Source organism: Pseudomonas sp. AC229, from assembly GCF_979254655.1.
Window position 1 is genome coordinate 161070 of sequence record NZ_CEEDHK010000003.1, and the last position, 57671, is coordinate 218740.

Here is a 57671-nt window from a genome sequence, read left to right on the forward strand (position 1 = left end):
GGGGCTTTTGATTTCAGATTTGCGTCGGCCCCGGCCCTCTCCCCCAGCCCCTCTCCCGCAAGCGGGCGAGGGGTGCAGAGCCGTTGAGTTTGTTATGCCAACTGCGATTCACTCAATTGATGCTCTTCCCCCGCGTAATACGCCCGCACGCGCGGGTCCATTACGCGGCGCCACAGCGGCGGAAACAGTGCCAGCACAATCATCCCGGCATAACCATTGGGCAACTGCGGACTGTCGTCGAAATGGCGCAGCACCTGGTAGCGGCGTTTGGCGTAGGCGTGGTGGTCGGAGTGGCGTTGCAGGTGGAACAGGAACAGGTTGGTCAGCAGGAAATTACTGTTCCATGAGTGATGCGGATTGGTCCGCTCGTAACGGCCGTTGGCCTGTTTGCGGCGGTGCAGGCCGTAGTGCTCGACGTAGTTGACGATCTCCAGCAAGGTCAGCGCCACAAACGACTGGCCGAGGAAAAACAGCGCACCCATCCAGCCAAACGCCAGGCAGAAGCCGAGTAGAAACGTGCCGCTGATGGCATACCACCAGATCAACTCATTGCGCCAATGCAGCGCGGGCAGACCACGGCGTTGCAGGCGCTCTTTCTCCAGCGCCCAGGCATTCAAAAAGTTGTGTTTGTAGGCGTGCGGCAAGAAGGCATACAGGCTTTGGCCGAAGCGCGAGGACGAGGCGTCTTCCGGTGTGGATACATGCACATGGTGGCCGCGCACATGCTCCACCTTGAAACCGGCGTAACACACCGCCGCCAGCAGCAATCCGCCAGCGTTCTGTTCCAGTTGCGGGTCTTTGTGAATGAACTCGTGCGCCACGGTTATGCCGATGGCGCCCGTCACCGTGCCCACCGACAGAACCCAACCCAGCCGGCCAACCCAGCTCCAGGCCTCGTAATGCACAAATGCCCAGCCGGCCCAGGCCAACATGCCCAGCAGAAACGGCACCGTGGCCAGGCTGAGCAGGCGGTAGTAGCCCTGTTTATCCATTTTCGGCACGTCGGCCACTTCATCGGGGTTGGCCGGATCGCGGCCGACAATGGCGTCCAGAATTGGGATAACACAGAACACCACGGTCACCACCAGATAGGCCCAGACGTCGGCGTGGGCGCTACCCAGCGACCAGTAATAACTCATGGGCACGCCCAGCACGGGGATCAGCCAAATCCAATAACCGGCTTTTTTCAGGGCGATCATCCAAGAGGAGGGCAGGAAAGCAAACATGGTGAGCTCCATTGTTTTTAGAGGGGAGTCGACACCTGAAATTGTAGGACAATCACCCTCGGCAAACGCCGTTCCCAGCCCCACCTTTTGGACGGCAAGCCGCTTGGCTGTAACGCTTGCCGCCGCTTGGAGCGGTAACACGCTGTGTTACACTCGCGCCCGTTTTGGCAAGCTACTGCGCTCGGTTATGCGGCGTTAAAAAGCAGGTGAAAAATGCTCATTGGCTATAGCCAACTCCGCTTTTTCCCCAGCTTTTTGCCTTGCGTACCCGTCGCTCGCTACGCTTGCAACTACCTTTCCCCTAAGGACGCTTATGTTCAAAGCACCTGACAGCCTTGCCGAGCAGATTGCTCATCACCTGGCCGAGCGCATCATTCGTGGGGAACTGAAAGAGCGTGAGCGCATTCAGGAGCAGAAGGTCACCCTGGCGCTGAATGTCAGCCGTGGCTCGGTACGCGAAGCGCTGCTGATTCTCGAGCGTCGTCACCTGATCACCATTCTTCCGCGTCGTGGCGCGCACGTGAGCGAGCTGACGCCCCACAACGTCAAAAGCCTCTATGCCCTGGTAATCGAGCTGTACATCCTGCTCGGTTACGCCGTGGCCGAGCGCTGGAAAACCGAGGCCGATTTGCAGCCCTTCGTGGCCATCCAACAGCAATTGATGGCCCATGCCGAAGCCCGCGATATCGACAGTTTTGTGCAGAGCAGCTTCGACGTCATGCGCGCCGCGTTCCCGTTTGCCAACAACCCGTATTTGCAAGAAACCCTGGAAAACCTGCTGCCAGCCATGAGCCGCACGTACCACCTGGCGCTGGAAAAACGCAAAAGCGAGATGAGCCAGTTCCTCAACGCCTTTGCCGGCTTGCTGCAAGCCGTGATCGCACGCGACCCGGCCCAGGTGCGCGAAACCCTTACGGCCTATAGCCAACACAACTGCCAGATGGTGCTTGCCGCCATGGCAGAACGCTAACCGTACCCGGCTAAGGACAGCGCGCTATGCGGCTCAAGTGCATCAAGCTGGCGGGGTTCAAATCCTTCGTCGACCCCACCACCGTGAACTTCCCCAGCAATATGGCGGCGGTGGTCGGGCCCAATGGCTGCGGCAAGTCGAACATCATCGACGCCGTGCGTTGGGTAATGGGCGAAAGCTCGGCGAAGAATTTGCGCGGCGAGTCGATGACCGACGTCATCTTCAACGGCTCCAACACGCGCAAGCCAGTCACCCAAGCCAGCATCGAGCTGATCTTCGACAACAGCGACGGCACCCTGGTGGGTGAGTACGCCGGCTACGCCGAAATTTCCATTCGCCGCCGCGTCACCCGTGACAGCCAGAACACCTATTTCCTCAACGGCACCAAATGCCGGCGCCGCGACATCACTGATATTTTCCTGGGCACCGGCCTGGGCCCGCGCAGCTACTCGATCATCGAGCAGGGCATGATCTCCAAGCTGATCGAAGCCAAGCCCGAAGACCTGCGCAATTTCATCGAAGAAGCGGCCGGCATTTCCAAGTACAAGGAACGCCGCCGCGAAACCGAAAATCGTATTCGCCGCACCCACGAAAACCTGGCACGCCTGACCGACCTGCGTGAAGAGTTGGAGCGTCAGCTCGACCGTCTGCATCGCCAGGCGCAATCGGCGGAGAAGTACCAGGAATACAAAGCCGAAGAGCGTCAGCTCAAAGCGCAGTTGTCGGCGCTCAAGTGGCAGGCGCTGAACGAGCAAGTGGGGCAGCGCGAAGCGATTATCGGCAACCAGGAAATCGGTTTCGAAGCCTTGGTCGCCGAGCAGCGCAACGCTGATGCGAGCATCGAGCGCTTGCGCGACGGCCACCATGAATTGTCTGAGCGCTTCAACCTCGTGCAGGGCCGCTTCTACTCGGTGGGCGGCGATATCGCCCGTGTCGAGCAAAGCATCCAGCACGGCCAGCAACGCCTGCGCCAGTTGCAAGACGACCTCAACGAAGCCGAACGCGCGCGCCTGGAAACTGAATCTCACCTGGGCCACGACCGCACCTTGCTCGCCACCCTCGGCGAGGAGTTGGCGCTGCTGGCGCCGGAGCAGGAAATCACCCACGCCGCCGCTGAAGAAGCTGCCGCCGCGTTGGAAGAATCCGAAAGCGCCATGCAGGGCTGGCAGGGCCAGTGGGACGATTTCAACCTGCGCTCCGCCGAGCCACGGCGCCAGGCCGAAGTGCAGCAGTCGCGCATTCAGCAATTGGAACAAAGCCTGGAACGCCTGGCCGAGCGCCAGCGTCGGCTTAACGATGAATTGGTGCTGCTTTCCGCCGACCCCGAAGACGCCGCCATTCTCGAACTCAGCGAGCAAGTGGCCAGCAGCGAACTGACCCTGGAAGAGCTGCAGCACGCCGAGCAGGCCATGGTGGAACGCCTGGAACAACTGCGCGGCGAACTGCTGCAGGCCGGCCAGGCGCAACAGCAGGCGCAAGGCGAGCTGCAACGCCTGAACGGCCGCTTGGCCTCCCTGGAAGCGTTGCAACAAGCCGCGCTCGACCCAGGCAAAGGCACCGCCGACTGGCTGCGCGAACAACAACTCAACGGACGTCCACGGCTCGCCGAAGGCTTGCGGGTCGAAGCCGGTTGGGAGCTGGCGGTGGAAACCGTGCTCGGCGCCGATCTGCAAGCCGTGTTGCTGGACGATTCGCAGCAGCTAGGTGCGCTCGATTTCGCCAGCTTCGACCAAGGTGATCTGCGCCTGCTCAGCCCCGCCAAGGGCGGCGCGCGGGTGGCTGGCAGCCTGCTCGATAAAGTCGAAGCCAGCGTCGATCTGGCGCCCTGGCTGGCTAAGGTCAAACCGGTCGACACGCTGGATGACGCGTTGACGCTGCGCGCTCAGTTGGGCGAGGGCGAGAGCCTGATCAGCCGCGATGGCTATTGGGTCGGCCGGCATTTTCTGCGGGTGCGTCGCGCCAGCGAGGCCGAAAGTGGTGTGCTGGCCCGCGGTCAGGAAATCGAGCGGTTGGGGCTTGAACGCGATGAGCGTGAAGCCAACCTGGCGAGCCTCAATGAACGCTTGCAAACGCTGCGCGAAACCCAGCAGCACCATGAGCAAAGCCGCGAAGAACAACGCCGCCGTCTGCAAGACGAAGCGCGCCGTCAGGGCGAGCTGAAGGCGCAATTGTCGGCAGGCCAAGCCAAGGTCGAACAACTGACCCTGCGCCGTCGTCGGCTCGACGAAGAACTGGTCGAATTGGGCGAGCAGCGCGCCATCGAGGCCGAACAGCTCGGCGAAGGGCGTCTTCAGCTGCAAGATGCGCTCGACGCCATGGCCCTCGACACCGAACAACGCGAAGTATTGATGGCCCAGCGCGACGCCCTGCGCGAACGCCTCGACCGTGTGCGCCAGGAAGCCCGCCAGCATAAAGACCATGCGCACCAGTTGGCCGTGCGCCTCGGCTCGCTCAAGGCGCAACACGACTCCACGCGCCAGGCGCTTGAGCGTCTGGAATTGCAGGCCGAACGCCTGCACGAAAAACGTGAACAGCTGAACCTCAACCTCGACGAAGGGGCTGCGCCGCTGGAAGAGCTGCGCATGAAGCTCGAAGAGTTGCTCGATAAACGCATGGGCGTGGAAGACGAACTGAAATTCGCCCGCCTGGCCCTGGAAGACGCCGACCGCCAACTGCGCGACGCCGAAAAACGCCGCACCTCGGCCGAGCAGCAGTCGCAATTGCTGCGCACCCAGCTGGAACAGCAGCGCATGGAATGGCAATCGCTGACCGTGCGCCGCAAAGCCATTCAGGACCAGCTGCTGGAAGACAACTACGACCTGCACGGCGTGCTGGGCACGTTGCCGAGCGAGGCCAGCGAGAAATCGTGGGAAGAAGAGCTCGAACGCCTGGCCGCGCGTATTCAAAGACTGGGGCCGATCAACCTGGCCGCCATCGACGAGTACCAGCAGCAGGGCGAGCGCAAGCGCTACCTCGACGCGCAGGACGCCGATCTGGTGGAAGCGCTGGACACTTTGGAAAACGTCATCCGCAAAATCGACAAAGAAACCCGCAACCGCTTCAAAGAAACCTTCGACCAAATCAACGGTGGGTTGCAGGCGCTGTTCCCGAAAGTATTTGGCGGCGGCAATGCCTACCTGGAACTGACCGGCGAAGACTTGCTCGATACCGGCGTGACCATCATGGCGCGCCCGCCAGGCAAGAAGAACAGCACCATTCACCTGTTATCCGGTGGCGAAAAGGCACTCACTGCGTTGGCCCTGGTGTTTGCCATTTTCAAACTCAATCCGGCACCGTTTTGCATGCTCGACGAAGTGGATGCGCCGCTGGACGACGCCAACGTCGGGCGCTATGCGCGTCTAGTAAAGGAGATGTCAGAAACGGTGCAATTCATCTATATCACCCACAATAAAATCGCCATGGAAATGGCCGATCAGTTGATGGGCGTAACAATGCATGAACCTGGCTGCTCGCGGCTTGTCGCAGTAGATGTCGAAGAAGCCTTGGCTTTGGTGGAGGCATAACGCGTACAGCGGTGTAAAGTTGCCTTTCGTCGTGCTAGCTTATTGCCCACTATTTTTTATATGCAGGAAATGTCTGTCAGAACATGGAGTTGATACACGCAGGCTGAAGTTCTGACGGCAGTTTTTATCGGATCATCGGGTTGAGTCACAGGGCGGATGCCCTTCTTTATTATTATTATTTTTTCAGGGGCTACAGAATTACATGGAAATCGGTCTGCGGGAGTGGCTGATCGTCATCGGCATCATTGTTATCGCTGGCATTCTGTTTGATGGCTGGCGGCGCATGCGCGGTGGTAAAGGCAAGTTGAAATTCAAGTTGGACCGCAGTTTCTCCAACCTTCCGGACGACGACGGCGCGCCTGAATTGCTGGGCCCGCCGCGTGTTCTCGACCGCCACACTGAACCCAAAGTCGAAGAAGAAGATTTGCCGGCCATGAGCCCGCGCGAATTGAATCGTCGTCGCGGCAAAGTGGTTGAGCCAAGCCAAGGCGATTTGAATCTGGGCATCGAAGAGCCGGTGCCAACCCTGCTGAATCCGGTTGACGACGTTGAACCGAAAAAACGTAATCCCAGCGTGCCGCAAGACAGCAAAGACCTGCCGCCCGTAGAAGAAGTGCTGGTCATCAACGTAGTTGCCCGCGAAGGCGAAGGCTTTAATGGCCCGGCGCTGTTGCAGAACATTTTGGAAAGTGGCCTGCGTTTTGGCGAGATGGATATTTTCCACCGTCACGAAAGCATGGCCGGCAATGGCGAAGTATTGTTCTCCATGGCCAACGGGGTTAAACCCGGCACATTTGATTTGGACGATATCGACCACTTCAGCACCCGCGCCGTGAGTTTCTTCCTTGGCTTGCCGGGTCCGCGTCATCCTAAACAGGCATTTGATGTGATGGTTGCGGCGGCCCGTAAGTTGGCCCATGAATTGAGCGGCGAGTTGAAAGATGACCAACGCAGTGTGATGACCGCGCAAACCATCGAACACTACCGCCAGCGCATCGTTGAATTCGAGCGCAAAGCGCTGACCAATAAGCGCTGATAGCCAGCCGCTGTTTTTTGTAGGAGCGAGCTTGCTCGCGAAGCTGTTAGAGCAATCGCCAGCAAGCTACCTCCTACGCAGATCTAGAATGACTGAGCAGCTTCGGCTGCTCTTTTTCGTTTCGAGACTTCCGTTATGACCGACGCCCAGACCGCCGCCACCCGTATCGCCCAACTGCGTAGCGAGTTGGACATGCACAACTACCGCTACCACGTGCTGGACGAACCGAGCATTCCGGACGCCGAGTACGACCGCCTGTTCCACGAACTGAAGGCGCTGGAAGCCGAACACCCGGAACTGGTCAGCCCCGACTCGCCCACGCAACGCGTCGGCAGCCTGGCGCAATCGGCCTTTGGCGAAGTGAAGCACGAAGTGCCGATGCTCAGCCTCGGCAACGCCTTCGCTGAAGAAGACCTGCTGGATTTCGACCGCCGCGTGCGCGAAGGCCTGGCCGACGAACTTCCGGCCGGCGACCTGTTCGGTGCCGGTGCCACTGTGGAATACAGCTGCGAACCCAAACTCGATGGCCTGGCCGTAAGCCTGCTGTACCGCGACGGTAAGCTGGTGCGCGGCGCCACACGAGGCGACGGCAGCACCGGCGAAGACATCAGCGCCAATGTACGCACGGTGCGCAACATTCCGCTCAAACTGCACGGCAGCGGCTGGCCCAGCGTGCTGGAAGTGCGCGGCGAAGTGTTTATGTCCCGCGCCGGTTTCGAACGCCTTAATGCCAGCCAGTTGGAGCAGGGCGGTAAAACCTTCGCCAACCCGCGCAACGCCGCCGCTGGCAGTTTGCGCCAGCTGGACTCCAGCATCACCGCCAAGCGCCCGTTGGAATTCTGCTGCTACGGCATCGGCCAGGTGCAAGGCGAATTACCCGACACCCACATCGGCATTCTTAATGCGCTCAAAGACTGGGGCATGCCCATCAGCCGCGAGCTGAAACTGGCCAAGGGCGCGCAGGAATGTTTGGACTACTACCGCGCCATCGGCGAAAAACGCGACGCGCTGGCGTATGAGATCGACGGCGTGGTGTTCAAGGTCAACAACCTGGCCTGGCAGCGCGAACTGGGCTTTCGCGCCCGCGAACCGCGCTGGGCCATCGCTCACAAATTCCCCGCCAGCGAAGAGCTCACCGAGTTGCTCGCCGTGGAATTCCAGGTCGGCCGCACCGGCGCGGTTACGCCGGTGGCGCGCCTGCGTCCGGTCAAAGTGGCCGGCGTGATGGTCGCCAACGCCACGCTGCACAACATGGACGAAGTGGCGCGCTTGGGCGTGATGGTCGGCGATACCGTGATCATCCGCCGCGCCGGCGATGTGATTCCGCAGGTGGTGCAAGTGGTGCTCGACCGCCGGCCTGCTGATGCCAAACCCGTGCACGTGCCGGAGCAGTGCCCTGTGTGCGGCTCGCACGTTGAGCGCACGCAACTGATCAAACGCAGCAAGGGTCGCGAAACCGTTAGCGAAGGGGCCGTGTACCGCTGCGTCGGCCGTCTGGCGTGCGGCGCCCAGCTCAAGCAGGCAATCATTCACTTTGTCTCGCGCCGTGCCATGGACATCGACGGGCTGGGCGACAGAACCATCGAGCAACTGGTGGACGAAGGCCTGATCCATTCGCCGGCTGATCTGTACAAACTGACCTTCGACCAGATTGTCGAACTCGAAGGTTTCGCCGAGCTGTCGAGCAAAAACCTGCTGACCGCCATCGAAAACAGCCGCAAGCCGGACCTGGCGCGCTTCATCTTTTCCCTCGGCATTCCCGACGTCGGCGAAGAAACCGCCAAGGTGCTCGCCCGGTCGCTGGCCTCGGTGGCGCGCATAAAACAGGCGTTACCCGAAGTGCTCACCTACCTGCCAGACGTGGGCCTTGAAGTGGCTTATGAGATTCATGAATTCTTCAGCGACAGCCACAACCAGAGCGTGATCGAGCAGCTTGAACAGGTGCTCGATATTCAGGGCCAGGGCGATCTGGGCGCCGAGTATGCCGCCAGCACCACACTGGCCGGGTTGCTGGACAAATTGCATATTGCTTCCGTTGGCCCCACCGGCGCGAAAACCCTTGCAGCCAAGTTTGGCGAGTCGCTGCAAAAGGTGCTCGACGCCGACTGGCTCGACCTGCGCCAAGCCCTGAGTGAAAAGCCCGCGAATGCCGTGCGCGAGTTCTTCGCCGTCGCCGAAAACCGTGAACGCGCGCTGAAAATCGAAGCGCAGCTGCGCGAATTTGGCATGCACTGGGACAGTGAAAAGCGCGTGGTCGAAGGGCTGCCGCTGGCTGGGCAAACCTGGGTGCTGACTGGCAGTCTGGAAATCATGAGCCGCGACATTGCCAAGGAAAAGCTGGAAAGCCTGGGCGCCAAGGTGGCGGGTTCGGTATCGGCGAAAACCACCTGCGTAGTGGCCGGGCCGGGAGCGGGTTCGAAGTTGGCCAAGGCCAATGAACTGGGTGTGAAGGTGCTCGACGAAGCCGAGTTTTTGCGGGCGTTGGCGGGGTATGGCATCGAGGCTTGACCCTGCTAACCAATCGCGGCTAAAGCCGCTCCTACAGGTGGTGCGATGTAGGAGCGGCTTTAGCCGCGATGCTGCTCAGCCGATCCTCAGTTGATCGCGTCATTCAATGCCTTGGCCGGCACGTACTTGATCACTTTCTTCGCAGCAATTTCGATCGCCTTGCCGGTCTGCGGGTTGCGGCCGGTGCGGGCAGGGCGGTCGGCGACTTTCAGTTTGCCGATGCCCGGCAAGGTGATTTCGTCGTAATTCTCTAGCGCGTCGCTGACGATCTCGCTCAGTTGCTCCAAGACCGCGCGGACGGTCGCCTTGGAGGCGTCGGTGGCTTCGGCGATATCGCTGATCAACTGGTCTTTGCTCATGGCCATGCTGGCTGTTCCTTTAAACGGTTACTGAAAGGGTGCTGCGCGAAAGCCGGCACGCTAGCACAAAAGCCCTGGCCAATCAGGCACCTCCGGCATTTTTCCCTGCGACCTTCAGGCGCCGCCACGGCTGGCCGATAGCCTCACAAGCGTGGTGTGCGGCGGTGATCTCAGAATGCCTCCAACGCGCCCGATAAAAACGCGGCGAGCGTCTACGCTTGCAAAGAGTTGTTCTGTCGCTTGGAGAATCATCATGCTGCGCGTGTTTGCCGACTTGGGTTTCCGCTGGAAAATTGCCCTGCCCATTCTGGTGCTGGCGGTGCTGCTGGTACTGATGGGCGTGCTGGGGGTGCGAGGCATTACTCAGGTCGCCGATTCCAGCGGCAAGCTGACCAACCGTTATCTGCCCGCCATCAGTCTGTTGCTCAATGCTGACCGCGATCTGTATCAAGCGTTCGTGGCCGAACGCAGCTTGCTTGATGAAGCCGCCGGCGAGCACATCGCCGGGCTGAAAACCTCCCATGGCGAGAACATGCAGCAGGCTTACGACCGCGTGCATAAATACGCCGCCATGGACCCCAGCCCCGAGGCCCAAGCCTTGGTCGCCCAGTTCGACCAGGGTTATGCGACCTGGAAGGCCACCTCGCTCAATGTCGTGCAGTTGGCGGGCAGCGACCCCGACGCCGCCAGCGCGCTGAGTTTCGGCACCAGTGAAACGCAGTTCGAAGCCATGCGCGACGCCATCGACAAGCTCGGCGAGCTTGAAGATGCCGCCGCCAATGCTGAAGGCACCGCCGCCATTACCCAAGGTAAAGAGCTCAGTTGGCAGCAAGGCGGCATCGTCGCGTTCGGCCTGCTGGTGTGCCTGATTCTGGTGGTGGGCTTCCCGATTCTGGTGACTCGTCCGTTGGAAAACCTGCTGCACCGCATCGAACAAATCGCCGATGGCGACGGCGATTTGCGCGTGCGCTTGGACGTGTTGTCCCGTGACGAGCTGGGCCAGCTAAGCGCGGCGTTCAACCGCTTCCTCGACAAGCTGCAGCCGCTGATCAAAGAGGTTGGCCGCGTCACCGGCGAAGTGGCTGCCTCGGCGCAAAACCTGGCCGGCATGGCCGCCGCCAACGACCGCTTGATCAGCAGCGAACACGCCGCCGTCGACCAGGTCAGCACCGCCGCCACCGAAATGAGCGCAGCGGTCAATGAAGTCGCGCGCAACGCGCAGAACGCCGCCGACGCCGCGCGTACTGCCGAAGTGCAATCGCGCGAAGGCGCTCAGGTGGTCGGCGCGACCATTAGCGCCATGCGCCAGCTGGCCCAGGAGGTAGAAAGCGCTTCCGGCACCATCCAGACCCTTGAACAGGAAACCGCCAACATCGGCGCGGTGCTGGCGGTGATCAAAGGCATCGCCGAACAGACCAACTTGCTCGCGCTGAACGCTGCTATCGAAGCCGCGCGGGCAGGGGAGCAGGGGCGAGGTTTTGCGGTGGTCGCCGACGAAGTGCGCGCCCTGGCCGCCCGCACGCAAGACTCGACCAAAGACATTCAGAACATGATCGAACGCCTGCAAGTGGGCGTGCAGAACGCCGTGAAGGCGATGGACTCGGGCAGCATCAAAGCGCGGGACAGCGTCGACCGCGCGGCGGGTGTCGACCAGATTTTGTCTGAGTCCAGCGACTCGGTCGGGCGCATCAATGACATGGCCGCGCAAATCGCCACGGCTTGTGAAGAGCAAAGCAGCGTCACCGAAGAAATCGCCCGCAACATCAGCGACATTCGCGAACTGTCCAATGAAGCGGCGGCGACGTCAGAGAAAAGTACCGAAGCCAGTCAACGCCTCTCTGAGCTGTCGACTGGGCTGGCAAAACTGGTGGGAAGCTTCCGAGTGTAAAAGGCAGGTGCGGCCTGACGCGTAAAACGTCCTACACATGAATTTCACTACCCGTTTGATTTTTAAGGGTTAATTAAAAAGCCAGGGCAAACGACCTGGCTTTTTGCTTGTGCTTGCGCCGGCACAGGTCACGTTAGGCTTTTCCCCGCGTGAACGATTTCAATCACTTGGGACCTGCCATGAAAACTGTCTTTTTGTATTGTGCCTTATCGCTGGCGGCCGCCTGCCTGCCCGCAACGGCCCAGGCTATCGGGCTGGCGGATTTCACCCTGACCCCCAATGCCGCCATCCTCGACTTCAACCGCCACCAGCTCGCCAACGTCACTCCGCAAGACTGCGCGCTGGCCTGCCAGGGCACCTACGCCAGTTGGTGTACCTCCTTCGATTACCACAAGAGCGCCAGAAAATGCGACCTGAGTGACAAACGCGCCGGTGGCGTCGGCGGCCTCAAGACCAACTACGCCGGCAACCCTTACGACCATTATGCTCTGAGAACCAACGCGCTCCCGGCCTACACCCACACGCGCAACGCCGCCATCGACGGCCACAACGTCGAGTCCCTGTCCAACGTATCAATCGAGGACTGCGCAGCCGCCTGTTCCAATGCCAGTCGCGCCGGCTGGTGTATTTCGTTCGACTACTACAAATACAGTTGGCAATGCGACTTGAGCGACAAGCGCGCCGACGGGGTAGGCGGCTTGAAAACCAACTATTCGGGCCACCCGTATGATCACTACTCACTCAAGTCAAACGCACTGCCGGCCTACACCTTCGTGGCCAATGCAGCCATCGAAGGCCACAACGTTCAGCACCTTCAGGACGTGTCCCCCGAAGACTGCGCCAGCGCCTGTTCAAACCCCAGCCGCGTTAGTTGGTGCAAATCCTTTGACTATTACACCCACAAGAAAGAATGTGACCTGAGCGACAAGAGGGCCACCGAGGTCGGTGGATTGAGAGGCAACTATTGGGGCTACGACCACTACTTCGTGGGCCAGCGCGAAGGCGTTCCCAACCCGGTCCCCGGCAAAAAGCATGTGCTGTTCATCGGTATTGACGGCCTGCGAGGTGATGCGTTGTTTTGCAAAGGCTGCGCGGTTACGCCGGCCTTGACCGCCCTCGCAAACGGCGGCGCCTTCCACGGAAATGTGTTGGCCGGTGGGGTGCAATCCACCTTCAGTGGACCTGGATGGGCGACCACCTTCACCGGCTTCTGGGCCAGTCAGCACGGCGTAACGAGTAACGACACTGGCTTGCCGATGCGCAAGCCCCACGTGTTCGATCTGCTCAAGACGGCCTACCCAACCGCCACGGTGGGTGTGGTAGGCGACTGGTACAACATCACCCACAACCTCAAGCCGACCAAAGCCGATTTCGTGTTTGCCAACCGCAGCAAAGACTCCCAGCAGGCCACGGACACCGTGAAAAACTGGTTGAAGTGGAAACACGCACCGACTGCCATCTTCTATTACCTGCACGACGTGGATATTCATGCCAACAGCTACGCGCCGTTGAACGCCTACTACCAGAGCAAAATCCGCGCGGCGGATGCCCAGATTCAGCAAGTAATCGATGCGTTGGCAGCGCGCTCTACCTATGCCGAGGAAGAGTGGCTGATCGTGGTCACCTCCGACCACGGCGGCCAGGGCAGCGGCCACGGCGGCCAAAGCGCGGGGGAGCGCAGCACCCCGCTTATTCTCAACAACAGCTACAAAAACCCGACCAAGCTGCGTTACTGCGTTGGCGATTTGTCCGCTACGCCGATGCTGCAAGTGGATGGCAGCGCGCCGCATATTCTTGATTTTTTCCGGTTGCCCAACCAGACGGAAGGCCGCAAGCACCCTGCGTGCGGGGCGAGCTGAACCGCAGACCAGCACCGCACCCTGTCAGCGTGGCGCCTGTATAACCGAAAGGGCGGGGGCGCCGCGCTGTTCAGGCATCCCGCCTTGCGCCAGGCATAGGTTGAGTCAATACCGAGCAGCAACTTTGCGTATGGATTTGATAGTCGCGCGGTCATCTCGCTTTTCTACCGTGCGAACTCCCTTCATCGCCACGGAACCGCCATGAAACCTGTCTTCCTGCGCCTGACCTTCACGCTTGTTGCCGCCTGGCTGGCGCCTGTCGCCCACGCCAGCGGGCTGGCCGATTTCACCCTGACACCCAACGCCGCCATTTCCGGCTACAACCGCGAAAACCTCACAGCCGTCACCCCGCAGCAATGCGCCGAGGCCTGCCAGGCTAGTGATCGCTCAGGCTGGTGCGTGTCGTTCGACTTCGACCGAACCACCAGCGCCTGCGACCTCAGCGACAAACGCGGCAGCGACGTGGGCGGGCTGAAAACCGACTACAGCGGCAACCCCTACGACCATTACTCGCTCAAGCCGGACCCGCTGGTAAATTTCTCGCGGGTTACCAATGCGGCCATTTCCGGCTACAACGTCGAGAACCTGAAAAACGTCACCCCAAAAGACTGCGCGAGCGCCTGCACCGATGCCAGCCGCAGCAGTTGGTGCAAATCCTTCGACTTCAACAAGACCACCAGCGCTTGCGACCTCAGCGACAAACGCGCCAGCGACGTCGGCGGGCTGAAAACCAACTACGCCGGCAACCCGTACGACCATTATTTTCTGGTAGCGGGCGAAGGCATCGCCAACCCGGTGCCCGGCAACAAACACGTGCTGTTTATTGGCATGGATGGCCTGCGCGGCGACGCCCTGTTTTGCCAAGGTTGCGCAGCCACGCCGGCCCTCAGTGCATTGGCCGATGGCGGCGCCTTTCACCGCAACGTGTTGGCCGGCGGCGTGCAGGACACCGTCAGCGGCCCCGGTTGGGCCAGCGCCTTCACCGGCTTTTGGGCCGACGCCCATGGCGTGACGAGCAATACGATTGATCTGGCCATGCGCAAACCGCACGTGTTCGATCTGCTGAAGCAGCAGTACCCGACCGCTACCGTTGGCGTGGTGGGCGACTGGTTCAACATCACCCACAACCTCAAACCCGTCGGTGCCGACTTCGTGGTTGCCAACAGCGCGAAGAACTCCCAGCAGGCCACCGACACCGTGAAAGGCTGGCTTGCGTGGAAAAACCCGCCCACGGCGATTTTCTACTACCTGCACAACGTCGATATCCATGCCGCCAGCTATGAGCCGATGAACGCGTTCTACCAAAGCAAAATCCGCGGCGAAGATGCGCAGATCCAACAGGTGCTCGACACCCTTGCCGCGCGCCCGGGCTACGCCAACGAAGAATGGCTGATCGTGGTCGCCTCCGATCATGGCGGCACCGGTAGCGGCCACGGTGGGCAAAGCGCGGGCGAGCGCAGCACCATCCTGATCCTCAACAACAGCTACCAGAACCCCGGCAAAACCGCGTACTGCGTCGGCGACCTGAGCGCCACCCCGCTGTTGCAAGTGGATGGCGTGACGCCGCACATCCTCGACTTCCTCGGCCTGCCGAACGCCACCGCCGGGAAAAAATACCCCGGCTGCGGACGCTAAGCCGTGCATCGCAAGTGCTTGTAGTGGATGCGTTTTTAAACCGCACGAGGCGGTTGTAAGTTCCAAACAAGCCGGTACAATGGCGCGGCCTTCAGCCTTGAAGGCACGCGTTATGGTGACCCCCATCGGTCCCCCCGCAACGATTACCCGTTAACCTGGTCAGGTCCGGAAGGAAGCAGCCACAGCGGGAACATTGTGTGCCGGGGTGTGGCTGGTGGGGGTTGCCTCCTTCTGAAATCCTGGTTTTTTCTCTCTTGTTTCCCTCTCCTGTTAATACGCCCCGTCCGGCGCGCGTTTTGTTGCCCCGCGTGTGGGTGTCTCGCTATCCAGCGCCGGGAAACTAATCTGCCACCATTGAACGGTCCTACAGCTTTGTAGGAAGATTACGAAATAGCTGTATGTGCATACAGTCTTTCGCTTTCTTCCTCGCTGCCAAGGACACGCCCCGATGTCGCGTAGTTTGTTCCTGCTGTGCCTGCTGTTTTCCCTCGCCCTGAATGTTTCCCACGCCGCGCCCCGTACGTTTGCCGAAGCCAAGAAAGCCGGCTGGAAGCTGTATGCCTCCAACCCGGTTGAGTTCTATTGCGGGTGTCGGTTTTCCGGGAACAAGGTGGATTTGAAAAGCTGTGGTTATGTGCCGCGCAAGAATGCCCAGCGCGCTTCGCGGGTGGAGTGGGAGCACATTGTGCCGGCGTGGGTGATTGGGCATCAGCGCCAGTGCTGGCAGAAGGGTGGACGCTCCAACTGCGCGCGCTCGGACCAGACCTACCGCCTGGCCGAGGCTGATTTGCACAATTTGGTGCCCAGCGTTGGTGAGGTGAATGGCGACCGCAGTAACTTCGGCTACGGCTGGTTGCCGCAGAAGCCAACGCAGTACGGCGCCTGCCCGATGGTGGTGGATTTCAAGGCGCGCAAAGCCATGCCCCGGCCGCAGGTGCGCGGCATGGTGGCGCGCACGTATTTTTATATGAGCCAGCGTTACGGCCTGCGTTTGTCCAAGCAGGACAAGCAGCTTTATACGGCGTGGAATAAGCAGTACCCGGTGAAGCCGTGGGAATTGGCGCGCAATCAGAAGGTGGCGTGCGTGATGGGGCGCGGCAATCCGTATGTCGGCAAGGTCGACCTCAAGGCGTGTCGCTGAACACGCCTTGAGCGCTGTCAGCCGCCCAGGCGCACGGCCAGGGCGGCGAGGGTGATCAGCAGCACCGGCAAGGTCAGCACGATGCCGACCTTGAAGTAATAACCCCAGGTAATGCGAATGCCTTTGCGCGCCAGCACATGCAGCCAGAGCAAGGTGGCCAGGCTGCCGATGGGAGTGATTTTCGGGCCCAGGTCACAGCCGATGACGTTGGCGTAAATCATCGCTTCGCGTACTACGCCAACGGCGGCGGAGTCTTGAATCGACAAGGCGCCGATCAGCACGCTGGGCAGGTTGTTCATGACCGATGACAGCAGCGCCGTGGTCACGCCGGTGCCCATGGCCGCAGCCCACACGCCGTGTTTGGCAAAATAATTCAGCAGTTGCGTCAGGTAGGCGGTAAGGCCGGCGTTTTTCAGGCCGTACACCACCAAATACATACCCAGCGAAAACACCACGATTTGCCACGGTGCGTCGCGCAGCACGCGGCGCGTGGGAATCACGTGGCCATGGGCGGCCACGGCGTACAGCGCGGCGGCGCAAGCGCCGGCGATCACGCACACCGGAATGCCCAGCGGTTCCAGCGCAAACAAGCCGATCAGCAACACCACCAGCACGCCGACGCCGACGGCAAAGGTCGGCCGGTCGCGAATGGCATCGGCCGGCAGCTTGAGGTCTTCGGTGGCATAGGCGAGCGGAATGTCGCGGCGAAAAAACAGGTACAGCACGCCCAGCGTGGCGGCCACGCTGACCACGTTCACCGGCACCATGACGGCGGCGTAGTCGTTGAAGCTGAGCTTGAAGTAGTCGGCCGACACGATGTTCACCAGGTTCGACACCACCAGCGGCAGGCTGGCGGTATCGGCGATAAAGCCGGCTGCCATCACAAATGCCAGGGTCGCAGCGGGGGAAAAGCGCAGGGCTAACAACAGGGAAATAACGATGGGCGTGAGAATCAGCGCCGCGCCGTCGTTGGCAAACAAGCCCGACACCGCCGCACCCAGCAGCACGGTGAAGGCAAACAGTCGCCGACCGTTGCCCCGTGCCCAACGCGCCACATGCAGCGCCGCCCATTCGAAAAAACCGGCCTCATCGAGAATCAGGCTGATAACGATCAGGGCAATAAAGGTGGCGGTGGCGTTCCAGACGATTGCCCACACCGTGGGAATGTCATGCAGCCCGACCACGCCAAACGCCAACGCCAGCAGCGCGCCGACCGACGCCGACCAACCGACGCCGAGGCCTTTGGGCTGCCAGATAACCAAGAGCATGGTGAAGGCGAAGATGAGGAAAGCGGTCAGCATGGTTCGGCTCGGGCGGGGACGGGTGGGCGATATCAGCGTATTTCGTGCGGGTTCGCAAGCGGCGTTGTTCGAGGGGCGGGGGTGGCTGGGTGGTAGACGTGGTTTGGGAGCGGTGGCGCGCTAAAAGGCATCGCGGCTGAAGCCGCTCCTACAGGGTGGCGCGGGATTTTTGGAGGCGTGGTCCGGTTCGGAACTCTGGATCCCCGCGTTCGCGAGGATGACGGTGGTTGTGTCGGGAACTTTCGTTATTTCTGCACGGGCGGTGGTTTGACGATTCAAAATTCAGGCTTGCTGACTTTGCGCGGCGGCTACGGTTGCACCGTAATCACCGGTGGTTTCCATTGGCCGTTGGCCACTTCGGGTTGGGGTTGGTACAACCGCAACACGCCGTAAAATGGGCCGGGCGGCACGGGCAGCCAGTTGCTTTCAAGCGCAATGCCCGGCGTTAGGCGTTGCAGGTACAGGGTCAGGCCGCCATCCGGGTCGCGTTGCAGGCGGTTGAGCATTCGCGAGTTCACCAGGTAGCGGTTCAGGCGGTTGTCGATCAGCAGTTTGGTGTTGGCGTCGTACAGCGTCAGCGACCAGAACGCATCCACCGGCGGCAATTGATCCTTGGCAAAGTGCAGGGCGTATTGCTTGCGCAGGCCGTTGAGCGGCTGTTGGTATTCGTCGTTGAAGTAGCCGATGAAGTTCGCTTCGTCGGCCGAGGCGGCAAACAGCGCAACGGCGGCGCCGGCGTAACGGCCCAGGTAATTGTTGGCCAAATGCTCGCGGTCGCCGAACAGCTCGGTGGTGGGAATCAGCCCGGTGTCGACTTCCGAACTCTTAAATGCGGCGAATTCGGCCCGCGCCGCATCGATACCGGCTTGCAGGGCTTTGTATTGCGTAGCCGTCAGGCGGTCTTCGATAAACGGTTGGTCGCTGTCGATGCCGATATTGGCAAAGCGCCGACGCAGGCCGACTTCAGAAGGGTGCGGCGGTGCAAAGCGCAGCAGAAAATCCATCAGCCGAAAGGCCGTCGGCGTGGCAGTGGTGTCGGGGCTTGGCACCGGCCAGTCGAGTCTTGGCGCCGTGGGCCGGGCCTCCAGCTTGAGGAAGCTGCTCAGCGGTTTCAGGGTGTAACCCTGCTGCACGCGGCGCATCTTGGCCATATCGCTGGGGTCGAACAGTTGGGTGCGGTAGAGCGCGTAAACGATGCTGCTCTCGCTGCGGATTACCTGGTCGACGTCTGCCGGCGTCGCACCTTGCCAGTCGGGCCCTGCAATCAAATAGCGGCCGCCTTTGCGCCCGGTGGTGCGGCTGCCGAGGTAGGCAAAATTGTGGGTGAAAATATCGGTCAGTTGCACCGAGAAGTAGCGGTTGCTGTCCACTGCCGGCAAGGTCATGACGATGGGTTCGGCGCGCAGATCAAGCCAGGCGAAGGAATAGCGGGTGTCGGCAATAGGCGACTGCACCGCCGTGGTTTTGCCGTTGTAGACATCGCTGTTGTGCGACACCCGATTGAACGGCGCCTGGTACGCCGTGCTTTCGGTGTCAACGGCCTGGATATACAGCGTTTTGTACAGCTCAAGCATGGGATAGCCGTAAATGTAGGCGTCTTTGGCAATGGCCTCGGCTTCCAACGGCTCAACTTTTACTTCGGCTTGCGCGCTACTGCTCAGCGACAGGCCTAGGTACAGCGCAAGCAACGCAAGTGATTTCATGCAGGGCGCCTGTGGCAGATGGGGGCGGTTTCACGTATTCGCTGCACTACCATTGTCGAACCGTCCTGGCTTCAGGGATAAAGAGCAGCGTTCCGTTAAAGGGGTTCCGTGTATATGTCTAGCATTCCCGCCGCACTCTTGCGCTCGGCGCTGGTGTTTGCGCTTTTGACCGGCGGCGCACAGGCCGCCGACTGGCCGTTGACATGCTTTTATTCGCCGGGCGATAGCGACGAAGGCCTGACCCCGTTCGAACATTGCGCCCGGCGCACCGGCACTGCTGTGGAACTGGCGCATGAGCATTTCAAACGCATGGACTTCGACGAAAACGGCCTTGCCAGCGTGGGCATCGACGGCGACATGTACTACATCAACCGCCAGGCCAAGCTTCTGCATGTGCTGACCTTCGACAACGGCGCCGACTACTTCGAAGAGGGGCTGGTACGCGCCTGGGTCAACGGCAAGGTCGGCTATTACGACGTAAACCTGAACCCTGTTATTGCAGCCACCTACGACTGGGGCACGCCATTCGAACAAGGCCGCGCCCAGGTGTGCCAAGGCTGCACTCGTGGTCCGTCCGATGGCGATGGGCATTGGGCAATGGCTGGCGGGAAATGGGGCGTAATTGACCGCACGGGGAAACTGGTGGAGCCGTTGCGTTAAGTTGGCCTTAACGCAACGGCCTCCATTTTCTGTTTCTTATCAAGGCTGGCGTGTCGGCGATTCAATCGTAGAAGGCAACGGTAGCTTTCAACTGTTCGGAAAAGCCGTATATGTCGTCGAGAGAGTTAATGGGATGTCGGGTTTCGTTTTTATCTTGGTCGAATACACCGAGGTACTTCTGGCTACGATTAAAATGAAGCCGGCAAAGCGGTTTACGGTTGTTGTCATCAAGCAATACTCCGAAGTAGCTCTGCGTATCGCGATGAATAATTCGTTTGGCTTCGACCACAGTCCTAATAATGGCTTTAACGATGTGAAATCCCTCCAGCTCGTCCAGCGTCGTCTGAATTAAGTCGGCTTCGCTCTCTTCAGGCTTATCTGCGCTCTCGACCACTGCCGCTGGCGCTATTGCATACGCAGGCAGAGGTGCTCCACTCATAGCTGATTTCAAGCGATCATTAACTTGGTCGCTCAGAAACTGCGCAGTGGCCTTGCGCGTTAACGTCGCGAACTGTTCTCGCACTTTTTGCGTGATCATTCCGTCATACACGCGGGTCGCAAAAAACTTCACGAAATCATCGTCGGGCTGATTGAATTGATGAGCGATGGCCTTCTTTATTTGCCCGACGTACTTGAGTTCTCCGGCAGCGCTGATTATCGAGTCCACGTCGAAGGCAGATTTAGTCAGCTTTTGTAGTTCAGGTACGGCGTGCTCATCAATGTCCAGAAGATCAAGTTCAAGAAACGGCTTCTCATCCATTTTGTTGGGCGCGTCAAGATCGGTGAAAAATCGATATATCTGCCCATTCGTTAAGATCGATATCCGCGCGCTTGTAACGTGGAAGTACCTGAACAGCTGGCTTGCGTGATTGATGCTGAGTGGCTCACCAATTTTTTTGCATTCGATTAGGATCTGAATCTGACCATTTTTAAGGATGGCGTAATCGATCTTCTCACCCTTCTTCGTACCCACATCGCATACGTATTCCGGCGTCACCTCTGAAGGGTCGAAAACATCGTAACCAAGCACAGAGTTTATAAACGGCATGACGAAAGCGATTTTCGTGGCTTCTTCCGTTTGGATCGTTGCGCTCTGCTGGCGCACCTTCGAGGACAGCGCGTTAAGTCTTTCTAGAAATTCCATCTCACACTCCTTGTAGGAATCGTGAGCGTAGTTTCTGCTTACGCAGCTGGCAATTTGAGATCAGGCCGGGCTGAATTTTCCTTCGCCCCAACCTCATTAGTCGGTCTGTTCTGAGGTTCGGGCTAACCGCTCACCGTTTTCCAATTTGGCCAGAATCCGGTCCAGCCGCTCGGTGATCGCTTGGTCGATTTTTTCGTGCAGGCGCATGATTTCCAGCTCGGCGCGCAGGTTCACTTCGAAGTCGAGGCTTGCGGCAAGGCGGTCTTTGGCGGCTTGTCGGTTCTGGCTCATCATGATCACCGGCGCCTGAATGGCGGCGACAGTGGAGAGCATCAGGTTGAGGAAAATATAAGGGTAGGGGTCGAAGGCCATGCCGAAGTGGGCGAGCACGTCGGTGTTGAGCAGCATCCAGCCGAGCAGAATGACGGTGAAGGCGATGATGAACGACCACGAACCGCCGATCTCTGCCACGCGGTCCGACAAGCGCTGGCCGAAGGTTGAGATGTCGTCTGCGGCATCAGCGGCGTCGCGGCTGACCGGGCGGTGGTCGGTCATGTGTTCCAACACACTGACTTCTTCCGGGTCGAGCGCGGCGTGATCCTTGCCGAGAAAACGGTTTGCCAGTTGGTCGAGCGAGTGTTTGTTGGCAGCCATAACGGGAAATCCCTGAAAGGTATGGAGCGGGCCGAAGCGGCCGGCAAACGGTTTATACGCCTTGTGCCCGGCGCCGGCTCGCTAAAAAGGTTTGTCTGCCACTGAGCGCAAGCGCGACCTGCCGGGCTGTGCGCCAAGTCGGATGCAATTTGCCCCGTGCTCCGCTAGGATTAGCCCCACTTTTCTTGCCCCCCAGTTGCGACGGTTTTCGATGAGTTATCAGGTTCTTGCACGTAAATGGCGTCCGCGCTCGTTCCGCGAAATGGTCGGCCAGACCCATGTGCTCAAGGCTCTGATCAACGCGCTGGACAGCCAGCGCCTGCACCACGCCTATCTGTTCACCGGCACCCGCGGCGTGGGCAAAACCACCATCGCGCGCATCATCGCTAAATGCCTGAACTGTGAAACCGGCATCAGCTCCACGCCGTGTGGCACCTGTTCGGTGTGTAAAGAGATTGATGAAGGCCGCTTTGTCGACCTGATCGAAGTCGACGCCGCCAGCCGCACCAAGGTGGAAGACACCCGCGAGCTGCTCGACAACGTGCAATACGCGCCCAGCCGTGGCCGCTTCAAGGTCTACCTGATCGACGAAGTGCACATGCTCTCGTCGCACTCGTTCAATGCCTTGCTGAAAACCCTCGAAGAGCCGCCACCCCACGTTAAATTCCTGCTGGCCACCACCGACCCGCAGAAGCTGCCCGTCACCATTCTTTCCCGCTGCCTGCAGTTCTCGCTGAAGAACATGCCGCCTGAGCGTGTGGTCGAGCATTTGACCCACGTTTTGGGTGTGGAACAGGTGCCGTTTGAAGACGATGCCCTGTGGTTGCTGGGCCGCGCCGCCGATGGTTCGATGCGCGACGCCATGAGCCTGACTGACCAGGCCATTGCCTTTGGCGAGGGCAAAGTGTTGGCCGCCGACGTGCGCGCCATGCTCGGCACGCTGGATCACGGCCAGGTGTACGGCGTGTTGCATGCGCTGCTGGAAGGTGACGCGCGGGCGCTGATCGAAGCCATTCGGCACCTGGCCGAGCAGGGGCCGGACTGGGCTGGCGTGCTGGCAGAAATTCTCAACGTGTTGCACCGCGTCGCGATCGCCCAGGCATTGCCGGAAGCGGTGGACAACGGCCAGGGCGACCGTGACCGTGTGTTGGCACTGGCTCAGGCATTGCCTGCCGAAGACGTGCAGTTCTATTACCAGATGGGCCTGATCGGCCGCCGCGATTTACCGCTGGCGCCGGACCCGCGCGGTGGCTTTGAAATGGTGCTGCTGCGCATGTTGGCCTTCCGCCCGGCGGATACGGGCGATGTGCCGAGGGTGGCGCTAAAGCCACTCGGGATTAGCCAGGCCACTGCTGATCCCCGACCTAACCCAGTGGCCGGCGCAGCTATGGCCGCGCCGGTTGCACCTATTGCAGCGCCTGAACCTGTGGCGCCAACGCCAGCGCCAATCCCTGAGCCCCAGGTCGTTGCGCCGCAGCCGCAGCCGGAACCTGAGCCTGCGCCCGTCGTTGCCGTGGTTGCGCCACACCCTCAGCCCGAGCCCCAGCCGGAACCCGTAGCGGCTGCCCCCATCGATTTGCCGTGGGAAGAGCAAAAACCTGCGGCCGTTGCCCCTGTTCCGGTTCCCGAACTCATCGCAGTGCCTGCCGAGGTCGCCCCGGCGCCGTTGCTGCCTGCGCCTGCGCCGGTCGCCGTGCAAACTGAAGCCGCCGTGGTCATCAACACGCCGGCCGATGTCAGCGACGACGATGACGACGAGCCGCCGCCCGGCGACGACGATTACTACATTGCCGAAGGCGAAACCGACGCCTACCTCGATGCGCTGGATTCCATGGGCATCGATGCCCCAGCCCCGGCGGAACTGGCGCCATTGCCCGCCGCCAAACCGGCCACGGGCCTGGCCGCTGAGTGGCTGGAGTTGTTCCCGCGCCTGGGCATCACCGGCCTCACCGGCAGCATCGCCGCCAACTGCAGCCTGGTGGCGGTAGACGGCGACACCTGGACCCTGCACCTGGACCCCGGCCAAAGCGCGCTCTTTAATGCTACTCAGCAGCGGCGTTTGAACGAGGCGCTGGATGCCTACCACAAGCGTCCGATCAAACTGGAAATCGAGCTGCGCACGCCCGAGCAGGAAACCCCGGCTCAGGCCGCAGCCCGCAAGCGCGCGAACCGGCAGCGTTCGGCGGAGGCGTCGATTCATGACGATCCGCTGATCAAAGAAATGATTCAGCAATTCGCCGCGACCATTCGCGACGGCACCATTGAGCCTGTGGACGCCCCCGTGGCGTCGTGAAGCATTACTTAACGTGAGGTGATTCCCATGATGAAAGGTGGCATGGCCGGCCTGATGAAGCAGGCGCAGCAGATGCAAGAAAAGATGGCCAAGATGCAGGAAGAACTGGCCAACGCCGAAGTGACCGGCCAAGCCGGCGCTGGGCTGGTGAGCGTGGTAATGACCGGGCGTCATGACGTCAAACGCATCACCCTCGACGACAGCCTGATGCAGGAAGACAAGGAAGTACTCGAAGACCTGATCGCCGCAGCCGTTAACGATGCGGTGCGTAAGGTGGAGCAAAGCAGCCAGGAGAAAATGGGCGGCATGACCGCCGGCATGCAGCTCCCCCCCGGCTTCAAAATGCCTTTTTGATTGATCGACGCGCCCAGGCGATGCACAAGGCGGCGTTGCCGGTGAACTCGGCGTCCTCATGGGCTTGAGCCCACTGCGGGGCCTCGCTCACCGGCGCCTTGCCCTGTACATCGCCTGAGCACGCCGGATGCTTGAAGCCTCCCTCACAACAAAGCGCTGATCCTGTAGGAGCGGCTTTAGCCGCGATGCTCTTGATGCAAAAAGCATCGCGGGTAAAGCCGCTCCTACAATGAAACCTTTGTCGTGTGGGAGAGGCTTTAGCCTCGATGCTTTTAATGTCCCGTCATTGTTCATTCCGGATTCCCACCCATGAGCTTCAGCCCGCTGATCCGCCAACTCATTGATTCGCTGCGCATTCTTCCCGGCGTCGGGCAGAAGACTGCTCAGCGCATGGCGTTGCAGATGCTGGAGCGTGATCGCAGCGGCGCACTGCGCCTGGCGCAGGCGTTAACCCAGGCGATGGAAGGCGTTGGCCATTGCCAGCAATGCCGAACGCTGAGCGAAGATGCCATTTGCCAAACCTGCCAAGACCCGCGCCGCGACGACAGCGTGCTGTGCGTGGTGGAAGGGCCGATGGACGTAAACGCGGTCGAACAGACGGGCTTTCGTGGCCGCTACTTCGTGCTCAAGGGCCATCTCTCACCGCTCGACGGCCTGGGCCCGGAAGCCATTGGCGTGCCCGAGCTGCTGGCGCGCATCGAGGCGGGCAACTTCGCCGAGGTGATTCTGGCCACCAACCCCACGGTTGAAGGCGAAGCCACGGCCCACTACATCGCCCAATTGCTCAGCAATAAAGGCTTGATCGCCTCGCGCATTGCCCACGGCATGCCGTTGGGCGGCGAACTGGAGCTGGTCGATGGCGGCACCCTGGCCCACGCGCTGGCGGGGCGGCGGCCGATCAATCTGTAGTTTTGCGGCTCGGCACATCTAGAGCTAGCAATTCGCGCTTGAGAAGAATTACCATTTGCGCATTAATCTTGAGCAATGGGTTTTCAGGTGCAGTCACACACCGCTGAGCAATCCCTGCAGCAGCTTTACCGCGAGCATCATGGCTGGCTGAGCGGTTGGCTGCGCAAGCGTCTGGGCTGCGCCGAGAATGCGGCGGACCTGGCTCAAGACACCTTCCTGCGCGTGCTCAGCAAAGACAGCGACCTGCCGACGCTGCGCGAGCCGCGCGCTTACCTGTCGACCATCGCCCATTCGTTGTTGGTCAACTTCTGGCGCCGCCAAGCCGTTGAGCGCGCCTACCTCGATGCCCTGGCCGCCAAGCCCGAGCACTACGCGCCCTCGCCGCAAGAGCGCGAACTCATTATGGAAACCTTGCTGGCCATCGACGCCATGCTGCTGCGCTTGCCGAGCAAGGTGCGTCAGGCATTCCTCTGGTCGCAGCTGGACGGCTTGACCTACGCCGTGATCGCCACGCGCTTGCAGGTGTCCGAGCGCATGGTGAAAAAGTACATGGCCCAGGCGATGCTGCATTGCCTGCTGCTGGAGCAGGGCGCATGACTTCGCCAACGCTCGACTATGGGGTGCTGCAACAGGCCGCCGACTGGTTCGCCACCTTGAGTAGCGGCGGCGTCAGCGAACATCAGCGGCAGGCGTGGCGTTTATGGCTGGCGGCCAGCCCCGACCATGCAGCAGCGTGGCAGCGGGTAGAAGCCATCAGCGGTCAGTTTGAGCGCCTGCCCAGCGAGCGCCGCCGCGCGGCGGGGCAGGCACTGAGCGTCGCGGGCCAGAGCAGGCGCCGGGCGCTTGGCATGCTGGCGTTGCTCTGCGGTGGCGGCGTGTTAGGCCTGGCCACCGTTCGCCGCAGTACCCTTCAAGCGTGGGTCGCGAGCGAACGCACAGCCGTCGGCGAAGTGCGCGAAACGCGGCTGGCCGACGGCACGCAGCTGTGGCTCAACAGCAACAGCGCCGCCGATATCGACTACACCGCCAGCCTACGTCGCGTGCAGTTGTTTCGCGGTGAGCTGCTGCTCGACAGCGCCCACGACGGCTCACGCCCGTTAGTGGTCGATACGCTTCAAGGCCGCCTACGGGCGCTGGGCACGCGCTTTAGCGTGCGCCAGGGCGACGGCCTTACCCAGCTCAGCGTGTTCACTGGCGCAGTAGAAATTACCTCGGCAGCCGGCGGCGCGATTCGGGTTATCGACGCCGGCCAACAGCTGCGTTTCAGCGCCACCGGCCATGGCACGGTGCAGCTCGCCGAGGCCGGGCGCCAAGCCTGGAGCAAGGGCGTGCTGCTGGCCGACAACATGCGCCTGGGCGATTTCATTAGCGAACTGGCCGCCTACACGCCGGGCTATCTGGGCTGCGATCCGCGCATTGCTGATTTACGGCTGGTGGGTGCTTATCCGCTGGCCGACCGCGAGAAAATTTTCGCCGCCTTGCAAACCAGCCTGCCGGTGCACATTCGCCAGCGCACGCCGTGGTGGATCACCGTTGAGCCGGCGTAACACCGCGCCGGAAAAAATATATTCACTCGGCGGTTCCCCTTTTTGCCGTTCGCTTGGCTTCAGGTGCATAGGGCATGCGCAACGCGTGCAGCCACTCACCAAACGGAACAGTTCATGGCTTCGAATACCTTCCCGTTAGCTGTCACCAGCCGCCGTCTGCGCCCGGCTGTGCGCCTGGCGCTGCTTGCACTTCCCATGACGCTCTTGGCGCCGCTTGTGGTCCAGGCTGCCGACGCGCCGGCCAGCCAGCAAACCGTACGCAGTTACCAGATTCCGGCCGGGCCGCTGTCGTCCGCATTAAGCCGTTTCGCCGCCGAGGCGGGCGTGTTGCTGTCGGTGGACGGCCGCCTGACCGATGGCAAAAGCACGGCGGGCCTGCAAGGCAGCGTCAGCGTCAGCGAAGGCTTCGACCGTTTGTTGGCCGGCAGCGGTTTGCGCGCAATAGGCGATGGCCAAGGCGGCTACAGCTTGAGCAGCGGCGATAGCGGGGCGGCGGTGGAATTGCCAGCGGCGTCGGTCAAGGCGTTCGCCCTGGGCAACGCCCTCGGCAGCATGGAAGGCTACAACGCCACCCACAGCAGCGTGGCGACCAAAACCAGCAAGGCGCTGGTGAACACCTCGCAATCGGTGTCGGTGGTGACCCGCGAGCAAATGGACGATCAGGGTTCGCAAACCGTTTCCGAAGCCATCCGTTATGTGCCGGGCGTATTGACCAACCCCTACGGCGCGACGCATCGCTACGACTACGTGGCCATGCGCGGTTTCAACGACGGCTCGGTCGACAACATCATCGTCGACGGCCTCAAGTCGATGAGTGACGCCGGCACCTACAGCAGCCTGCAAGTCGACCCCTATTTCATCGAGCGCATCGACGTGCTCAAAGGCCCGTCCTCCGTGCTGTACGGCCGCAGCAACCCCGGCGGCCTGGTGGCGCTGACCACCAAGCGGCCCAAGTTCGAGGCCAGCAATGAGGTGCAACTTTCAGCCGGCAGCCACGACTACAAAGCGCTGGGTTTTGACACCACCGGGCCGCTGACCGAGAACATCGCCTATCGCCTGGTGGGCTTTGCCAAAGACACCGACACCCAGTTCGATTACACCGAAGAAACCCGCTACACCCTGATGCCGAGCCTGCTGGTCAACTTGAGCGAAGACACCTCGTTGAATGTTTACGCCTATTTGCAGAGCGACCCGCAAGCCGGCTACCACGGCGGTTTGCCAGCCTCGGGCACGTTGTACACGCGCAACGGCAAGCGCATCTCCACCTCGTTTTTCGAGGGCGAACCGGGCAACGACACCGCCAAGCGCGAGCAACAAATGTTCGGCTACGAGTTGCAGCACCGCTTCAACGACGTATGGAGCGTGCGGCAAAACTTCCGTTACCTGGATTCCGACCTGGAGCAGAAGCAGGTTTACGCCTATGGCTATGCGGCGGGCGATGAGCTGTACCGGCCGTATTCGGCAGCGGATGAAAAGCTGCATTCCTGGATCGTCGACAACATGCTGCAAGCCGAATTCTTCACCGGCGCCGCCGAGCACACGGTGGTCACCGGCCTGGACTACCAGCGGATCAAAAACGTCGTCGACTGGCCCTACGGCACGGCCAGTACGCTGAACGCCTTTGACCCGCAATACGGCGACGATAGCGTCACCTTCACGCCCAACTTCCAGCTCAACAGCTACGTGCGCCGCAAAGAGCAGACTGGCGCTTACGTGCAGGACCTGATCGAACTCGACCGTTGGAATATCTCGCTGGGGCTGCGCAAAGACTGGTTCGACGTGTCGGAAGAAAACCGCGTCGATGAATTCAGCGCCAGCACCGGGTTGGTGAACCGTCCGGCTGGCACCGAGAACTCGCTGACCGACAGCAAAGTCACCGGCCGCGCGGGCGTGCTGTATCAGTTCGATAACGGCATTGCGCCGTATATCAGCTATTCCGAGTCGTTCAATCCGTCTACCTACAGCGATGCGGCCGGCAGCCTGATCGAGCCGTCCGAAGGCAAGCAGTGGGAAGTGGGCTTGAAATACCAGCCGACCGACACCGACGACCTGTACACGCTGTCGCTGTTCGACATCCGTCAGGAAAACGTGGCGACCAAGCTGGCCAACGAGAATTTCTACCGCAACGCCGGCGAAGTGGAATCCAAAGGCGTCGAGGTGGAAGGGCGCCTGCACATTACCGACAGCCTGCGGTTGCTCGGCAGTTACACCTACACCAAGGTCGAGTACGCCAAAAGCTACTTCAGCTTCGACAGCTTCGGCGTGGAGAGCGACGTGAAGGGCAACACGCCGTCGCAGACCCCGAAACATATGGCGAGCCTGTGGGCCGATTACCGCTTTGACGGCACCGGGCTTGCCGGACTCGGTGTAGGCGCTGGCGTGCGCTACGTCGGCAAAAGCTGGGCGGATGCGGAGAACACCGTTTATGTGCCGTCGTACACGCTGTATGACGCTTCGGTGAGTTACGACTTCTCCGAACTCGGCTTGAAGGGCACCTCGGTTCGAGTCAACGCCAACAACCTCACCGACGAGAAATACGTGGCTTCCTGCGGCAACCTCAACTTTTGCTATTACGGCGAAGAACGCAACGTGATGGCCACCGTTATTCAGAAGTTTTGATTGGGACAGCTGTTGGGCTTCGCCTGCGGACCGACCCAACCTACGAGGAATGTAGGTTGGGTAGAGCGAAGCGAAGCCCAACGGGGGACCCACGATCTCGACTTTTGGCCGAACTGCCCCCTGATCCCTGTTGAAAACCAAGCAAGCGCTCGGTAAGGTCGGCCAAACCTTTCCGGGAGCTCGCCATGTCTGCCTTTCAAGAATACTTCGACGACTCGCACCAACTGGTTCGCGACTCGGTGCGCCGCTTTGTCGAGCGGGAAATCCTTCCCCATGTGGCCGATTGGGAAGAGGCGGAAAGCTTCCCCCGCGAGCTGTACCTGAAGGCCGGCGCGGCGGGCATCTTGGGCATTGGTTACCCGGAACAGTTCGGCGGCAGCCATGAAGGCGACCTGTTCGCCAAGGTGGCGGCCAGCGAAGAATTGATGCGCTGCGGCTCTGGCGGCCTGGTCGCCGGCCTGGGCTCGCTAGATATCGGCTTGCCGCCGATTCTCAAATGGGCCCGCCCGGACGTGCGCGACCGCGTGGTGCCGCAGGTGCTCAGCGGCGAAAAAATCTGTGCGCTGGCCGTTACCGAGCCCAGCGGCGGCTCCGATGTGGCCAGCCTGAAAACCCGCGCCGTGCGCGACGGTGATTTCTACCGCGTGACGGGCAGCAAAACCTTTATCACCAGCGGCGTACGCGCGGATTACTACACCGTGGCCGTGCGCACCGGCGGCGAAGGCTTTGGCGGCGTCAGTTTGCTGATGGTGGAAAAGGGCACGCCCGGTTTCACCGTGGGCCGGCAGCTAAAGAAAATGGGCTGGTGGGCGTCGGACACCGCCGAGCTGTTTTTCGACGACTGCAAAGTGCCGGTGGGCAACCTGATTGGCGCCGAAAACATGGGCTTTGCCGGGATCATGGCCAACTTCCAGTCGGAGCGGTTGGCGCTGGCGATCATGGCCAACATGACTGCCGAGCTGGCGTTGCAGGAATCCCTGAGCTGGGCCAGGCAGCGCGAGGCGTTTGGCAAACCCATCGGCAAATTCCAAGTGCTGAAACACCGCCTGGCGGAAATGGCCACGCAGCTGGAAGTGTCCCGCGAATTCACCTACCGCCAGGCGGCGAAGATGGCGGCGGGCAAATCGGTGATTAAAGAGATTTCCATGGCCAAGAATTTTGCCACCGACATTGCCGACCGCATCGTTTATGACGCGGTGCAAATAGCGGGCGGCATGGGTTTTATGCGCGAGAGCCTGGTGGAACGGCTGTATCGCGATAACCGCATTCTTTCTATTGGGGGAGGGACGCGGGAGGTGATGAACGAGATTATTAGTAAGCAGATGGGGATTTAGGGTCGGGGGCTAGAGCGCTGGATTCAGCTTTTGCGCTTGGCTTGAGATACTGGATCCCCGCGTTCGCGAGGATGACGGTGTCGTTGTAGAGGCCATCGTCATTCCCGCGAAGGCGGCGGTCCGACGATTCGGAATCCAGAATCTCAGACTGATCGCCGGTCGCTAATCACACCTATCCGAAATCGTCGAACCGCCGTGTTCGCGAGGATGGCAGTGAGCTTAAGAAAAAACACCGTCATCCTCGCGAACGCGGGGATCCAGAGTTTCGGACTGGTCTTCGGTCGTTAATCACACCTACCTCGCATTGTTGGGCTTCGCCTTTGGCTCGCCGTCCGCGGAGCGACCCAACCTACGAGCAGAGCATCGCGGCTAAAGCCGCTCCCAGAGCGGAGGGTGGTTTTACCCACAAAAGCATCCCAACCCTCAAACCCTGTAGTCCCTTTCCTCTTTTGGCACCCTTGTTGCAATCACCTGGTTACCTACCGCATTGCGTCAAAAAACCTGCGGTCACCGGAGAAGCGTCATGAGTCAGGGTGTCGAGTTCAATCGCCTAATGTTGGAAATGCGCTCCATGCAAATGGAGGCCATGGCCCGTCCTAAAGTCGCGGCAGCACCGGCAGAAGTCGGGGCGCCGAGCTTTTCGGACATGCTCGGTCAAGCCGTCAACAAGGTGAACGAAACCCAGCAAGCTTCTAGCCAACTGGCCGAAGCCTTCGAAATCGGCAAAAGCGGCGTGGATATCACTGACGTGATGATCGCCTCGCAGAAGGCCGGCGTGTCCTTCCAGGCCATTACGCAGGTGCGCAACAAGCTGGTTCAGGCGTACCAGGACATCATGCAAATGCCCGTCTGAGTGGTTGGGGTTATCCAGCAAACTCAGGACCCGCAACGGGTTAAGCAGCAAGACGCAACAGTGAGTTAAGACATGGCAGAAGCAGCGATCAGCAACGTACCCGTCAAGGCAGACTCCAACGAGCCCAAGAAGCCGCTGTTCGGCTTGGCGTTCCTGGACAACCTGTCGCAGATGACCATGCTGCGGCAGGTTGGCCTCTTGGTCGGTCTGGCGGCCAGCGTGGCCATCGGCTTTGCCGTGGTGCTGTGGTCGCAACAGCCGGATTACCGTCCGCTGTACGGCAGCCTGGAAGGGATGGACGCCAAACAAGTGACGGAAACCCTCACCGCCGCCAATATTCCGTACACCATGGAACCGAATTCTGGCGCGCTGCTGGTTAAAGCCAGCGACGTGTCCCGTGCCCGCCTGCAACTGGCGCAAGCCGGTGTGTCGCCGCGTGACGCGAACATCGGTTTTGAAATTCTCGACGGCGAGCAAGGGCTAGGCACCAGCCAATTCATGGAAGCCACCCGTTACCGCCGGGGTCTGGAAGGCGAGCTGGCGCGCACGGTGTCGAGCCTGAACAACGTCAAAGCGGCCCGCGTGCATTTGGCCATTCCGAAAAGCTCGGTGTTCGTGCGTGACGACCGCAAGCCAAGCGCCTCGGTGCTGGTGGAGCTGTATCCGGGTCGTGCACTGGAGCCAAGTCAGGTGATGGCCATCGTCAACCTGATCGCCACCAGCGTGCCGGAGTTGAGCAAATCGCAAATCACTGTGGTCGACCAGAAAGGCAACCTGCTGTCCGACCAGCAAGAGCTGTCCGAATTGAGCATGGCCGGCAAGCAGTTCGATTACAGCCGCCGCATGGAAGGCATGTTCAGCCAGCGCGTCGACAGCATTCTGCAACCGGTGTTGGGCGCCGGCCGTTACAAGGCTGAAGTGTCGGCCGACGTTGATTTCAGCGCCGTTGAGTCGACGTCGGAAATGTTCAACCCCGACCAGCCAGCGCTGCGCAGCGAGCAGAAAGTAAACGAAGAACGCTCCAGCGCCGCCGGCTCGCAGGGTATTCCCGGCGCCGTCAGCAACCAGCCGCCAGGCCCGGCCTCTGCGCCGCAACAAGCGGCCGCCGCTGCGCCTGCGCCCGCCGGTCCAATTGCCGCTGGGCAACCACTGCTCGATGCCAACGGCACGCAGATCGTCGACCCGGCCACTGGCCAGCCTAAACTCGCGCCTTATCCGGCCGACAAACGCGAACAAGCCACCCGTAACTATGAGCTGGACCGCTCCATCAGCCACACCAAGCAACAGCAGGGCCGCTTGCGTCGGCTTTCTGTCGCGGTGGTGGTGGACGATCAGGTGAACGTGAACGCACAGACCGGCGAGACCACACGCACGCCGTGGAGCGCCGCCGATCTGGCGCGTTTTACCCGCTTGGTGCAGGACTCGGTGGGCTTCGATGCCGCCCGTGGCGACAGCGTCAGCGTGATCAACTCGGCATTCGCGGCCAGTCAGGGCGAAGAAATCGAGTCGATTCCGTTCTACACCCAGCCCTGGTTCTGGGATGTGGTCAAGCAAGTGCTGGGTGTGCTGTTTATTCTGGTACTGGTATTTGGTGTGCTGCGTCCGGTGTTGAACAACATTACCGGTGGCGGCAAGAACAATGCGCTGGGCCATGACGGCCAGGGCGGCGATGTTGAGCTGGGCGCCATGGGCGGTCTGGACGGCGAATTGTCTGCTGATCGTGTAAGCCTTGGTGGACCCGCGAGCATCATGCTGCCGAGTCCGTCCGAAGGTTATGATGCGCAACTGAATGCGATTAAAGGTCTGGTAGCCGAAGACCCGGGTCGCGTGGCACAAGTGGTTAAAGAGTGGATCAACGCCGATGAATGACAACCGCGCCCCCGCCAAGCTGACCAAGGTCGACAAAGCGGCGATTCTATTGCTCTCCCTCGGCGAGACCGACGCCGCGCAGGTGCTGCGTCACCTCGGGCCCAAGGAAGTGCAAAAGGTCGGCGTGGCCATGGCGCATATGCGCAACGTGCAGAAAGAGCAGGTTGAGCAGGTGATGGGCGAGTTTGTCGAAACCGTCGGCGACCAAACCAGCGTGGGCGTCGGCGCCGACAGCTATATCCGCAAAATGCTCACCCAGGCGCTGGGCGAAGACAAAGCCGGCAGCCTCATCGACCGCATTCTGCTCGGCGGCAGCACCAGCGGCCTCGACAGCTTGAAGTGGATGGAGCCGCGCGCGGTGGCCGACGTCATTCGCTACGAACACCCGCAAATTCAAGCCATCGTGGTCGCCTACCTCGACCCCGACCAAGCCGGCGAAGTGCTTGGCCACTTCGACCATAAAGTGCGTCTGGACATCGTGCTGCGCGTGTCGTCGCTCAACACCGTGCAGCCGGCGGCGCTCAAAGAACTCAACCAGATTCTCGAGAAGCAATTCTCCGGCAGCGCCAACACCTCGCGCGCCACCATGGGCGGCGTGAAGCGCGCGGCCGACATCATGAACTTCCTCGACAGCTCGGTTGAAGGCCAGTTGATGGACTCGATCCGCGAAGTCGACGAAGACTTGTCCTCGCAGATCGAAGACCTGATGTTCGTGTTCGACAACCTGGCCGACGTCGACGACCGTGGCATCCAGGCGCTGCTGCGCGAAGTGTCTTCCGACGTGCTGGTGCTGGCACTCAAAGGCGCCGACGAAGCGATCAAGGAAAAAGTCTTCAAGAACATGTCCAAACGTGCCGCCGAGCTGCTGCGCGACGACCTCGAAGCACGCGGTCCGGTGCGGGTCAGCGACGTAGAAGCGGCGCAAAAAGAAATTCTCACCATCGCCCGCCGCATGGCCGAAGCCGGGGAAATCGTCCTCGGTGGTAAAGGCGGCGAAGAAATGGTTTAAGGCACAGCATGAGCAACAAGGAAGGTCCGAGCGAGCTGATTCGCGCCAAAGACGTCAGCGGTTTGGCCCGCTGGGCGCTGCCCAGTTTTGACCCCGAGGGCGAACAGCCCGCCGAACCTTTGACGCCTCCGCCCAGCGAACACAATGCTGCGCCTGCCGCACCCGAGCCGGACGTAAACGCCCAAGGCGAAGAGGTGCAGATCGAAGATGTCAAACCCTTGACGCTCGATGAGTTGGAGGTCATCCGCCAGGAGGCTTACAACGAGGGTTTTTCCACGGGCGAGAAAGATGGTTTCCGTTCCGGGCAGGTAAAAGCCAAGCAAGAGGCGGACGCCGCCCTGGCTGCAAAGGTCGCCAGCCTCGAACAGGTCATGGCGCAGTTGTTCGATCCCATCGCCGAGCAAGACCAGAAGCTCGAAGTGGCGCTGGTGCAGTTGGTCAGTCAAATGACGCGCCAAGTCGTGCAGCGCGAGCTGACCATCGATTCCACGCAAATCCGCCAAGTGCTGCGCGAGGCGCTGAAGCTGTTGCCCATGGGCGCGGCCAATGTGCGCATTCATATTCACCCGCAGGACTTCGAGTTGATCAAAGCCCTGCGTGATCGCCATGAAGAAACCTGGCGCATTCTCGAAGACGAAACCTTGCAGCCCGGCGGTTGCCGCGTGGAGTCCGAGCAATCGCAAATCGACGCCACGATCGAAACCCGCCTGGCGCAGATGCTCAAGCAACTGTTCGAACAGCAGCGCGAACAGGCGACCTCGCCAGCCGAACCGGATATCCAGATTGATCTGGACGGCGACGCGCCAGAGGTTATTCATGCGACTTGAGCGCCTGAGCTTCGCCAAACGCATGGCGGGCTACAGCGAGGCGATCCAATTGCCGGCCCAGCCGATCGTTGAAGGGCGCCTGTTGCGCATGGTCGGCCTAACCCTCGAAGCCGAAGGCCTGCGCGCCGCCTTGGGCAGCCGCTGCCTGGTGATCAACAACGGCAGCTATCACCCCGTGCAGGTTGAAGCCGAAGTGATGGGCTTTGGCGACGGCAAAATTTACCTGATGCCGGTCGGCAGCCTTGCCGGCATCGCGCCGGGCGCACGCGTGGTGCCGCTGCCCGATTCCGGCCGGTTGCCGATGGGCATGACTATGCTCGGCCGGGTGCTCGACGGCACCGGCCGCGCGCTCGATGGCAAGGGCGGCATGAAAGCCGAAGATTGGGTGCCGCTGGACGGCCCGACCATCAACCCGCTCAATCGCCACCCCATCGACACCCCGCTGGACGTCGGCATTCGCAGCATCAACGGCTTACTGACCGTCGGTCGCGGCCAGCGCCTGGGCCTGTTTGCCGGTACCGGCGTGGGTAAGAGTGTGCTGCTGGGCATGATGACCCGCTTTACCAACGCCGACATCATCGTGGTGGGGCTGATCGGTGAACGGGGCCGTGAGGTGAAGGAATTCATCGAACACATCCTGGGCGAGGAGGGCATCAAGCGCTCCGTGGTCGTTGCCTCGCCAGCGGATGACGCGCCGTTGATGCGCCTGCGCGCCGCCATGTACTGCACGCGCATCGCCGAATATTTTCGCGATAAAGGCAAAAACGTATTGCTGCTGATGGACTCGCTCACCCGTTTCGCCCAGGCACAGCGGGAAATCGCCCTGGCCATCGGCGAGCCACCCGCCACCAAGGGTTATCCGCCGTCGGTATTCGCCAAGCTGCCCAAGCTGGTGGAACGCGCCGGGAATGCCGAAGCCGGTGGTGGCTCGATCACCGCCTTCTACACTGTGTTGTCAGAGGGTGATGACCAACAAGACCCCATCGCCGACTCGGCGCGTGGTGTGCTCGACGGCCACTTCGTGTTGTCGCGGCGCTTGGCCGAAGAAGGGCATTACCCGGCCATTGATATTGAAGCGTCCATCAGCCGGGTGATGCCGGCGGTGGTCGACGCTGACCATATGCGCAACGCCCAACGCTTTAAGCAGTTGTGGTCGCGCTACCAACAAAGTCGCGACCTGATCAGCGTTGGCGCCTACGTGCCCGGCGGCGACCCGGAAACCGACCTGGCCATTTCCCGGCACGCCGCGATGGTCAATTACTTGCGCCAGGGGCTCAACGACAATGAAAGCCTGCAGCAAAGCAAAGACGCACTCGCTGCGGTATTCGCACCCGCGCCGCCGCGCTGATGGGTTGCTAAGGACGTTGCACTAAATGGCGTTGCCAAGCAGAGCGTCACGTTTGGCCCCGGTGGTCGACATGGCCGAACGCGAAGAGCGTGAAGCCGCACGGGCCCTGGGCCAATGCCAAACCCTGATGAACCAGGCCGAAGGCAAACTAAACGACCTGCACCGCTACTTGGGCGATTACCAGCAGCAGTGGATTACCGAAGGCCGCAACGGCGTGTCGGGGCAGTGGATGATGAACTACCAGCGCTTTTTGGCGCAGCTGGAAACCGCCATCAAACAGCAGAACCAGAGCGTCGACTGGCACCGCACCAACCTCGATAAGGCCCGCGAGTTGTGGCAGCAGAAATACGCGCGGCTCGAAGGGCTGCGCAAGCTGGTGCAGAAGTACATGGACGAAGCGCGGGTGGCCGCCGACAAGCGCGAGCAGAAATTACTCGACGAGTTATCACAGCGTTTACTGCAACGTGAGCGTGATTGAATTCAGCTGCTAGAGTGAGGAAAAGCCACAACCGTTTGTTTTTTCTTATTTATAAATAACCAGATTCATTTGGGGTAGGGGAGCTTCTCATGGCCATCACTTCATTACCGTCTGACGACGGGCAAGAGCTGACCATCCGCATTCAAGGACGTTTCGATTTTGGCACCCATCAGGCGTTTCGCGACTCTTACGAGCGCGTGAACGTAACGCCCAAACGCTATGTGGTCGACCTGGACCACACCACCTATTTGGATAGCTCGGCGCTCGGCATGTTGCTGCTGTTGCGTGACCATGCCGGTGGCGACAACGCGCAGATCAGCCTGGTGAATTGCAACGCCGACGTGCGCAAAATTCTCGCGATCTCCAACTTCGAACAGCTGTTCAAGATCATCTGACACCATGCCGCTGGATCCGCGCCTGTCCGTACTGATTGCCGAAGACAACGCGGCCGACCGCATGTTGTTGTCGAGCATCATCAGCCGTCAGGGCCATCGCGTCATCACCGCCGCCAATGGTTTGGAAGCGGTGGCGATGTTCGAGCAGGAGCGGCCTGACCTGGTGCTGATGGACGCCTTGATGCCAGTGATGGACGGCTTCGAGGCGGCGCGACGGATCAAACTCAAGGCCGGCGAAGCGCTGGTGCCGATCATCTTTCTCACCTCGCTGACCGAGGGCGAAGCGCTAGTGCGCTGCCTCGACGCCGGCGGCGACGACTTTCTGGCCAAGCCTTACAACCGCGTCATTCTCGAAGCCAAGATCAAAGCCATGGACCGTCTGCGCCGGTTGCAGGCCACCGTGCTGGAACAGCGCGACCTGATTGCCCGGCACAACGAGCACCTGCTCACCGAGCAGCGCGTGGCCAAAGCGGTATTCGACAAAGTGGCCCACTCGGGCTGCCTGAACGCGCCCAACATTCGTTACCTGCAATCGCCGTTTGCGGTGTTCAACGGCGACCTGCTGCTGGCCGCGTTCAAGCCCTCGGGCGGTATGCATGTGCTGCTCGGCGACTTCACCGGCCACGGCTTGCCGGCCGCAATCGGCGCCATGCCGCTGGCCGAAGTGTTCTACGGCATGACTGCCAAGGGTTATTCGCTGACGGAAATTCTTCGCGAGGTAAATGCCAAGCTCAAACGCATTTTGCCGGTGGGCGTGTTCTGCTGCGCCACGTTGCTGAACATCAGCTTTCAGCGCCGTGTGTGCGAAGTGTGGAATGGCGGTTTGCCGGACGGTTACCTGCATCGCATCGCTACCGGCGAGCGTTTGCCACTGGTGTCGCGGCATTTGCCACTGGGCGTGCTCGACCCGGCGGACTTCAAAGACGCCTGCGAGATCTATCCCATGGCGCTGGGCGACCGCGTGTTTCTGCTCTCCGATGGCGTTCTGGAAACTGCCAACCCGGCCGAGCACATGTTTGGCGAGTCGCGGCTGCTGAATGTGTTTGCCGCCAATCGCCAACCTGACCTGCTGTTCGACGAAATCCAGCAAGCGCTCACTGCTTTTCGCGGTGAAGCGCACGACGACGTCAGCATGGTCGAAGTGTGCATGGTCGAGGCCGACTCCTTGCCGCGCCCGGCGCTGGCGTTTGTCGACAACGGCCACAGCAGCCCGTTGGACTGGGCCGCCAGTTTCGAATTTCGCGCGCAGACCCTTAAGCGCTTCAATCCATTGCCCTTCCTCTTGCAGTTACTGCTGGAAGTGCACGGCCTGCGTTTCCAAGGCGGCGCGTTATACAGCGTGCTCGCCGAGCTGTACTCCAATGCGCTTGAGCACGGCGTGCTGGGCCTGGACTCCGGTCTCAAATGCGATGCGGCCGGCTTTGCCGAGTACTACCGCCAACGCAGCCTGCGCCTGGCCGAGCTGGACCACGGCTACGTGCGCTTTCACTTGCAACTGCTGCCCGAAGCCAACGGTGGGCGCCTGGTGGTCAAGGTCGAAGACAGCGGCCCCGGCTTCGATGTGTCGACCATTCTGGAACGCCAGCGCACCGCGCAAAGCTTGTCAGGGCGCGGCCTGAGCCTGATCCGCCGGCTCAGCGACCGCTCGACCTGGGCAGATGACGGACGCGGCGTGAGCGTGGAGTTCTCGTGGATCGATCAGGCATAATCTTGAGCGTTTTGCTCAGGGAGCGTTCCGGTGGCTGACATACATCTCGACAGTGCGGTATTGGCCGGCTTGCAGGACATCATGGAGGCTGAGTATCCATTGCTGCTCGATACCTTCGTCGCCGACTCCGAAGAACGCCTGCGCCTGCTCCACCAAGCCCTCGCAAACAACGATGCCCACGAACTTCGCCTGGCGGCCCACAGCTTTAAAGGCAGCTGCAGCAACATGGGCGCGCCGTTGCTGGCGAACCTGTGTAAGCAACTGGAAGACGACTCGCGCAGCGCCACCGTGCTGGCGGATGCGCCAGCGGTGCTGGAGCAGATCGAACGCGAATTTGCCATTGTGCGGATTTTGCTGAAGTCCGAGCGCCAGCGGTTTTCATCGTTGTAGGAGCCAGCTTGCTGGCGAACCCTGCAAACTTCGTTAAGCGCCTTTTCCACGGTTCGCCAGCAAGCTGGCTACTACGCAAAACGTGGGCAGCGCAAAGTTGGCCCATCCCTTGCTATCTCTCCATCACGACCCACCCGCACGGAGAGAGTGCTAAATGTCCGTTGCCTCAGATCCACTTCTGAATTCCGCCCCTGTGGCCAAGCCGCAAGCAGCGCCTGCGAAGTCTCAGCCTAAACAGGCCGAGCCCAGCAAGGACGATGCTTCCAGCTTCGCCAAGGTGTATGCCAAGGAGCGTCAGGACAAGGCTGTCGACCGTAACGAAGCGGCCGCCAAGTCCAAAAATGCCAAGTCCAACGACAAGGCTGACGACAGCAAACCCGCCGAGCAAACCACTGCAGCGGCAACCACGGACGAGCCGGCCGTTGCCGATAGCGGCAATCCCTTGCCGACCGAGCCGGTAGTCGGCGAGCCGGTAATCGACCCGATGATTCTGCTGGCCATGGCCGGGCAGCAGATGCAGCAGCCGACCACCGAAGACACGGCGCTGCCGACCACGGGGGAGGGCGAGGAAGCCCTCGATATACCGTTGTCGCTCACCGGCATGGTGACGCCACAAATCACCCAGACCGAAGACACCGGCCACGACCCGCAGGTGGATGCCATGAGCGAGTTGCCGGGCGTCGACCTGGTGCTCGACCTGGCGGCCAAGGCGCAAGCGGCGAATCAGAAGGGCGCCAGCAATCCATCCGCCGCCCAGGCCGGGCAAACCGGCGGCCAGGATTTTGCCGCTGCCATGGCGCAGCTAACGGGCAACACCGAAGGCGGCGAAAGCCAGATCACCGACGAGCTGGGTTTGCTGGATAAAGGCAAAGACAGCATCGAGGCCTTAAAAGACAGCAGCGTCGACCTGCCCAGCGATTCGTTTGCCAACAAGCTCAGCGCGTTGAATCAGGCGGTCAATCAGCAGGTCACCCAGGCGCAGCGCACGCCGCTGGTGCCAGGCGCGCCGGTGTCGATGCAGCAGGGCGTGTGGACCGAAGACGTGGTCGACAAGGTAATGTGGATGTCCAGCCAGAACCTGAAATCGGCCGACATCCAGCTCGATCCGCCAGACCTTGGCCGCCTGGAAGTGCGCATCAACATGGCTCAGGACGCCGCCACCCAAGTGACCTTCGCCAGCCCGCACATGGCGGTACGCGATGCGGTGACAGAATCCATGCACCGCCTGCGTGAGATGTTCACGCAGCAAGGCATGACCATGGACGTCAATGTGTCTGATCAGTCGCTCAACCGCGGCTGGGCCGGGCAGAACGGCGGCGATGGCCAGCAGAGCCGTGGTGGCTCCAGCAACAGCGGTTTCGGTGGGAGCGATGAAGAGATCAGCGTCGGCACCAGCGAAATTCGCAGCAACGGCGCCGTCACCGGTGGCCGTGGTCTGGTGGACTACTACGCCTAAGCTGACACTGGCGGCGGCCGGGCCGTCAGGCACATGTGATCTAGACTGACAACGCCCGCTTACCAATTCGGTAAGCGGGCGTTGTTGTTTCTGCCGCGTTTTTTCAGTGACAGCGTCAGACGCGGCTGGTATATCGCTGCGCCCGTTGCGTTAGAACCAACGCTGGAGCTGGGCTTCAGACATGTAATGGATGAGCAATTGCAGTAAACGGTCTGTGTTGTAGGTAGTTTCCCAGAGCGTCCTCCGCTATGTTTGCTCTACTGCTGGCAGCAATTGTCGTGCAAACAGCTTGTTAGCACTCGTGCCTGGCAAGCTGGCATAACACTTGCTCCTAACCCTTTGAACACGGATAGATTTCCGATCAGTGACGGATTATTGGCATGGCTAAGAAAGAAAAAGCAGCAGCACCGGCGGCCGATGGCTCCGCACCGCCTCCCGGCAAGGGCAAGCTGAAGCTGATCATCCTGATTGTGGTCGGCCTGCTGATCGCCATCGGTGGCTCGGTCGGCGCCACCTGGTTCTTGATGCACAAGAGCGCGCCTGCTGCCGAAGCGGCAAAGGAAGGCGAGCACGGCGGCGCCGAAGAGGGCAAAGGCCCGGACGGCAAACCGCTGAAAAAAGAGGCGATTTACGAAGTGTTGGCGCCAGCCTTTGTGGTGAATTTCAACGTCAACGGGCGCCAGCGGTATATGCAAGTCAGCGTCGCCTTGATGGCGCGCGATAAAGATAAAGTCGACGCGCTCAAGGCCCATATGCCGGTGCTGCGCAATAACCTGGTGTTGCTGTTCTCGGGCCAGAATTTTGACAACCTGACGACCCCGGTCGGCAAGGAAATGCTCCGTCAGTTGGCCACCGCCAGCGTGCAGGAACTGGCGAAGAAAGAAGTGGGCGATACCACGGTCGAGCAAGTGCTGTTCACCAATATCGTTCTGCAATAAACCCGTTATTCAGTCACCGTCTTTCAGTAGGTAACGCAGATGGCCGTCCAAGACCTGTTATCCCAGGATGAAATCGATGCCCTGTTGCATGGTGTCGACGACGGCGCGGTGGAAACCGAAGACGCCGCCATCCCCGGCAGCGTCAAAAGTTACGACCTCTCCAGCCAGGACCGCATCGTGCGCGGGCGCATGCCCACGCTGGAAATGATCAACGAGCGCTTCGCGCGCTACACCCGTATCAGCATGTTCAACCTGTTGCGCCGCTCGGCCGACGTCGCCGTGGGCGGCGTGCAGGTGATGAAGTTCGGCGAGTACGTGCATTCGCTGTACGTGCCCACCAGCCTCAACCTGGTGAAGATGAAACCGCTGCGCGGCACCGGCCTGTTCATTCTCGACGCCAAGCTGGTGTTCAAGCTGGTGGACAACTTCTTCGGCGGCGACGGCCGTCACGCCAAGATCGAAGGCCGGGAATTCACCCCCACCGAATTGCGCGTGGTACGCATGGTTATCGACCAGGCGTTTATCGACCTCAAGGAAGCCTGGCACGCGGTGCTGGATGTGAACTTCGAGTACATGAACTCGGAAGTAAACCCGGCGCTGGCCAACATCGTCAGCCCCAGCGAAGTGGTGGTGGTGTCGACCTTCCACATCGAGTTGGACGGCGGTGGCGGCGACCTGCACGTGACCATGCCGTATTCGATGATCGAACCGATTCGCGACATGCTCGACGCCGGCTTCCAGTCCGATGTCGACGACCAGGACGAGCGTTGGGTCAAGGCCCTGCGCGAAGACATCCTCGACGTCAGCGTGCCCTTGGCCGCGACCATCGCGCGCCGTCAATTGAGGCTGCGCGACATTCTGCATATGCAGCCCGGCGATGTGATTCCCGTGGACATGCCCGAAGAAATGATCATGCGGGCCAGCGGCGTGCCGGCCTTCAAGGTCAAGCTCGGCGCCCACAAAGGCAACCTGGCCTTCCAGGTGCTGGAACCGATTGAACGCTGAGCGACTCCGCCAGCTTTAAACCCATTAGCACCACCGAATAATGCAAGGCGAGGAACACATGGCAGACGAAGAAGAAACCTCCCCGGAAGAGCAGGCACTGGCAGACGAATGGGCGGCTGCGCTCTCTGAGGCCGGTGACGCGAACCAGGACGACATCGACGCGATGCTCAACCAGAGCGCCGGCGAAAGCAGCGCGCCGCGCGCCTCGATGGAAGAGTTCGCCAGCTCGCCAAAAAACAACCTGCCGGTGAGTTTGGAAGGCCCGAACCTGGATGTGATTCTCGACATTCCGGTGTCCATTTCCATGGAAGTGGGCAACACCGAAATCACCATCCGCAACCTGTTGCAACTCAACCAGGGCTCGGTCATCGAGCTTGATCGCCTGGCCGGTGAACCGCTGGACGTGTTGGTCAATGGCACCCTGATCGCCCATGGCGAAGTGGTGGTAGTGAACGAGAAATTCGGCATCCGCCTGACTGACGTGATCAGCCCAAGCGAACGCATCAAGAAGCTGCGCTAAACCATGAGTCCATCGTTTCTACGTCGGCGGGCGGCGTTGCTGGTCACGGCATTGCCGCTGCTGGCCAGTGCTGCCGAGCCGGGCAAAACCCTGGCCACGCCCATGGCCGAAGGCAGCATGGGCGGTCAGCTGGTTCAGGTGCTGCTGGGTTTGCTGCTGGTGATCGGCATGATTTTCGTGCTGGCCTGGCTGCTGCGCCGTGTGCAGCAGATCGGCCCGCGCGGCGGCCAGGTCATCAAACTGGTTGCCAGCCAACCGCTGGGCCCGCGTGAGCGGCTGGTGCTGGTGCAGGTGGGCAATGAGCAAATTCTGCTGGGCCTCACGGCCGGGCGCATTACCCCGCTGCACACATTGAAAGAGCCGGTGTACGTGGCCGACACCCAAGCCGCCACGCCGGAGTTCGCCCAGCGCCTGATGGAGCTGTTGGGCAAGGATCAGAAGGACAAACCGTGATGAGTCTGTTGCGCCTGCTGCTGGCGATTGGGTTGAGCCTGGCGGCACCTCTGGTTCTGGCGGCCGATCCGCTGACCATGCCCGCCATCACCATGACCACCAACCCGGCAGGACAGCAGGAATATTCGGTCAGCCTGCAGATTTTGCTGCTGATGACCGCGCTGACGTTCATTCCCGCGTTCGTCATGCTGATGACCAGCTTCACCCGCATCATCATCGTGTTTTCGATTCTGCGTCAGGCCCTGGGCTTGCAGCAGACGCCGTCGAACCAGATTCTCACCGGCATGGCGCTGTTCCTCACCATGTTCATCATGGCGCCGGTGTTCGATCAGGTGAACCGCGATGCCTTGCAGCCGTATTTGAACGAGCAGATGACCGCCCGCGACGCGATTGCCAAGGCCGAAGTGCCGGTTAAGAACTTCATGCTGGCGCAAACCCGCTCCTCGGATCTGGAGCTGTTTATTCGGCTGTCCAAACGCACCGACATTCCCTCCGCCGACCAGGCGCCGCTGACCATTCTGGTGCCGGCGTTCGTGACCTCGGAGCTGAAAACGGCGTTCCAGATCGGCTTTATGATCTTTATTCCGTTCCTGATTATCGACCTGGTGGTCGCCAGTATCCTCATGGCCATGGGCATGATGATGCTGTCGCCGCTGATCATTTCGCTGCCGTTCAAAATCATGCTGTTCGTGTTGATCGACGGTTGGGCCCTCATCATTGGCACCTTGGCCAGCAGCTTCGGCGGCACTTAGCCGAGCCGGGCCGGGAGAACGCACATGACCCCAGAAGTAGCGGTAGACCTGTTTCGCGAAGCGCTGTGGCTGACTGCCGTGATGGTGGCCATTCTGGTGGTGCCGAGCCTGGTGGTCGGCCTGATCGTCGCCATGTTCCAGGCGGCCACGCAGATCAACGAACAAACCCTGAGCTTTCTGCCACGCCTGCTGGTGATGCTGGTGACCTTGATCTGGGCGGGCCCCTGGCTGATTCGCTCGTTCATGGAATACATCACCAACCTCTACACCAACATTCCGTTCCTGATCGGCTAAGCCATGTTTGAGCTGAGCGGTGAGCAGATCGGCGGCTGGGTGGGCGGTTTTCTGCTGCCGTTTTTCCGCATCGCCGGCTTGCTGATGACGATGCCGATCATCGGCACGCAGCTGGTGCCGATGCGCGTGCGCATCTATCTGGCGCTGGCCTTCACCCTTGTGATCTACCCCAGCCTGCCGCCTGCGCCCGCCGTCGATGCGCTGAACCTGGCCACGGTGTTTCTGGTGGCCAAGGAAGTGCTCGTCGGGGCGATGCTCGGCTTTGTGCTGCAATTGTTCTTTCATGCATTCGTGGTGGGCGGGCAAATTCTGGCCACGCAGATGGGCTTTGGTTTTGCCTCCATGGTCGACCCCACCAACGGCGTGTCGGTGGCGGTCATCGGGCAGTTTTTCACCATGCTGGTGACGCTGTTGTTCCTGGCCATGAACGGGCATCTGGTGGCGTTTGAAATCCTGGCCGAAAGCTTTGTGACCATGCCTATCGGCACCGGCCTGACCACCAACCACTACTGGAACATCGCCACCAGTCTAGGCTGGGTGTTGGGCGCCGGTTTGTTGCTGGTGCTGCCGGCCATTACCGCGCTGCTCATCGTTAACATCGCCTTTGGTGTGATGACGCGGGCGGCGCCGCAGCTGAACATTTTCTCGATTGGTTTTCCGCTCACCCTGGTGATGGGCTTTGTGATCATTTGGATCAGCCTGTCGGACTTTCTCTCTCACTATCAACTGATGGTCAGCGATGCCCTGCAGTTGCTACGCGAATTGGTACAGGCGAAATAGGCCATGGCCGAGAACGAGAATGGCGCGGAGAAGAGTGAAGAGCCCACGGACAAGCGACGCCGCGAGTCGCGAGAGAAGGGCCAGATCGCGCGCTCGCGCGAGCTCAATACCTTTGTCGTGCTGGTGGCGGGCGTTGGCGCGCTGATGAGCTACGGCGGCGCCATGGGCGATGCCATGGCCACCATCATGAAAGAGAATTTCTCCCTCAGCCGCGAGCTGTTGATGGATAACGGCAGCATGGCGCTGCAGTTTGAAAATGCCATTTACATCGCCCTGATGGCGCTGTTCCCGTTCTTTGTCGTGCTGTTGGTGGCCTCGATTCTTGGGCCGATTGGCCTGGGTGGCTGGCTGTTTTCGCCGCAGTCGATGGCGCCGAACTTCGGGCGGCTCAACCCGTTGCCTGGGATCAAGCGCATGTTCTCGGCCAAGGCCGGTCTGGAGCTGCTCAAAGCCCTGGCCAAGTTCGCCTTGGTGCTGATGGTGGCGCTGGCGGTGCTCAACGCCGACAAGCGCGACCTGTTGGCCCTGGCTCATGAACCGCTGGAAGCGGCGATCATGCACAGCATCACGGTGGTCGGGCGCAGCGCCATGTGGATGGCCTGGGGGCTGATCTTCATTGCGGCGGTGGACGTACCATTCCAGCTCTGGGACAACCGGCAAAAAATGCTGATGACCAAGCAGGAAGTGCGCGACGAATACAAAGACAGCGAGGGCAAGCCCGAGGTCAAACAGCGCATTCGCCAGATGCAACGGGAAATGGCCGAGCGCCGCATGATGGCCGCCGTGCCCCAGGCCGACGTGGTCATTACCAACCCGACGCACTTTGCCGTCGCGCTGAAATACGACCCGCAGCAAGGCGGAGCGCCGATATTGTTGGCCAAGGGTGGCGACTTTGTGGCGCTGAAAATTCGCGAGATCGCCAACGAACACAAAGTGATGGTGCTGGAATCGCCTGGCCTGGCGCGGGCGATTTTCCACTCTACCGACCTGGATCGCGAGATTCCCGCCGGGCTGTATTTGGCCGTGGCGCAGGTGTTGGCCTACGTCTACCAATTGCGCCAATTCCGTTCAGGCAAAGGCAAGCGGCCTGATCCCCTCAAAGATGTGCCCATCCCGCCAGACTTGCGCCGCGACGAATAACCGACCGGGGACTTGTAGGAGCGACCTTGGTCGCGAATCCTGCAAACCCCTTTCGCGACCAAGGTCGCTCCTACAAAAAAGCATTCAAGCCCCAATCCCAAAGTTGGACGACTTCTTGCAAAAGCCCCGCTAGCGACGCGTTTGCGTCAAAAGTTTGAATGGCGAGGAATGGGCTTGTGGCAATAGATCGCGCACAACTGATCGGGGATTTTCGGGGCAACCTGGCGGGGTTGCGTCAGGGCAATATCGGCATTCCGCTGTTGCTGGTGGTCATGCTCGGTATGGTCATGCTGCCGGTGCCGCCGTTCATTCTGGACGTGCTGTTTACCTTCAGCTTGGCGCTCGCCATCGTCGTGCTGCTGGTGGCGATCTACGCCTTACGACCGCTGGATTTCGCCGTATTCCCGACCATTTTGCTGGCCGCTACGCTGCTGCGGCTGGGGCTCAACGTGGCCTCGACCCGCGTTGTATTGCTGCACGGTCAGGAAGGCCACGACGCCGCCGGTAAGGTGATTCAGGCCTTCGGTGAGGTGGTGATCGGCGGTAACTACGTGGTCGGTATCGTGGTGTTCGCGATTTTGATGATCATCAACTTCGTCGTAGTGACCAAGGGTGCCGGCCGTATCTCCGAGGTGAGCGCGCGCTTCACCCTCGACGCCATGCCCGGCAAGCAAATGGCGATTGACGCCGACCTCAACGCTGGCCTGATCGATCAGGCGCAAGCCAAGCTGCGCCGCAGCGAAGTATCGCAAGAGGCCGACTTCTACGGCTCCATGGACGGTGCGAGCAAGTTCGTACGCGGTGACGCCGTTGCCGGTCTGCTGATTCTGTTTATTAACCTGATCGGCGGCATGGCCATCGGTATCGTCCAGCACGACCTGAGTTTTGGCGACGCCGGCCGCATCTACACCTTGCTGACTATCGGTGACGGTCTGGTGGCGCAGATTCCATCGCTGCTGCTGTCCACCGCTGCCGCGATCATGGTGACCCGTGTTTCCAGCTCGGAAGACATGGGCCAGCAAGTGACCCGGCAAATGTTCGCTTCACCGAAAGCCTTGGGCGTGGCGGCCGGGCTGATCATCGCCATGGGCCTGGTGCCCGGCATGCCGCATTTCTCGTTCCTCAGCTTCGGCCTGGTTGCCGCTGCCGGCGCTTACTGGATCGCCAACAAACAACGCAAAGCCAAAGTCGCCGAAGTGGCGGAAGTGCAGCGCCAACAGGAACTGCTGCCAGCCCAGCGCGCCCAGGAAGTGAAAGAACTCGGTTGGGACGACGTAACGCCGGTGGACATGGTGGGCCTGGAAGTTGGTTATCGCCTGATTCCGCTGGTAGACCGCAACCAAGGCGGCCAACTGCTGGCGCGGATCAAGGGTGTGCGTAAAAAACTGTCGCAAGAGATGGGCTTTTTGATGCCCTCGGTGCACATCCGCGACAACCTCGATTTGCAGCCCAACGCCTACCGTTTGACGCTCATGGGCGTAAGCCTGGCCGAAGCCGAGATCTACCCGGATCGCGAGTTGGCGATCAACCCTGGCCAGGTGTTCGGCACGCTCAACGGCGTGGCCGCCAAAGATCCGGCGTTCGGCCTGGAAGCGGTGTGGATCGACCAGTTCCAGCGCGATCAGGCGCAGTCCCTGGGTTACACCGTGGTAGACGCCAGCACCGTGGTCGCCACGCACCTTAACCAGGTGCTGCACAAACACGCCCATGAACTGCTCGGCCACGAGGAAGTGCAGCAGTTGCTGCAATTGCTGGCCAAGGGCTCGCCAAAACTGGCGGAAGAACTGGTGCCGGGCGTGGTTTCGCTGTCGACCCTGCTCAAGGTGTTGCAGTCGTTGCTGCAAGAGCAGGTGCCGGTGCGGGATATCCGCTCCATCGCCGAAGCGATCAGCAACGTGAAGAGTCAAGATCCCGCCGCCATGGTGGCAGCGGTGCGCGTCGCGCTGTCGCGCTCAATCGTGCAAGGCATTGTGGGACTAGAGCCGGAGCTGCCTGTGATCACCTTGGAACCCAGGTTGGAACAGATATTGCTCAATAGCCTACAGAAGGCCGGTCAAGGCTCCGAGGATGGCATTCTCCTGGAGCCGAGCATGGCCGAGAAGCTGCAGCGTTCCCTGGTGGACGCCGCGCAACGCCAGGAAATGCTCGGCAAGCCAGCGATTCTGCTGGTAGCCGGTCCGGTTCGGGCGATGCTCTCGCGGTTCGCACGGTTGGCAGTACCGACCATGCACGTGTTGGCGTACCAGGAAATCCCAGACAACAAGCAGGTCACCATCGTTGCCACGGTGGGTCAGAACTGAACTGAGGCTTAGGTCATGCAAGTTAAACGCTTTTTCGCCGCCGATATGCGTCAAGTCATGAAGTTGGTTCGCGATGAGCTGGGCGCCGATGCGTCCATCATCGGCACGCGCCGTGTCGCCGGAGGCGTGGAATTGACCGCTGCCCTGGACTACCAGGCGCCGGTGATTCCTGCACGCCAGCCGAACCCTGAGCTTGAGAACGAGCTGCGTCGCACGCAGTCGATGCTGGTGTCGGCGCAAGCCGATCTGGCCACCCGCGTGGCCGGCGAAAAGATGAAAGACGGTCAGTTGTTCGCCAATGAATCCATCGTGGCGCCAGAACTGCCGGCTTCGTTCGTGCGCCCTGAGCGTCCGAAACCAGCTGCCGCGCCTGCGCCGGAACCTGCGAAGGCGGTGGCAACCGACCAACGCAGCCTTGATGCCATGCGTTTCGAATTGAACGGCCTGCGCGAGTTGATCGAAGTGCAACTGGGCTCGATGGCCTGGGGTCAGATGCAAAGTCGCCGTCCGCAACAGGCTGCGCTGTGGCGTCGTCTGCAACGCATGGGCTTGCCGGCAGAGTTGTCGCGCGTGCTGCTGGAGCGGGTGTCTGCAGTGTCCGAGCAACGTCAGGCCTGGCGCATGATTCTCGCCCACCTGGCCCACGCCATCAAAACGCCAAAAGTCGAGCCGCTGGAAGAGGGCGGTGTGATCGCGCTGGTTGGCCCGGCTGGTATGGGTAAAACCACTACACTGGCAAAAATGGCGGCGCGTTATGTTTTGAAATACGGCGCGCAACACGTGGCGCTGGTGAGCATGGACAGTTACCGCATCGGTGCTCAGGAACAACTGAAAACCTTGGGCCGCATTCTTAATGTGTCAGTGACCCAGGTGGACCCCGGCACCTCGTTGACCCAAGCGCTGGAACCATTGGCGCGCAAACGTGTGGTGCTGATCGATACCGCTGGCTTGCCGGGCAATGATCCGGCGCTGCACATGCAGTTGGAAACCTTGGCGGGTCGTGGGGTCAAATCGAAAAATTATCTGGTTCTGGCCGCTACCAGCCAGAGCCAAGTGCTCAAGGCGGCCTACCATAGCTATAAGCGTTGCGGTCTGAGTGGCTGTATTCTTACCAAGGCCGATGAAGCGACCAGTTTGGGCGAGGTTTTAAGTCTGGCTATAAGCCAGCATCTACCGGTAGCCTATCTGGCAGACGGTCCGCGCATTCCAGATGATCTGCACGTTCCACGCAGTCATCAGTTGGTGAGTCGCGCCGTGAGTTTGCAGGCGCCTCAGGAGCCCAGTGAAGACGCCATGGCCGACATGTTCGCCGGGCTGTACCAGAACCCGGCGCGTCGCGCAGGCTGATTCGCTGTAGAGCAAAGCAGTAACGAAATTTAGTCGTTCAGGTGGGCCCGGTGCCGGGCCTGAACGTAATCAGCCAAGTGGCCTCAGTCGAGCTAGACAAGGTGTGTAGATAACATGGGTATGCATCCCGTACAGGTGATCGCGGTGACTGGCGGCAAGGGTGGCGTCGGCAAGACCAATGTATCGGTCAATCTTTCCCTGGCCCTGGCTGACCTCGGTCGGCGTGTGATGCTAATGGACGCCGACCTCGGCTTGGCCAACGTCGACGTGCTGTTGGGCCTGTCGGCCAAGCGCACCCTGGCCGACGTCATCAGTGGCGAATGCGAACTGCGCGACGTGCTGCTGCAAGGGCCGGGCGGCATCCGCATCGTGCCGGCAGCCTCCGGCACGCAAAGCATGGTGCAGCTCACGCCCATGCAACACGCTGGCCTGATTCAGGCGTTCAGCGACATCAGTGACAACCTCGATGTATTGGTGATCGACACCGCCGCCGGTATCGGCGATGCGGTGGTGAGCTTTGTGCGCGCGGCCCAGGAAGTGGTTGTGGTGGTGTGCGATGAGCCCACCTCGATCACCGACGCCTACGCCCTGATCAAACTGCTGAACCGCGACCACGGCATGAGCCGTTTCCGCGTGCTGGCCAATATGGCGCACAGCCCACAGGAAGGTCGCAACCTCTTTGCTAAGCTGACCAAAGTGACTGATCGTTTCCTCGACGTCGCCTTGCAATACGTCGGCGCTGTGCCTTACGACGAGTCGGTACGCAAGGCGGTACAGAAGCAACGCGCAGTTTATGAGGCCTTCCCTCGCTCCAAGTGCGCGCTGGCATTCAAGGCCATCGCGCAGAAGGTCGACACCTGGCCGTTACCAGCCAATCCGCGCGGGCACCTGGAGTTCTTCGTGGAGCGTCTGGTCCAGCAACCGCTTGCTGATACGGCCGTATGACATCAGGCAATGGGCTCCGTATGTATAGCAAGGCACAGGCGCAGGACTCCCAGCACCAGTTGATCGAGCGTTACGCGCCTCTGGTCAAACGCATCGCGTACCACTTGCTGGCACGTCTGCCGGCAAGTGTGCAGGTGGAAGATCTGATCCAGGCCGGCATGATCGGTCTGCTTGAAGCGTCAAAGAAATACGACTCCAGCAAAGGCGCCAGTTTTGAAACTTTCGCCGGCATTCGCATACGTGGATCTATGCTGGATGAAGTGCGCAAGGGCGATTGGGCACCGCGTTCGGTGCACCGCAACAGTCGCATGGTCAGTGACGCAATCCGAAAAATTGAAGCCCGAACGGGTAGAGACGCTAAAGATCAAGAAGTTGCGGCCGAACTCCAATTGAGTCTCGAGGATTACTACGGCATTCTTGGCGACACTTTGGGCAGCCGCTTGTTCAGTTTCGACGACCTTCTTCAGGACGGCGAGCACACAGGTCTGCGTGAAGACGCTGGCATTACCCACTTCGAGCCTTCGCGCGATCTGGAAGATGAACGCTTCCAATCGGCATTGGCGGCGGCCATCTCTGGACTGCCTGAACGTGAACAGTTGGTGTTGTCGCTGTATTACGACGAAGAACTGAATCTCAAGGAAATTGGCGAAGTGCTGGGGGTCAGCGAATCGCGGGTCAGCCAGTTGCATAGCCAGTGTGCCGCTCGTTTGCGTGCACGCTTGAGCGAGTGGCGCGCTAGCTGAGCGGCACTGCCAGTTTCTCGATTCAACGCGCATCCAGGTGCTGGGTGCGTTTAGGACTGTACGGAGGTCGACTTGGACAAAAACATGAAAATCCTCATCGTTGACGACTTCTCAACGATGCGACGGATCATCAAGAACCTCTTGCGTGACTTGGGATTCACCAACACCGCTGAGGCTGATGACGGAACCACCGCTTTACCCATGCTGCAAAGCGGCAGCTTCGACTTTCTCGTCACTGACTGGAACATGCCGGGAATGACCGGTATCGACCTGTTGCGTGCGGTTCGCGCCGATGACCGTCTCAAGCACCTGCCGGTGCTGATGGTGACTGCCGAAGCCAAGCGCGATCAGATTATCGAAGCGGCGCAGGCCGGGGTGAATGGCTACGTAGTGAAGCCGTTCACAGCTCAAGTGCTGAAAGAGAAGATCGAAAAAATCTTCGAGCGTGTTAACGGCTGATCCCGGCCGTGGGGGCAATATGGCGCACGACGATCTACCCATGGGCGACCTTGAGTCGTCCCTAAAATCCAATGCCCGCGAGCTCGTTGAGAGCCTTGAAAAAGGTAATTTTGGCGAAGCGGTGCAGCTCATCCATGAGCTCAACAAAGTGCGCGACCGTGGTCTTTACCACGAAGTGGGAAAACTGACGCGTGAGCTGCACAACGCCATCGTCAACTTCCAACTTGACCCACGCGTGCCACACGCCAAGGAAGTGTCGCAAATCACCGACGCCACCGAACGCCTGAACTATGTCGTGACGATGACCGAGAAAGCGGCCAATCGCACCATGGATCTGGTGGAGCAGAGTGCGCCGCTGGTTAACGACCTCAACGATGAAGCCACTGCGCTGGGCGCCGACTGGGGTCGCTTTATGCGCCGCGAGTTGGGTGCCGAAGCCTTCCGCGAATTGGCCAAGCGCATCGAACTGTTTCTCGCCCGAAGCGAACGTGACAGCAGCAAATTGTCGGGGCATCTCAACGACATTCTGCTCGCCCAGGATTACCAGGACCTCACCGGTCAGGTGATCAAGCGCGTGACGCAACTGGTTACCGAAGTGGAAAGCAACCTGCTGAAACTGGTGCTTATGGCCAGCCAAGTGGACCGTTTCGCAGGTATCGAGCACGACCATGCCGTGCTGCGCGCCGAGCAAGAACAACAAAAAGAGCCTTCTCATGGTGAAGGTCCGCAGATTCATGCCGATAAGCGTGAAGACGTCGCTTCCAATCAGGACGACGTGGACGATCTGCTATCAAGCTTGGGATTCTAGGGAGCACACAGATGAGCTTCGGCGCCGATGAAGAAATCCTCCAGGACTTCCTGGTAGAGGCCGGCGAAATTCTTGAGCAGTTATCGGAACAATTGGTCGAGCTGGAAAGCCGTCCGGATGATTCCAATCTGCTCAATGCGATTTTCCGCGGATTCCACACCGTCAAAGGTGGCGCCGGCTTCCTCCAGCTCAATGAGCTGGTGGAGTGCTGCCACATTGCCGAAAACGTGTTCGACATCCTGCGCAAGGGTGAGCGGCGCGTTGACTCGGAATTGATGGACGTCGTTCTCGAAGCTCTTGATGCCGTCAACGGCATGTTTTCTGAAGTGCGCGAACGCACCACGCCGACACCGGCCACGCCGGAACTTTTGGCGGCGCTGGCGCGTTTGGCCGAGCCGCAAAGCGCCGCAGAATTGGCCGGTGCGACCGCCGAGCCAGACGCTGAACCCGAACCTGAAGTGGCAGAAGCGCCTGCTGCGGCAGAGGCCTCCGGCGATATCACCGACAGCGAATTCGAGCAGTTGCTCGATGCCCTGCACGACGAGCCCAAAGCGCCGGTCGCAGCCGCCAGCGGTGATGAAATTACCGACGACGAATTCGAATCGCTGCTCGACCAGTTGCACGGCAAGGGCCAGTTCGCTGCTGCCCCGGCCGCGCCCGCTGCCCCGGTTAGCGCACCGCCTGCCAGTGCAGCCCCGGCTGCTGCCGGTGGTGGCGATGAAATTACCGATGACGAATTTGAAGCGCTGCTGGACCAGTTGCATGGCAAAGGCAAATTTGTAGAACCCGCCGCTGAACCGCAAGCACCCGCCGCGCCAGTAGCAGCGGCAACGCCGGCGGCGAGTGGCGCGGGTGACAACATTACCGACGACGAATTCGAAGCCTTGCTGGATCAACTGCACGGCCAAGGCAAATTCGTAGAACCCGCTGCCCAGGCGCCAGTGCCGGCCGCCGCCGCGCCGGCGAAAGCCGCTGCACCTGCGCCCAAGCCTGCCGCGAAAGCCGAGCCGCCCAAACCTGCCGCCCCGGCTAAACCTGCCGCTGCGCCGGCCCCTGCGCCCGCTGCTGCTGCCGCCGCTGATAAAGCCGGCCCGGCTGCCGAAGCGGAAACCACCGTGCGCGTCGACACCGCGCGGTTGGACGAAATCATGAACATGGTCGGCGAGTTGGTGCTGGTGCGTAACCGTCTGGTGCGCCTGGGGCTTAACAGCGGCGACGAGAACATGTCCAAGGCCGTATCCAACCTCGACGTGGTCACGGCGGATCTGCAAACCGCGGTGATGAAAACCCGCATGCAGCCCATCAAGAAAGTGTTCGGGCGCTTCCCACGTCTGGTTCGCGATCTGGCCCGTAGCCTTAAGAAAGAAATCAACCTAGAGCTGGTCGGTGAAGAAACCGACCTCGACAAAAACCTGGTTGAGGCACTGGCCGACCCGTTGGTTCACTTGGTGCGCAACTCGGTCGACCACGGCATCGAGTCGCCGGAAAAACGCGAAGCCGCCGGCAAAAGCCGCGGCGGCAAAATCGTGCTGTCGGCGCAGCAAGAGGGCGACCACATCCTGCTGTCGATTTCTGACGACGGCAACGGCATGGACCCTGACGTATTGCGCGCCAAAGCGGTTGAGAAAGGCGTGCTCGACAAAGATGCCGCCGACCGCCTCAGTGAAGCCGAATGCTACAACCTGATTTTCGCCCCGGGCTTCTCGACCAAAACCGAGATTTCCGACGTGTCCGGCCGTGGCGTGGGCATGGACGTGGTGAAAACCAAGATTTCCCAGCTCAACGGCATCATCAACATTTACTCGGCCAAAGGCCAAGGCACCAAGATCGTCATCAAGGTGCCGCTGACCTTGGCGATCATGCCGACCTTGATGGTCATGCTCGGCAACCAGGCGTTTGCGTTCCCGCTGGTTAACGTGAACGAAATCTTCCACCTCGACCTGTCGCGCACCAACGTCGTCGACGGTCAGGAAGTGGTGATCGTGCGCGATAAAGCCTTGCCGCTGTTCTACCTCAAGCGCTGGCTCATCAGCAGCGCCCAGCACGAAGAGCAGCACGAAGGCCATGTGGTGATTCTGTCGGTGGGCACGCAGCGCATCGGCTTTGTGGTCGATCAGTTGGTGGGCCAGGAAGAAGTCGTGATCAAGCCGCTGGGCAAGATGCTCCAAGGCACTCCGGGAATGTCCGGGGCCACCATTACGGGTGACGGGCGCATTGCCCTGATTCTGGATGTGCCGAGCATGCTCAAGCGTTACGCACGCCGCATCTGATGCGGTGTGTCACTCAGCGTAGATAAGGCATGGAGCGTGGCATTTACGGGACGTAAATAAGCGCTCCGCCTGCTTGCGCAGCACCAAGCGCGACGGCCCAACCGGGCCTCGGGCGGGTTCAAAGGAGCGGTTATGGCAGTTAAGGTTCTGGTGGTGGACGATTCCGGCTTTTTCCGCCGGCGTGTCTCGGAGATTCTCTCCGCCGACTCGAATATCCAGGTCGTTGGCACTGCCACCAATGGTCGCGAAGCGATCGATCAGGCCCTGGCCCTCAAGCCTGACGTGATCACCATGGACTACGAAATGCCGATGATGGATGGCATTACGGCCGTGCGTCACATCATGCAACGCTGTCCCACTCCGGTGCTGATGTTCTCCTCGCTCACCCACGAAGGCGCGCGCGTCACGCTCGATGCGTTGGATGCCGGTGCGGTGGATTTCCTGCCGAAGAACTTCGAAGACATTTCGCGTAACCCCGAGAAGGTCAAACAACTGCTGTGCGAGAAGGTCCACACCATCGCCCGCAGTAACCGCCGCTACAGCGGTATGCCTGCTGCCGCGCCGGCACCTGCGCCCAGTCATGCACCTGCCGCCAGCTCTTCCAGCACCGCCACCAGCAGCACACCTGCGCGCCCTGCGCCCGTTGCGCCACGGCCGGCCGCTGCAGCGCCTGCTGCCGGCTCCAGCGCAGCGCCAAAGCGCAAGGCGTACAAACTGTTGGCCATCGGCACCTCGACCGGCGGCCCGGTTGCGCTGCAACGCGTTCTGACCCAGCTGCCGGCCAACTTTCCCGCGCCCATCGTGTTGATTCAGCACATGCCGGCCGCCTTCACCAAGGCGTTTGCCGAGCGCTTGGACAAGCTGTGCAAAATCAGCGTGAAAGAAGCCGAAGACGGCGACCAATTGCGCCCCGGCCTGGCCTTGCTGGCGCCTGGTGGCAAACAAATGATGGTCGACGGCCGTGGCACGGTAAAAATTCTGCCGGGCGACGAGCGCCTTAACTATCGCCCCTGCGTCGACATCACGTTCGGCTCCGCCTCCAAAGCCTATGGCGACAAAGTGCTCGCCGTGGTGCTTACCGGCATGGGCGCCGACGGTCGCGAAGGCGCACGCCTGCTCAAGCAGGGCGGCAGCCAGGTGTGGGCACAAGACGAAGCCAGTTGCGTGATTTACGGCATGCCCATGGCCATCGTAAAAGCCAACCTCGCAGATGCGGTTTACAGCCTTGATGACATCGGTCGACACCTGGTGGAGGCCTGTGTCTGATGGATGTACTTAGCCTTATCGGGGTGATTTTGGCGTTCGTTGCCATTCTGGGGGGCAACTACCTGGAAGGCGGCCACGTCGGCGCACTGGTCAATGGCCCGGCTTTTCTGATCGTGGTGGGCGGCACGTTGGGCGCGGCGTTTCTGCAAACGCCGATGTCAGTGTTCAAGCGTTCGCTGGCCGTGGTGCGCTGGATTATTTTCCCGCCGCGCATCGACCTGGCCGGCGGCATCAACCGCGTGGTGGGTTGGAGCATGACGGCGCGAAAGGAAGGCTTGCTCGGTCTGGAAGCGGTCGCTGACGTCGAGGCTGACCCGTACGCCCGCAAAGGCTTGCAATTGCTGGTGGACGGCGCCGAGCCCGAAGCCATTCGCAGCATTCTCGAAGTCGATCTCTACACCCAGGAAGGCCGCGATATTCAGGCTGCCAAGGTGTTCGACAGCATGGGCGGCTACTCGCCCACCATCGGCATCATCGGCGCGGTCATGGGCCTGATCCATGTGATGGGCAACCTGGCCGACCCGAGCATGCTGGGCAGCGGCATCGCCGTGGCGTTTGTCGCCACCATCTACGGCGTGGCGTTGGCCAACCTGTTTTTTTTACCCGTGGGCAACAAGCTCAAAGCCATCGCCTTGCGCCAATCGCGCTACCGGG

Annotated in this window: 49 protein-coding genes, 1 other RNA gene and 1 pseudogene (1 of these 51 only partly in view); 45 read left to right on the top strand and 6 right to left on the bottom strand. The window is 60.7% G+C overall.

The window, feature by feature from the left end:
• Window positions 1-92 precede the first annotated feature (92 nt).
• A complete protein-coding gene (locus tag AC0IW7_RS05630) occupies window positions 93-1226 on the bottom strand; it encodes an alkane 1-monooxygenase (protein ID WP_471816336.1) in 1134 nt (377 codons plus the stop codon).
• A 313-nt stretch (window positions 1227-1539) separates the two neighbouring features.
• Here AC0IW7_RS05630 and AC0IW7_RS05635 point away from each other — a divergent pair, with 313 nt between their 5' ends.
• The 4 genes from AC0IW7_RS05635 (at window position 1540) to ligA (ending at window position 9264) form a co-directional block, all read left to right on the top strand.
• A complete protein-coding gene (locus AC0IW7_RS05635; RefSeq protein WP_471816337.1) occupies window positions 1540-2196 on the top strand; it encodes a GntR family transcriptional regulator in 657 nt (218 codons plus the stop codon).
• Window positions 2197-2222: 26 nt separating this feature from the next.
• On the top strand, window positions 2223-5720 hold the full coding sequence (gene smc / locus AC0IW7_RS05640; protein WP_471816339.1) for a chromosome segregation protein SMC: 3498 nt from the start codon (window positions 2223-2225) through the stop codon (window positions 5718-5720).
• 202 nt (window positions 5721-5922) lie between these two features.
• On the top strand, window positions 5923-6756 hold the full coding sequence (gene zipA, locus AC0IW7_RS05645; RefSeq protein WP_463382257.1) for a cell division protein ZipA: 834 nt from the start codon (window positions 5923-5925) through the stop codon (window positions 6754-6756).
• Window positions 6757-6891: 135 nt separating this feature from the next.
• Complete coding sequence (gene ligA / locus AC0IW7_RS05650) at window positions 6892-9264, top strand: NAD-dependent DNA ligase LigA (RefSeq protein WP_471816341.1); 2373 nt, start codon at window positions 6892-6894, stop codon at window positions 9262-9264.
• Window positions 9265-9350: 86 nt separating this feature from the next.
• On the opposite strand, the gene AC0IW7_RS05655 is transcribed toward ligA, so the two are convergent.
• Complete coding sequence (locus AC0IW7_RS05655; protein ID WP_463541684.1) at window positions 9351-9629, bottom strand: HU family DNA-binding protein; 279 nt, start codon at window positions 9627-9629, stop codon at window positions 9351-9353.
• 247 nt (window positions 9630-9876) lie between these two features.
• Between AC0IW7_RS05655 and AC0IW7_RS05660 the strand changes: the two are divergent.
• From AC0IW7_RS05660 to AC0IW7_RS05685, 6 genes and pseudogenes are all read left to right on the top strand, one after another.
• Window positions 9877-10605 (top strand): annotated as a pseudogene (locus AC0IW7_RS05660) (MCP four helix bundle domain-containing protein); the annotation flags it as partial.
• A 201-nt stretch (window positions 10606-10806) separates the two neighbouring features.
• Window positions 10807-11511, top strand: a complete 705-nt coding sequence (locus AC0IW7_RS05665; protein ID WP_471816568.1) for a methyl-accepting chemotaxis protein — start codon at window positions 10807-10809, stop codon at window positions 11509-11511.
• A gap of 179 nt (window positions 11512-11690) precedes the next feature.
• Window positions 11691-13370, top strand: coding sequence for a PAN domain-containing protein (locus AC0IW7_RS05670; RefSeq protein ID WP_471816342.1), 1680 nt, complete (start codon window positions 11691-11693; stop codon window positions 13368-13370).
• 201 nt (window positions 13371-13571) lie between these two features.
• Window positions 13572-15005: a PAN domain-containing protein gene (locus AC0IW7_RS05675; RefSeq protein ID WP_471816343.1), complete on the top strand. Its 1434-nt coding sequence runs from the start codon at window positions 13572-13574 to the stop codon at window positions 15003-15005.
• Window positions 15006-15128: 123 nt separating this feature from the next.
• Window positions 15129-15225, top strand: an RNA gene (gene ffs, locus AC0IW7_RS05680) — signal recognition particle sRNA small type.
• A 228-nt stretch (window positions 15226-15453) separates the two neighbouring features.
• Window positions 15454-16146: an endonuclease gene (locus tag AC0IW7_RS05685; RefSeq protein WP_471816345.1), complete on the top strand. Its 693-nt coding sequence runs from the start codon at window positions 15454-15456 to the stop codon at window positions 16144-16146.
• A 17-nt stretch (window positions 16147-16163) separates the two neighbouring features.
• Here AC0IW7_RS05685 and AC0IW7_RS05690 read toward each other — a convergent pair whose 3' ends face one another.
• Both AC0IW7_RS05690 and AC0IW7_RS05695 read right to left on the bottom strand, forming a co-directional pair.
• A complete protein-coding gene (locus tag AC0IW7_RS05690; RefSeq protein WP_471816347.1) occupies window positions 16164-17447 on the bottom strand; it encodes an arsenic transporter in 1284 nt (427 codons plus the stop codon).
• 308 nt (window positions 17448-17755) lie between these two features.
• Window positions 17756-19150, bottom strand: a complete 1395-nt coding sequence (locus AC0IW7_RS05695; RefSeq protein WP_471816349.1) for a DUF1254 domain-containing protein — start codon at window positions 19148-19150, stop codon at window positions 17756-17758.
• A 114-nt stretch (window positions 19151-19264) separates the two neighbouring features.
• On the opposite strand from AC0IW7_RS05695, the gene AC0IW7_RS05700 reads away from it, so the two are divergent.
• Window positions 19265-19810 (top strand): WG repeat-containing protein, encoded by a 546-nt coding sequence (locus tag AC0IW7_RS05700; RefSeq protein WP_471816350.1) that lies wholly within the window; start codon window positions 19265-19267, stop codon window positions 19808-19810.
• A gap of 61 nt (window positions 19811-19871) precedes the next feature.
• On the opposite strand, the gene AC0IW7_RS05705 is transcribed toward AC0IW7_RS05700, so the two are convergent.
• Window positions 19872-20954 (bottom strand): type I restriction endonuclease, encoded by a 1083-nt coding sequence (locus AC0IW7_RS05705; RefSeq protein ID WP_471816352.1) that lies wholly within the window; start codon window positions 20952-20954, stop codon window positions 19872-19874.
• Between the two features lie 96 nt (window positions 20955-21050).
• Window positions 21051-21608: a DUF1003 domain-containing protein gene (locus AC0IW7_RS05710; RefSeq protein WP_471816353.1), complete on the bottom strand. Its 558-nt coding sequence runs from the start codon at window positions 21606-21608 to the stop codon at window positions 21051-21053.
• A 211-nt stretch (window positions 21609-21819) separates the two neighbouring features.
• On the opposite strand from AC0IW7_RS05710, the gene dnaX reads away from it, so the two are divergent.
• The 34 genes from dnaX to AC0IW7_RS05880 all read left to right on the top strand — a co-directional run.
• Entirely contained in the window at window positions 21820-23901 is a 2082-nt protein-coding gene (gene dnaX / locus AC0IW7_RS05715) for a DNA polymerase III subunit gamma/tau (protein ID WP_471816355.1), read from the top strand.
• 27 nt (window positions 23902-23928) lie between these two features.
• Entirely contained in the window at window positions 23929-24255 is a 327-nt protein-coding gene (locus AC0IW7_RS05720; protein ID WP_122451450.1) for a YbaB/EbfC family nucleoid-associated protein, read from the top strand.
• A gap of 309 nt (window positions 24256-24564) precedes the next feature.
• Entirely contained in the window at window positions 24565-25164 is a 600-nt protein-coding gene (gene recR, locus AC0IW7_RS05725; RefSeq protein ID WP_122496936.1) for a recombination mediator RecR, read from the top strand.
• 87 nt (window positions 25165-25251) lie between these two features.
• Window positions 25252-25761: a sigma-70 family RNA polymerase sigma factor gene (locus AC0IW7_RS05730; protein ID WP_471816357.1), complete on the top strand. Its 510-nt coding sequence runs from the start codon at window positions 25252-25254 to the stop codon at window positions 25759-25761.
• The gene (locus AC0IW7_RS05735) at window positions 25758-26711 is read left to right on the top strand and encodes a FecR domain-containing protein (RefSeq protein WP_471816358.1); all 954 of its coding nucleotides are present in this window, start codon (window positions 25758-25760) and stop codon (window positions 26709-26711) included. Before AC0IW7_RS05730 ends, AC0IW7_RS05735 begins: the two co-directional genes overlap by 4 nt.
• A 114-nt stretch (window positions 26712-26825) precedes the next feature.
• Entirely contained in the window at window positions 26826-29330 is a 2505-nt protein-coding gene (locus AC0IW7_RS05740; RefSeq protein ID WP_471816360.1) for a TonB-dependent siderophore receptor, read from the top strand.
• Between the two features lie 185 nt (window positions 29331-29515).
• Window positions 29516-30664, top strand: coding sequence for an acyl-CoA dehydrogenase family protein (locus AC0IW7_RS05745; RefSeq protein ID WP_471816362.1), 1149 nt, complete (start codon window positions 29516-29518; stop codon window positions 30662-30664).
• Window positions 30665-31187: 523 nt separating this feature from the next.
• Window positions 31188-31517 (top strand): flagellar hook-basal body complex protein FliE, encoded by a 330-nt coding sequence (fliE, locus tag AC0IW7_RS05750; protein WP_122496946.1) that lies wholly within the window; start codon window positions 31188-31190, stop codon window positions 31515-31517.
• A gap of 72 nt (window positions 31518-31589) precedes the next feature.
• A complete protein-coding gene (fliF, locus tag AC0IW7_RS05755; protein WP_471816364.1) occupies window positions 31590-33386 on the top strand; it encodes a flagellar basal-body MS-ring/collar protein FliF in 1797 nt (598 codons plus the stop codon).
• Window positions 33379-34395 (top strand): flagellar motor switch protein FliG, encoded by a 1017-nt coding sequence (fliG, locus tag AC0IW7_RS05760; RefSeq protein WP_122496950.1) that lies wholly within the window; start codon window positions 33379-33381, stop codon window positions 34393-34395. Before fliF ends, fliG begins: the two co-directional genes overlap by 8 nt.
• 8 nt (window positions 34396-34403) lie before the next feature.
• Window positions 34404-35222 carry a flagellar assembly protein FliH gene (gene fliH, locus AC0IW7_RS05765; protein ID WP_122496952.1) on the top strand — a complete coding sequence of 273 codons (819 nt, stop codon included), beginning with the start codon at window positions 34404-34406 and terminating at the stop codon, window positions 35220-35222.
• Window positions 35212-36570: a flagellar protein export ATPase FliI gene (fliI, locus tag AC0IW7_RS05770; protein ID WP_122496954.1), complete on the top strand. Its 1359-nt coding sequence runs from the start codon at window positions 35212-35214 to the stop codon at window positions 36568-36570. Before fliH ends, fliI begins: the two co-directional genes overlap by 11 nt.
• 25 nt (window positions 36571-36595) lie before the next feature.
• Complete coding sequence (fliJ, locus tag AC0IW7_RS05775; protein ID WP_122496956.1) at window positions 36596-37048, top strand: flagellar export protein FliJ; 453 nt, start codon at window positions 36596-36598, stop codon at window positions 37046-37048.
• Window positions 37049-37137: 89 nt separating this feature from the next.
• Window positions 37138-37443: an STAS domain-containing protein gene (locus AC0IW7_RS05780; protein WP_122496958.1), complete on the top strand. Its 306-nt coding sequence runs from the start codon at window positions 37138-37140 to the stop codon at window positions 37441-37443.
• A 4-nt stretch (window positions 37444-37447) separates the two neighbouring features.
• Window positions 37448-39151, top strand: a complete 1704-nt coding sequence (locus AC0IW7_RS05785) for an ATP-binding SpoIIE family protein phosphatase (protein WP_471816367.1) — start codon at window positions 37448-37450, stop codon at window positions 39149-39151.
• Between the two features lie 30 nt (window positions 39152-39181).
• Window positions 39182-39541, top strand: coding sequence for an Hpt domain-containing protein (locus AC0IW7_RS05790; protein WP_471816368.1), 360 nt, complete (start codon window positions 39182-39184; stop codon window positions 39539-39541).
• Window positions 39542-39695: 154 nt separating this feature from the next.
• The gene (locus AC0IW7_RS05795) at window positions 39696-40997 is read left to right on the top strand and encodes a flagellar hook-length control protein FliK (RefSeq protein WP_471816370.1); all 1302 of its coding nucleotides are present in this window, start codon (window positions 39696-39698) and stop codon (window positions 40995-40997) included.
• A 380-nt stretch (window positions 40998-41377) separates the two neighbouring features.
• Window positions 41378-41935 (top strand): flagellar basal body-associated protein FliL, encoded by a 558-nt coding sequence (gene fliL, locus AC0IW7_RS05800; RefSeq protein WP_122496964.1) that lies wholly within the window; start codon window positions 41378-41380, stop codon window positions 41933-41935.
• Between the two features lie 39 nt (window positions 41936-41974).
• The gene (gene fliM / locus AC0IW7_RS05805) at window positions 41975-42940 is read left to right on the top strand and encodes a flagellar motor switch protein FliM (protein WP_122496966.1); all 966 of its coding nucleotides are present in this window, start codon (window positions 41975-41977) and stop codon (window positions 42938-42940) included.
• A 58-nt stretch (window positions 42941-42998) separates the two neighbouring features.
• Window positions 42999-43460: a flagellar motor switch protein FliN gene (fliN, locus tag AC0IW7_RS05810; protein ID WP_122496968.1), complete on the top strand. Its 462-nt coding sequence runs from the start codon at window positions 42999-43001 to the stop codon at window positions 43458-43460.
• 3 nt (window positions 43461-43463) lie between these two features.
• The gene (gene fliO / locus AC0IW7_RS05815) at window positions 43464-43913 is read left to right on the top strand and encodes a flagellar biosynthetic protein FliO (RefSeq protein WP_471816373.1); all 450 of its coding nucleotides are present in this window, start codon (window positions 43464-43466) and stop codon (window positions 43911-43913) included.
• Entirely contained in the window at window positions 43913-44665 is a 753-nt protein-coding gene (gene fliP, locus AC0IW7_RS05820) for a flagellar type III secretion system pore protein FliP (protein WP_122496971.1), read from the top strand. The genes fliO and fliP overlap by 1 nt, the downstream gene beginning before the upstream one ends.
• Window positions 44666-44689: 24 nt before the next feature.
• A complete protein-coding gene (gene fliQ / locus AC0IW7_RS05825) occupies window positions 44690-44959 on the top strand; it encodes a flagellar biosynthesis protein FliQ (protein WP_110618444.1) in 270 nt (89 codons plus the stop codon).
• Window positions 44960-44962: 3 nt separating this feature from the next.
• The gene (fliR, locus tag AC0IW7_RS05830) at window positions 44963-45739 is read left to right on the top strand and encodes a flagellar biosynthetic protein FliR (protein WP_471816374.1); all 777 of its coding nucleotides are present in this window, start codon (window positions 44963-44965) and stop codon (window positions 45737-45739) included.
• A 3-nt stretch (window positions 45740-45742) separates the two neighbouring features.
• Entirely contained in the window at window positions 45743-46879 is a 1137-nt protein-coding gene (gene flhB / locus AC0IW7_RS05835; RefSeq protein WP_471816376.1) for a flagellar biosynthesis protein FlhB, read from the top strand.
• A 182-nt stretch (window positions 46880-47061) separates the two neighbouring features.
• Window positions 47062-49179 (top strand): flagellar biosynthesis protein FlhA, encoded by a 2118-nt coding sequence (flhA, locus tag AC0IW7_RS05840; RefSeq protein ID WP_122497295.1) that lies wholly within the window; start codon window positions 47062-47064, stop codon window positions 49177-49179.
• Between the two features lie 15 nt (window positions 49180-49194).
• The gene (flhF, locus tag AC0IW7_RS05845) at window positions 49195-50526 is read left to right on the top strand and encodes a flagellar biosynthesis protein FlhF (protein WP_471816378.1); all 1332 of its coding nucleotides are present in this window, start codon (window positions 49195-49197) and stop codon (window positions 50524-50526) included.
• A 114-nt stretch (window positions 50527-50640) separates the two neighbouring features.
• A complete protein-coding gene (fleN, locus tag AC0IW7_RS05850; RefSeq protein ID WP_471816380.1) occupies window positions 50641-51471 on the top strand; it encodes a flagellar synthesis regulator FleN in 831 nt (276 codons plus the stop codon).
• On the top strand, window positions 51468-52214 hold the full coding sequence (gene fliA / locus AC0IW7_RS05855) for an RNA polymerase sigma factor FliA (protein WP_162998629.1): 747 nt from the start codon (window positions 51468-51470) through the stop codon (window positions 52212-52214). The genes fleN and fliA overlap by 4 nt, the downstream gene beginning before the upstream one ends.
• Window positions 52215-52298: 84 nt before the next feature.
• The gene (locus tag AC0IW7_RS05860) at window positions 52299-52673 is read left to right on the top strand and encodes a chemotaxis response regulator CheY (protein WP_176947307.1); all 375 of its coding nucleotides are present in this window, start codon (window positions 52299-52301) and stop codon (window positions 52671-52673) included.
• 19 nt (window positions 52674-52692) lie between these two features.
• On the top strand, window positions 52693-53481 hold the full coding sequence (locus AC0IW7_RS05865; protein ID WP_471816383.1) for a protein phosphatase CheZ: 789 nt from the start codon (window positions 52693-52695) through the stop codon (window positions 53479-53481).
• A gap of 11 nt (window positions 53482-53492) precedes the next feature.
• Window positions 53493-55751 carry a chemotaxis protein CheA gene (locus AC0IW7_RS05870; RefSeq protein WP_471816384.1) on the top strand — a complete coding sequence of 753 codons (2259 nt, stop codon included), beginning with the start codon at window positions 53493-53495 and terminating at the stop codon, window positions 55749-55751.
• Window positions 55752-55883: 132 nt separating this feature from the next.
• Window positions 55884-57017 carry a protein-glutamate methylesterase/protein-glutamine glutaminase gene (locus tag AC0IW7_RS05875; protein WP_471816386.1) on the top strand — a complete coding sequence of 378 codons (1134 nt, stop codon included), beginning with the start codon at window positions 55884-55886 and terminating at the stop codon, window positions 57015-57017.
• Window positions 57017-57671, top strand: partial view of a flagellar motor protein gene (locus tag AC0IW7_RS05880; protein ID WP_463536409.1) — the 5' portion only. 86 nt of this gene lie beyond the right edge of the window; the window shows 655 of its 741 coding nt (coding positions 1-655); the start codon lies at window positions 57017-57019; its stop codon lies off the right edge, out of view. Before AC0IW7_RS05875 ends, AC0IW7_RS05880 begins: the two co-directional genes overlap by 1 nt.

Excerpts from the sequence above, each read along its gene's own strand:
- AC0IW7_RS05630 (WP_471816336.1), bottom strand. The coding sequence starts at position 1,226 with ATGTTTGCTTTCCTGCCCTCCTCTTGGATGATCGCCCTGAAAAAAGCC.
- AC0IW7_RS05635 (WP_471816337.1), top strand. The coding sequence starts at position 1,540 with ATGTTCAAAGCACCTGACAGCCTTGCCGAGCAGATTGCTCATCACCTG.
- smc (WP_471816339.1), top strand. The coding sequence starts at position 2,223 with ATGCGGCTCAAGTGCATCAAGCTGGCGGGGTTCAAATCCTTCGTCGAC.
- zipA (WP_463382257.1), top strand. The coding sequence starts at position 5,923 with ATGGAAATCGGTCTGCGGGAGTGGCTGATCGTCATCGGCATCATTGTT.
- ligA (WP_471816341.1), top strand. The coding sequence starts at position 6,892 with ATGACCGACGCCCAGACCGCCGCCACCCGTATCGCCCAACTGCGTAGC.
- AC0IW7_RS05655 (WP_463541684.1), bottom strand. The coding sequence starts at position 9,629 with ATGGCCATGAGCAAAGACCAGTTGATCAGCGATATCGCCGAAGCCACC.
- AC0IW7_RS05665 (WP_471816568.1), top strand. The coding sequence starts at position 10,807 with ATGAGCGCAGCGGTCAATGAAGTCGCGCGCAACGCGCAGAACGCCGCC.
- AC0IW7_RS05670 (WP_471816342.1), top strand. The coding sequence starts at position 11,691 with ATGAAAACTGTCTTTTTGTATTGTGCCTTATCGCTGGCGGCCGCCTGC.
- AC0IW7_RS05675 (WP_471816343.1), top strand. The coding sequence starts at position 13,572 with ATGAAACCTGTCTTCCTGCGCCTGACCTTCACGCTTGTTGCCGCCTGG.
- AC0IW7_RS05685 (WP_471816345.1), top strand. The coding sequence starts at position 15,454 with ATGTCGCGTAGTTTGTTCCTGCTGTGCCTGCTGTTTTCCCTCGCCCTG.
- AC0IW7_RS05690 (WP_471816347.1), bottom strand. The coding sequence starts at position 17,447 with ATGCTGACCGCTTTCCTCATCTTCGCCTTCACCATGCTCTTGGTTATC.
- AC0IW7_RS05695 (WP_471816349.1), bottom strand. The coding sequence starts at position 19,150 with ATGAAATCACTTGCGTTGCTTGCGCTGTACCTAGGCCTGTCGCTGAGC.
- AC0IW7_RS05700 (WP_471816350.1), top strand. The coding sequence starts at position 19,265 with ATGTCTAGCATTCCCGCCGCACTCTTGCGCTCGGCGCTGGTGTTTGCG.
- AC0IW7_RS05705 (WP_471816352.1), bottom strand. The coding sequence starts at position 20,954 with ATGGAATTTCTAGAAAGACTTAACGCGCTGTCCTCGAAGGTGCGCCAG.
- AC0IW7_RS05710 (WP_471816353.1), bottom strand. The coding sequence starts at position 21,608 with ATGGCTGCCAACAAACACTCGCTCGACCAACTGGCAAACCGTTTTCTC.
- dnaX (WP_471816355.1), top strand. The coding sequence starts at position 21,820 with ATGAGTTATCAGGTTCTTGCACGTAAATGGCGTCCGCGCTCGTTCCGC.
- AC0IW7_RS05720 (WP_122451450.1), top strand. The coding sequence starts at position 23,929 with ATGATGAAAGGTGGCATGGCCGGCCTGATGAAGCAGGCGCAGCAGATG.
- recR (WP_122496936.1), top strand. The coding sequence starts at position 24,565 with ATGAGCTTCAGCCCGCTGATCCGCCAACTCATTGATTCGCTGCGCATT.
- AC0IW7_RS05735 (WP_471816358.1), top strand. The coding sequence starts at position 25,758 with ATGACTTCGCCAACGCTCGACTATGGGGTGCTGCAACAGGCCGCCGAC.
- AC0IW7_RS05740 (WP_471816360.1), top strand. The coding sequence starts at position 26,826 with ATGGCTTCGAATACCTTCCCGTTAGCTGTCACCAGCCGCCGTCTGCGC.
- AC0IW7_RS05745 (WP_471816362.1), top strand. The coding sequence starts at position 29,516 with ATGTCTGCCTTTCAAGAATACTTCGACGACTCGCACCAACTGGTTCGC.
- fliE (WP_122496946.1), top strand. The coding sequence starts at position 31,188 with ATGAGTCAGGGTGTCGAGTTCAATCGCCTAATGTTGGAAATGCGCTCC.
- fliF (WP_471816364.1), top strand. The coding sequence starts at position 31,590 with ATGGCAGAAGCAGCGATCAGCAACGTACCCGTCAAGGCAGACTCCAAC.
- fliG (WP_122496950.1), top strand. The coding sequence starts at position 33,379 with ATGAATGACAACCGCGCCCCCGCCAAGCTGACCAAGGTCGACAAAGCG.
- fliH (WP_122496952.1), top strand. The coding sequence starts at position 34,404 with ATGAGCAACAAGGAAGGTCCGAGCGAGCTGATTCGCGCCAAAGACGTC.
- fliI (WP_122496954.1), top strand. The coding sequence starts at position 35,212 with ATGCGACTTGAGCGCCTGAGCTTCGCCAAACGCATGGCGGGCTACAGC.
- fliJ (WP_122496956.1), top strand. The coding sequence starts at position 36,596 with ATGGCGTTGCCAAGCAGAGCGTCACGTTTGGCCCCGGTGGTCGACATG.
- AC0IW7_RS05780 (WP_122496958.1), top strand. The coding sequence starts at position 37,138 with ATGGCCATCACTTCATTACCGTCTGACGACGGGCAAGAGCTGACCATC.
- AC0IW7_RS05785 (WP_471816367.1), top strand. The coding sequence starts at position 37,448 with ATGCCGCTGGATCCGCGCCTGTCCGTACTGATTGCCGAAGACAACGCG.
- AC0IW7_RS05795 (WP_471816370.1), top strand. The coding sequence starts at position 39,696 with ATGTCCGTTGCCTCAGATCCACTTCTGAATTCCGCCCCTGTGGCCAAG.
- fliL (WP_122496964.1), top strand. The coding sequence starts at position 41,378 with ATGGCTAAGAAAGAAAAAGCAGCAGCACCGGCGGCCGATGGCTCCGCA.
- fliM (WP_122496966.1), top strand. The coding sequence starts at position 41,975 with ATGGCCGTCCAAGACCTGTTATCCCAGGATGAAATCGATGCCCTGTTG.
- fliN (WP_122496968.1), top strand. The coding sequence starts at position 42,999 with ATGGCAGACGAAGAAGAAACCTCCCCGGAAGAGCAGGCACTGGCAGAC.
- fliO (WP_471816373.1), top strand. The coding sequence starts at position 43,464 with ATGAGTCCATCGTTTCTACGTCGGCGGGCGGCGTTGCTGGTCACGGCA.
- fliP (WP_122496971.1), top strand. The coding sequence starts at position 43,913 with ATGAGTCTGTTGCGCCTGCTGCTGGCGATTGGGTTGAGCCTGGCGGCA.
- fliQ (WP_110618444.1), top strand. The coding sequence starts at position 44,690 with ATGACCCCAGAAGTAGCGGTAGACCTGTTTCGCGAAGCGCTGTGGCTG.
- fliR (WP_471816374.1), top strand. The coding sequence starts at position 44,963 with ATGTTTGAGCTGAGCGGTGAGCAGATCGGCGGCTGGGTGGGCGGTTTT.
- flhB (WP_471816376.1), top strand. The coding sequence starts at position 45,743 with ATGGCCGAGAACGAGAATGGCGCGGAGAAGAGTGAAGAGCCCACGGAC.
- flhF (WP_471816378.1), top strand. The coding sequence starts at position 49,195 with ATGCAAGTTAAACGCTTTTTCGCCGCCGATATGCGTCAAGTCATGAAG.
- fleN (WP_471816380.1), top strand. The coding sequence starts at position 50,641 with ATGGGTATGCATCCCGTACAGGTGATCGCGGTGACTGGCGGCAAGGGT.
- fliA (WP_162998629.1), top strand. The coding sequence starts at position 51,468 with ATGACATCAGGCAATGGGCTCCGTATGTATAGCAAGGCACAGGCGCAG.
- AC0IW7_RS05860 (WP_176947307.1), top strand. The coding sequence starts at position 52,299 with ATGAAAATCCTCATCGTTGACGACTTCTCAACGATGCGACGGATCATC.
- AC0IW7_RS05865 (WP_471816383.1), top strand. The coding sequence starts at position 52,693 with ATGGCGCACGACGATCTACCCATGGGCGACCTTGAGTCGTCCCTAAAA.
- AC0IW7_RS05870 (WP_471816384.1), top strand. The coding sequence starts at position 53,493 with ATGAGCTTCGGCGCCGATGAAGAAATCCTCCAGGACTTCCTGGTAGAG.
- AC0IW7_RS05875 (WP_471816386.1), top strand. The coding sequence starts at position 55,884 with ATGGCAGTTAAGGTTCTGGTGGTGGACGATTCCGGCTTTTTCCGCCGG.